Annotated in this window: 50 protein-coding genes (2 of these 50 cut by a window edge); 14 read left to right on the top strand and 36 right to left on the bottom strand. The window is 71.8% G+C overall.

Annotation, left to right across the window (positions count from 1 at the left end; translation table 11 throughout):
* From FBY41_RS03360 to FBY41_RS03380, 5 genes are all read right to left on the bottom strand, one after another.
* Nucleotides 1–151 carry the 5' portion of a NuoI/complex I 23 kDa subunit family protein gene (locus FBY41_RS03360; RefSeq protein WP_185748870.1) on the bottom strand. Its footprint begins 620 nt before the window's first position, so 151 of the gene's 771 nt are visible here — the first part of the coding sequence; it begins with the start codon at nucleotides 149–151; its stop codon lies beyond the left edge, outside the window.
* Nucleotides 152–213: 62 nt separating this feature from the next.
* A complete protein-coding gene (nuoH, locus tag FBY41_RS03365) occupies nucleotides 214–1,173 on the bottom strand; it encodes an NADH-quinone oxidoreductase subunit NuoH (protein ID WP_141841977.1) in 960 nt (319 codons plus the stop codon).
* Complete coding sequence (locus FBY41_RS03370; RefSeq protein WP_141841978.1) at nucleotides 1,170–1,742, bottom strand: NADH-quinone oxidoreductase subunit C; 573 nt, start codon at nucleotides 1,740–1,742, stop codon at nucleotides 1,170–1,172. The genes nuoH (FBY41_RS03365) and FBY41_RS03370 overlap by 4 nt, the downstream gene beginning before the upstream one ends.
* Nucleotides 1,739–2,392 (bottom strand): NADH-quinone oxidoreductase subunit B, encoded by a 654-nt coding sequence (locus FBY41_RS03375; protein ID WP_311769351.1) that lies wholly within the window; start codon nucleotides 2,390–2,392, stop codon nucleotides 1,739–1,741. Before FBY41_RS03375 ends, FBY41_RS03370 begins: the two co-directional genes overlap by 4 nt.
* Nucleotides 2,392–2,751 (bottom strand): NADH-quinone oxidoreductase subunit A, encoded by a 360-nt coding sequence (locus FBY41_RS03380; protein ID WP_141841979.1) that lies wholly within the window; start codon nucleotides 2,749–2,751, stop codon nucleotides 2,392–2,394. The genes FBY41_RS03375 and FBY41_RS03380 overlap by 1 nt, the downstream gene beginning before the upstream one ends.
* A 189-nt stretch (nucleotides 2,752–2,940) precedes the next feature.
* On the opposite strand from FBY41_RS03380, the gene FBY41_RS03385 reads away from it, so the two are divergent.
* From FBY41_RS03385 to rarD, 3 genes are read left to right on the top strand one after another with little or no spacing between them, the layout of a single operon-like run.
* Nucleotides 2,941–4,839, top strand: coding sequence for a 2-oxoacid:acceptor oxidoreductase subunit alpha (locus tag FBY41_RS03385; protein ID WP_141841980.1), 1,899 nt, complete (start codon nucleotides 2,941–2,943; stop codon nucleotides 4,837–4,839).
* Entirely contained in the window at nucleotides 4,836–5,939 is a 1,104-nt protein-coding gene (locus FBY41_RS03390) for a 2-oxoacid:ferredoxin oxidoreductase subunit beta (protein WP_260439534.1), read from the top strand. Before FBY41_RS03385 ends, FBY41_RS03390 begins: the two co-directional genes overlap by 4 nt.
* Nucleotides 5,936–6,973, top strand: coding sequence for an EamA family transporter RarD (gene rarD / locus FBY41_RS03395; protein WP_375869854.1), 1,038 nt, complete (start codon nucleotides 5,936–5,938; stop codon nucleotides 6,971–6,973). Before FBY41_RS03390 ends, rarD begins: the two co-directional genes overlap by 4 nt.
* 110 nt (nucleotides 6,974–7,083) lie before the next feature.
* On the opposite strand, the gene FBY41_RS03400 is transcribed toward rarD, so the two are convergent.
* Complete coding sequence (locus FBY41_RS03400) at nucleotides 7,084–8,829, bottom strand: sialidase family protein (RefSeq protein WP_141841981.1); 1,746 nt, start codon at nucleotides 8,827–8,829, stop codon at nucleotides 7,084–7,086.
* Nucleotides 8,830–9,001: 172 nt separating this feature from the next.
* On the opposite strand from FBY41_RS03400, the gene FBY41_RS03405 reads away from it, so the two are divergent.
* The 4 genes from FBY41_RS03405 (at nucleotide 9,002) to FBY41_RS03420 (ending at nucleotide 14,663) form a co-directional block, all read left to right on the top strand.
* Nucleotides 9,002–10,540: an MFS transporter gene (locus FBY41_RS03405; protein WP_141841982.1), complete on the top strand. Its 1,539-nt coding sequence runs from the start codon at nucleotides 9,002–9,004 to the stop codon at nucleotides 10,538–10,540.
* 8 nt (nucleotides 10,541–10,548) lie between these two features.
* Entirely contained in the window at nucleotides 10,549–11,985 is a 1,437-nt protein-coding gene (locus FBY41_RS03410; RefSeq protein ID WP_141841983.1) for a class II fumarate hydratase, read from the top strand.
* 187 nt (nucleotides 11,986–12,172) lie between these two features.
* On the top strand, nucleotides 12,173–13,345 hold the full coding sequence (locus tag FBY41_RS03415; protein ID WP_141841984.1) for an alanine racemase: 1,173 nt from the start codon (nucleotides 12,173–12,175) through the stop codon (nucleotides 13,343–13,345).
* 1 nt (nucleotide 13,346) lies between these two features.
* Nucleotides 13,347–14,663 carry a D-arabinono-1,4-lactone oxidase gene (locus FBY41_RS03420; RefSeq protein WP_260439535.1) on the top strand — a complete coding sequence of 439 codons (1,317 nt, stop codon included), beginning with the start codon at nucleotides 13,347–13,349 and terminating at the stop codon, nucleotides 14,661–14,663.
* Nucleotides 14,664–14,756: 93 nt separating this feature from the next.
* On the opposite strand, the gene FBY41_RS03425 is transcribed toward FBY41_RS03420, so the two are convergent.
* The 17 genes from FBY41_RS03425 to FBY41_RS03505 form a co-directional block, all read right to left on the bottom strand.
* A complete protein-coding gene (locus tag FBY41_RS03425; RefSeq protein ID WP_141841986.1) occupies nucleotides 14,757–15,767 on the bottom strand; it encodes a polyprenyl synthetase family protein in 1,011 nt (336 codons plus the stop codon).
* Nucleotides 15,768–15,801: 34 nt separating this feature from the next.
* Entirely contained in the window at nucleotides 15,802–17,334 is a 1,533-nt protein-coding gene (gene nuoN / locus FBY41_RS03430; protein ID WP_375869859.1) for an NADH-quinone oxidoreductase subunit NuoN, read from the bottom strand.
* Nucleotides 17,335–17,417: 83 nt separating this feature from the next.
* Nucleotides 17,418–19,025: an NADH-quinone oxidoreductase subunit M gene (locus FBY41_RS03435; protein ID WP_141843087.1), complete on the bottom strand. Its 1,608-nt coding sequence runs from the start codon at nucleotides 19,023–19,025 to the stop codon at nucleotides 17,418–17,420.
* Between the two features lie 8 nt (nucleotides 19,026–19,033).
* Nucleotides 19,034–21,046: an NADH-quinone oxidoreductase subunit L gene (gene nuoL, locus FBY41_RS03440; protein ID WP_141841987.1), complete on the bottom strand. Its 2,013-nt coding sequence runs from the start codon at nucleotides 21,044–21,046 to the stop codon at nucleotides 19,034–19,036.
* A gap of 15 nt (nucleotides 21,047–21,061) precedes the next feature.
* Complete coding sequence (nuoK, locus tag FBY41_RS03445) at nucleotides 21,062–21,361, bottom strand: NADH-quinone oxidoreductase subunit NuoK (protein ID WP_141824678.1); 300 nt, start codon at nucleotides 21,359–21,361, stop codon at nucleotides 21,062–21,064.
* Nucleotides 21,358–22,146, bottom strand: coding sequence for an NADH-quinone oxidoreductase subunit J (locus FBY41_RS03450; RefSeq protein WP_141841988.1), 789 nt, complete (start codon nucleotides 22,144–22,146; stop codon nucleotides 21,358–21,360). Before FBY41_RS03450 ends, nuoK begins: the two co-directional genes overlap by 4 nt.
* Nucleotides 22,143–22,892, bottom strand: a complete 750-nt coding sequence (gene nuoI / locus FBY41_RS03455; protein ID WP_141841989.1) for an NADH-quinone oxidoreductase subunit NuoI — start codon at nucleotides 22,890–22,892, stop codon at nucleotides 22,143–22,145. The genes FBY41_RS03450 and nuoI overlap by 4 nt, the downstream gene beginning before the upstream one ends.
* Complete coding sequence (gene nuoH, locus FBY41_RS03460; protein ID WP_141841990.1) at nucleotides 22,885–24,315, bottom strand: NADH-quinone oxidoreductase subunit NuoH; 1,431 nt, start codon at nucleotides 24,313–24,315, stop codon at nucleotides 22,885–22,887. Before nuoH (FBY41_RS03460) ends, nuoI begins: the two co-directional genes overlap by 8 nt.
* Nucleotides 24,312–26,822 carry an NADH-quinone oxidoreductase subunit G gene (locus FBY41_RS03465; protein WP_141841991.1) on the bottom strand — a complete coding sequence of 837 codons (2,511 nt, stop codon included), beginning with the start codon at nucleotides 26,820–26,822 and terminating at the stop codon, nucleotides 24,312–24,314. The genes nuoH (FBY41_RS03460) and FBY41_RS03465 overlap by 4 nt, the downstream gene beginning before the upstream one ends.
* Nucleotides 26,819–28,162 (bottom strand): NADH-quinone oxidoreductase subunit NuoF, encoded by a 1,344-nt coding sequence (nuoF, locus tag FBY41_RS03470; protein ID WP_141841992.1) that lies wholly within the window; start codon nucleotides 28,160–28,162, stop codon nucleotides 26,819–26,821. Before nuoF ends, FBY41_RS03465 begins: the two co-directional genes overlap by 4 nt.
* A complete protein-coding gene (nuoE, locus tag FBY41_RS03475) occupies nucleotides 28,159–28,968 on the bottom strand; it encodes an NADH-quinone oxidoreductase subunit NuoE (protein ID WP_141841993.1) in 810 nt (269 codons plus the stop codon). The genes nuoF and nuoE overlap by 4 nt, the downstream gene beginning before the upstream one ends.
* Nucleotides 28,965–30,353 carry an NADH-quinone oxidoreductase subunit D gene (locus tag FBY41_RS03480; RefSeq protein ID WP_141841994.1) on the bottom strand — a complete coding sequence of 463 codons (1,389 nt, stop codon included), beginning with the start codon at nucleotides 30,351–30,353 and terminating at the stop codon, nucleotides 28,965–28,967. The genes nuoE and FBY41_RS03480 overlap by 4 nt, the downstream gene beginning before the upstream one ends.
* Nucleotides 30,353–31,102 carry an NADH-quinone oxidoreductase subunit C gene (locus FBY41_RS03485; protein ID WP_141841995.1) on the bottom strand — a complete coding sequence of 250 codons (750 nt, stop codon included), beginning with the start codon at nucleotides 31,100–31,102 and terminating at the stop codon, nucleotides 30,353–30,355. Before FBY41_RS03485 ends, FBY41_RS03480 begins: the two co-directional genes overlap by 1 nt.
* On the bottom strand, nucleotides 31,099–31,653 hold the full coding sequence (locus FBY41_RS03490) for a NuoB/complex I 20 kDa subunit family protein (RefSeq protein WP_141824669.1): 555 nt from the start codon (nucleotides 31,651–31,653) through the stop codon (nucleotides 31,099–31,101). The genes FBY41_RS03485 and FBY41_RS03490 overlap by 4 nt, the downstream gene beginning before the upstream one ends.
* 66 nt (nucleotides 31,654–31,719) lie before the next feature.
* The gene (locus tag FBY41_RS03495) at nucleotides 31,720–32,079 is read right to left on the bottom strand and encodes an NADH-quinone oxidoreductase subunit A (RefSeq protein WP_026864999.1); all 360 of its coding nucleotides are present in this window, start codon (nucleotides 32,077–32,079) and stop codon (nucleotides 31,720–31,722) included.
* Between the two features lie 127 nt (nucleotides 32,080–32,206).
* Nucleotides 32,207–33,526, bottom strand: coding sequence for a geranylgeranyl reductase family protein (locus tag FBY41_RS03500; protein WP_141841996.1), 1,320 nt, complete (start codon nucleotides 33,524–33,526; stop codon nucleotides 32,207–32,209).
* 165 nt (nucleotides 33,527–33,691) lie between these two features.
* Entirely contained in the window at nucleotides 33,692–34,384 is a 693-nt protein-coding gene (locus FBY41_RS03505; RefSeq protein ID WP_141841997.1) for a demethylmenaquinone methyltransferase, read from the bottom strand.
* 125 nt (nucleotides 34,385–34,509) lie between these two features.
* On the opposite strand from FBY41_RS03505, the gene FBY41_RS03510 reads away from it, so the two are divergent.
* Nucleotides 34,510–35,805: an isochorismate synthase gene (locus FBY41_RS03510; RefSeq protein ID WP_141841998.1), complete on the top strand. Its 1,296-nt coding sequence runs from the start codon at nucleotides 34,510–34,512 to the stop codon at nucleotides 35,803–35,805.
* Between the two features lie 13 nt (nucleotides 35,806–35,818).
* Nucleotides 35,819–37,786: a 2-succinyl-5-enolpyruvyl-6-hydroxy-3-cyclohexene-1-carboxylate synthase gene (gene menD / locus FBY41_RS23765; protein ID WP_260439537.1), complete on the top strand. Its 1,968-nt coding sequence runs from the start codon at nucleotides 35,819–35,821 to the stop codon at nucleotides 37,784–37,786.
* Between the two features lie 23 nt (nucleotides 37,787–37,809).
* Here the strand turns inward: menD and FBY41_RS03525 are convergent, their stop codons facing one another.
* The 6 genes from FBY41_RS03525 to FBY41_RS03550 form a co-directional block, all read right to left on the bottom strand.
* A complete protein-coding gene (locus tag FBY41_RS03525) occupies nucleotides 37,810–38,571 on the bottom strand; it encodes a 3-keto-5-aminohexanoate cleavage protein (protein ID WP_141841999.1) in 762 nt (253 codons plus the stop codon).
* Complete coding sequence (locus FBY41_RS03530) at nucleotides 38,568–39,581, bottom strand: o-succinylbenzoate synthase (RefSeq protein ID WP_141842000.1); 1,014 nt, start codon at nucleotides 39,579–39,581, stop codon at nucleotides 38,568–38,570. The genes FBY41_RS03525 and FBY41_RS03530 overlap by 4 nt, the downstream gene beginning before the upstream one ends.
* 68 nt (nucleotides 39,582–39,649) lie before the next feature.
* Nucleotides 39,650–39,916 (bottom strand): hypothetical protein, encoded by a 267-nt coding sequence (locus tag FBY41_RS03535; protein WP_141842001.1) that lies wholly within the window; start codon nucleotides 39,914–39,916, stop codon nucleotides 39,650–39,652.
* Nucleotides 39,917–40,024: 108 nt separating this feature from the next.
* A complete protein-coding gene (locus FBY41_RS03540; RefSeq protein ID WP_141842002.1) occupies nucleotides 40,025–40,849 on the bottom strand; it encodes a DinB family protein in 825 nt (274 codons plus the stop codon).
* 193 nt (nucleotides 40,850–41,042) lie between these two features.
* Entirely contained in the window at nucleotides 41,043–44,564 is a 3,522-nt protein-coding gene (locus FBY41_RS03545) for an ATP-binding cassette domain-containing protein (protein WP_141842003.1), read from the bottom strand.
* Nucleotides 44,565–44,704: 140 nt separating this feature from the next.
* Nucleotides 44,705–45,256 (bottom strand): NUDIX hydrolase, encoded by a 552-nt coding sequence (locus FBY41_RS03550; RefSeq protein ID WP_141842004.1) that lies wholly within the window; start codon nucleotides 45,254–45,256, stop codon nucleotides 44,705–44,707.
* A gap of 35 nt (nucleotides 45,257–45,291) precedes the next feature.
* Here FBY41_RS03550 and FBY41_RS03555 point away from each other — a divergent pair, with 35 nt between their 5' ends.
* A complete protein-coding gene (locus FBY41_RS03555) occupies nucleotides 45,292–46,242 on the top strand; it encodes a 1,4-dihydroxy-2-naphthoyl-CoA synthase (protein WP_141842005.1) in 951 nt (316 codons plus the stop codon).
* A gap of 64 nt (nucleotides 46,243–46,306) precedes the next feature.
* On the opposite strand, the gene FBY41_RS03560 is transcribed toward FBY41_RS03555, so the two are convergent.
* Genes FBY41_RS03560 through FBY41_RS03570 form a run of 3 tightly spaced genes read right to left on the bottom strand, consistent with a single transcriptional unit; the run spans nucleotide 46,307 to nucleotide 48,911 of the window.
* Nucleotides 46,307–47,251 (bottom strand): hypothetical protein, encoded by a 945-nt coding sequence (locus FBY41_RS03560; RefSeq protein ID WP_141842006.1) that lies wholly within the window; start codon nucleotides 47,249–47,251, stop codon nucleotides 46,307–46,309.
* Entirely contained in the window at nucleotides 47,248–47,865 is a 618-nt protein-coding gene (locus FBY41_RS03565) for an RNA polymerase sigma factor (protein WP_141842007.1), read from the bottom strand. Before FBY41_RS03565 ends, FBY41_RS03560 begins: the two co-directional genes overlap by 4 nt.
* Before the next feature lie 56 nt (nucleotides 47,866–47,921).
* A complete protein-coding gene (locus FBY41_RS03570) occupies nucleotides 47,922–48,911 on the bottom strand; it encodes an alpha/beta hydrolase (protein WP_141842008.1) in 990 nt (329 codons plus the stop codon).
* 116 nt (nucleotides 48,912–49,027) lie between these two features.
* Between FBY41_RS03570 and FBY41_RS03575 the strand changes: the two genes are divergently transcribed.
* From FBY41_RS03575 to FBY41_RS03590, 4 genes are all read left to right on the top strand, one after another.
* A complete protein-coding gene (locus FBY41_RS03575; protein ID WP_260439538.1) occupies nucleotides 49,028–50,677 on the top strand; it encodes an MFS transporter in 1,650 nt (549 codons plus the stop codon).
* Nucleotides 50,678–50,720: 43 nt separating this feature from the next.
* Nucleotides 50,721–51,905 carry an o-succinylbenzoate--CoA ligase gene (gene menE, locus FBY41_RS03580; RefSeq protein ID WP_141842009.1) on the top strand — a complete coding sequence of 395 codons (1,185 nt, stop codon included), beginning with the start codon at nucleotides 50,721–50,723 and terminating at the stop codon, nucleotides 51,903–51,905.
* Between the two features lie 98 nt (nucleotides 51,906–52,003).
* A complete protein-coding gene (locus tag FBY41_RS03585) occupies nucleotides 52,004–52,267 on the top strand; it encodes a PLD nuclease N-terminal domain-containing protein (protein ID WP_185748871.1) in 264 nt (87 codons plus the stop codon).
* A 110-nt stretch (nucleotides 52,268–52,377) separates the two neighbouring features.
* On the top strand, nucleotides 52,378–53,253 hold the full coding sequence (locus tag FBY41_RS03590; RefSeq protein WP_141842011.1) for a 1,4-dihydroxy-2-naphthoate polyprenyltransferase: 876 nt from the start codon (nucleotides 52,378–52,380) through the stop codon (nucleotides 53,251–53,253).
* Here FBY41_RS03590 and FBY41_RS03595 read toward each other — a convergent pair.
* From FBY41_RS03595 to resB, 4 genes are all read right to left on the bottom strand, one after another.
* A complete protein-coding gene (locus tag FBY41_RS03595; protein ID WP_185748872.1) occupies nucleotides 53,250–54,560 on the bottom strand; it encodes an AI-2E family transporter in 1,311 nt (436 codons plus the stop codon). The two genes, FBY41_RS03590 and FBY41_RS03595, sit on opposite strands and share 4 nt — an antisense overlap.
* A 129-nt stretch (nucleotides 54,561–54,689) precedes the next feature.
* Nucleotides 54,690–55,097 (bottom strand): DUF4229 domain-containing protein, encoded by a 408-nt coding sequence (locus FBY41_RS03600; protein ID WP_141842013.1) that lies wholly within the window; start codon nucleotides 55,095–55,097, stop codon nucleotides 54,690–54,692.
* A 1-nt stretch (nucleotide 55,098) separates the two neighbouring features.
* Complete coding sequence (ccsB, locus tag FBY41_RS03605) at nucleotides 55,099–56,088, bottom strand: c-type cytochrome biogenesis protein CcsB (RefSeq protein ID WP_141842014.1); 990 nt, start codon at nucleotides 56,086–56,088, stop codon at nucleotides 55,099–55,101.
* On the bottom strand, nucleotides 56,085–57,481 hold the 3' portion of the coding sequence (gene resB / locus FBY41_RS03610) for a cytochrome c biogenesis protein ResB (protein WP_141842015.1). It continues 229 nt past the right edge of the window; only the last 1,397 of its 1,626 coding nucleotides appear in the window; the start codon falls outside the window, past its right edge; it ends in the stop codon at nucleotides 56,085–56,087. The genes ccsB and resB overlap by 4 nt, the downstream gene beginning before the upstream one ends.

The raw sequence follows: 57,481 nt of genomic DNA on the forward strand, positions 1-57,481 counted from the left end.
AGTTCTCCTCCGTCAGCGCGATGACACCCCGGGAGCGTGAGGGCAGCGCCGGTGACACGTCGGGGTACTCGGCCGTGTGGGCGCGCCGGGTGAGCGAGCGGGCGGTCGTCGCCATGCCCTTGACGAGTCCGGGAAGGATGCCGTCAGCCACCGCGAGTCACCCCCTTTCCAGTCGTCGAGTCTCTGTTTCGGGGCTCTGCCGCCCCAAGGGGTTCACGAGGTCATCACCACGCCGACGGCCGTGAGGGCGAGCTGGAGCAGGGCGATCGGCACGAGCCAGACCCAGGCGAGGCGCTGGAGCTGGTCCTCGCGCATGCGCGGCCACGAGACCCGCATCCAGATCATGACGACGGCGACGGCGAAGCCCTTGAGCAGCGTCCACAGCCACCCGAGCCACGACTCGAAGGGGCCCGCCCACCCCCCGAGAAAGAGCACGGCGAAGAGCAGCGACATGACGACGATGCCGGCGTACTCGGCGAGGAGGAAGAAGGCGAAGCGGAGCCCGGAGTACTCCGTGTAGGGCCCGAAGACGATCTCGCTGTCGGCGACCGGCATGTCGAAGGGCGGGCGCTGCAGCTCCGCGAGCGCCGCGACGAGGAAGACGAAGGCACCCGGCGCCTGCCAGAGCAGCCACCACGGCGACCACGCCTCGGCGATGCCGACGATCGACAGGGTCCCCGCTGCCAGTGCGACGGACGCCACGGCAAGCACCATCGGCAGCTCGTAGGACACGAGCTGTGCGGCCGCGCGCATGCCGCCGAGGAGGGAGTACTTGTTGGCCGAGGCCCAGCCGGCCATGAGGGTGCCGATGATGCCGACCCCGATGACGGCGAGGACGAGCACGACGCTCGCATCGAGCGTGGCCCCGACGACGGTCGGCGAGAGGGGGATGACGGAGAGCGCCACGAGGTAGGGGATGAGGGCGACGGCCGGTGCGAGGCGGAAGACACCGCGGTCGGCCCGCGCCGGCACGACGTCCTCCTTCTGGACGAACTTCACCCCGTCAGCGACGAGCTGGGCCCACCCGTGGAAGCCACCGGCATACATCGGCCCGAGACGGCCCTGCATGTGGGCCATCACCTTGTGCTCGGTCTGCCCGACGAGCAGCGGGAGGCTGAGGAAGGCGGCGAGCACGGCGACCGCGCGCACGACGGCCTCCAGCCACGGGCTCACGTCGACTCCTCGGCGACCGCCCGGGACGACGACGGCTCCCGGGGGCCCCAGTCGGGCCCGGGGACGCCCGGGGCCTGCACCCGCCGACGGCCGGGAGCCCGGGCGCTCTCGTGACCTTCTCCCGGCTCCTTGCCTCCCGGCCACGGCTTCGACGCCCGCGCGGCGAGCACGAAGGACTTGCGCAGCGGCGTGCCCTCGAAGCCTTCGGGGAGCAGCAGCGGGCGCAACCCCCGGCCGGTGCCGTCGTCGAAGCCGTCGAAGTCGAGGCCGAACATCTCGTGGGTCTCGCGCTCGTGCCAGGCCGCGCCGGAGAAGATCGGCGTCAGCGAGGGCACCGCCACCCCGTCGACGGCCCGCGTGCGCAGCAGCACCGAGCGCAGCCCGGCCGCGCCGCTCGGGTGCGACGGGTCGATGAGGTGGCAGACGACGTCGAAGCCGGGGTCGGCGTCGGCGTCGGTCTGGTCGACGGCCGTGAGGAAGTCGAAGAAGGCGTAGCCGTCCTCGCGCAGCGCGAGGACGGTGGACGACCACTCCCCGAAGGGCACGTCGCGCACGTCGGTGACCTTCAACGGTCACCTCCGTCGCCGGCCTGCGGTATGCGTGTCGTGGGGGTCTCGCGCCCAGCGGGGGCGCCGCGTCGCAGGAGGGGGCGACGGACGTCACCGGCGCTGCCGACCCGCGAGCCGGCATACCGGCCCGTGATGCGCTGGGCGCTCACCCGCTCGCTCGCGATCTGCTCCTGGAGGCGGATGATGCCGTGGAGCAGCGCCTCGGGGCGCGGCGGGCAGCCGGGCACGTAGACGTCGACGGGGATGATCTGGTCGACGCCCTTCGTCACGGAGTAGGAGTCCCAGTAGGGCCCGCCGGAGTTGGAGCAGGCGCCGAAGGAGATGACGTACTTCGGCTCGGGCATCTGGTCGTAGAGGCGGCGGATCGCCGGCGCCATCTTGTCGGTGACGGTGCCCGAGACGACCATGAGGTCGGCCTGTCGCGGACCGGGCGCGAAGGGGATGACACCGAGGCGCATGAAGTCGTGACGGCCCATCGAGGCGGCGATGAACTCGATGGCGCAGCAGGCGAGCCCGAAGTTGAAGACCCACAGGGAGTAGCGCCGGCCCCAGTTGAGCACGACCTTGATCGGCTTCGGGGCGTGGGCGCTGACCGGCCCGACGGAGATGTCGGGGGGCCGCACCGACGGCATCGGCAGGTCGACGCCCATCACACCCACCTCAGCAGTCCGCGGCGGGCGGCGTGGGCGAGCCCGAGCACGATGACGCCGATGAAGATGCCCATCTCGACGAGGCTGGCCCGGCCGAGGTCTGCCGAGCGGAGCACCGTCGCCCACGGGAAGAGGTAGATCGCGTCGACGGCGAAGATGACGTAGAGGAAGCTGAAGACGAAGTAGCGCACCTTCGTCTGCGCCCAGCCCACGCCGACGGGGTCGACGCCCGACTCGTAGGTCGTCAGCTTGGCGGCCCAGGGCGCCCGGGGCGCGAGCAGCCGGCGGGCCGTCATGGCGGCCACGAAGAGCAGGACGCCCGCCCCGACCACTGCTGCGACGACGAGGTACCCGGCCATGCCGGTCAGCCTAGTCAGATCGCGCGGCCCTGTGCCGACCCCGGATATCCGTGTCCACGAGGTGGCAGCCTCCCGAACACGCGTCAAAGCACGAACTAGCATGGAATCGTCCGGCGCACCAGAGCGTTGGGTCCGGTATCTCCGCCGGCAGACGGCTACCGCAGCAACAACCCGAGGACGTCGTAGCGCATGAGCACGAAACTGGTCCAGAAGCTCGATCGCGTGGTCATCCGATTCGCCGGGGACTCCGGCGACGGCATGCAGCTGACCGGCGACCGCTTCACGTCGGAGACGGCCCTGCTCGGCAACGACCTCTCGACGCTGCCCAACTTCCCCGCCGAGATCCGGGCGCCCCAGGGCACCCTCCCCGGGGTCTCGAGCTTCCAGCTACACTTCGCCGACCACGACGTGCTCACCCCGGGCGACGCCCCCGACGTGCTCGTCGCGATGAACCCCGCGGCCCTGCGCGCCAACCTCGGCGACCTGCCCCGCGGCGCGAGCATCATCGTCAACACCGACGAGTTCACCAAGCGCAACCTCGCCAAGGTCGGATATGCCGTGAGCCCCCTCGACGACGGGTCGCTCGAGGCGTGGCACGTGCACCCCGTCGCGATCACCTCGATCGCCGTCGAGGCTCTCGCCTCCTTCACCGACCTGACCCGCAAGGAGAAGGAGCGCGCCAAGAACATGTTCGCGCTCGGCCTCCTGTCGTGGCTCTACACGCGGCCGACCGAGGGCACCGAGTCCTTCCTCAAGAGCAAGTTCGCCGACCGCCCCGAGATCCTCGAGGCCAACCTCGCGGCGCTGCGGGCCGGGTACAACTACGGCGAGACGACCGAGGACTTCGCCGTGTCCTACGAGGTCGCCCCGGCGACGATGCGCGAGGGCACCTACCGCAACGTGACGGGCAACGTGGCGCTCTCGCTCGGGCTCGTCGCGGCCGCCCACCGGGCCGGCCTGCCGCTCTTCCTCGGCAGCTACCCGATCACGCCGGCCTCCGACATCCTCCACACCCTCGCCGGGCTCAAGCGCTACGGCGTCGCGACGATGCAGGCCGAGGACGAGATCGCCGGCGTCGGGGCGGCCCTCGGCGCCTCCTTCGGCGGGGCGCTCGGCGTCACGACGACCAGCGGCCCGGGCCTCGCGCTCAAGGCCGAGACGATCGGCCTCGCCGTGTCGCTCGAGCTGCCGCTCGTCGTCTGCGACATCCAGCGCGGCGGCCCCTCGACCGGCCTGCCTACGAAGACCGAGCAGGCCGACCTCCTCCAGGCCCTCTTCGGCCGCAACGGCGAGTCGCCGGTCGCGGTCGTCGCACCGTCGACGCCCTCCGACTGCTTCGACATCGCCGTCGAGGCGGTGCGCATCGCGACGACCTACCGCACGCCGGTCATCGTCCTGTCCGATGGCTACCTCGCCAACGGCTCGGAGCCGTGGCGCCTGCCGCGCACGGCCGAGCTGCCCGACATCGCCGTGGAGTTCGCCACCGAGCCCAACGCCGTCGACGCCAAGGGCGCGCCGGTCTTCCACCCCTACCTGCGCGACCCCGAGACCCTCGCCCGGCCGTGGGCCGTGCCCGGCACTCCCGGCCTCGAGCACCGCGTCGGTGGCATCGAGAAGGCCGACGTCACGGGCAACATCTCCTACGACCCCGACAACCACGACCACATGACCCGGCTGCGCCAGGCGAAGATCGACGGCATCGCCGACACGATCGCTCCGCTCGCCGTCGACGACCCGACGCGTGACGCCGAGGTGCTCGTGGTCGGCTGGGGCTCGACCTACGGACCCATCGCCGCCGCGGTGCGCGAGGCGCGCGCTCGTGGAGGCCGGGTCGCCCAGGCGCACCTGCGCCACCTCAACCCGTTCCCCGCCAACACCGGCGAGGTGCTGCGCGGCTACCAGCGCGTCATCGTCCCCGAGATGAACCTCGGCCAGCTCTCGATGCTCCTGCGCGCGAAGTACCTCGTCGACATCGAGTCGCACACGTCGGTGCGCGGGCTGCCTTTCCAGGCAGGCGATCTCGCCGACGTCATCAGCGCCGCCGTCGCGTCCGTCTCGCACGCGCCCCTGAAGGAGACCGCACAGTGACCACCGACCTCGGTATGCCGTCCGGCCCGGGCTCTGCGCCCGTCGACTCCCGCGACGCGGCCTCCGGCACCACCGGCGTGCCTCGCCTCGCCGACGGCACGGCGCTGACGAAGAAGGACTTCACCTCCGACCAGGAGGTGCGCTGGTGCCCGGGGTGCGGCGACTACGCGATCCTCGCCGCCGTCCAGGGATTCCTGCCCGAACTCGGGCTCAAGCGCGAGAACATCGTCTTCGTCTCGGGCATCGGGTGCAGCTCGCGCTTCCCGTACTACCTCGACACCTACGGCATGCACTCGATCCACGGCCGCGCCCCCGCGATCGCGACCGGTCTCACGGCCACCCGCGAGGACCTCTCGGTCTGGGTCGTCACCGGTGACGGCGACGCGCTCTCGATCGGTGGCAACCACCTCATCCACGCGCTGCGCCGCAACGTCAACCTCAAGATCCTGCTCTTCAACAACGAGATCTACGGCCTGACGAAGGGGCAGTACTCCCCCACCTCGCACGTCGGGCAGGTGACGAAGTCGAGCCCGCTCGGCTCGCTCGACCGGCCCTTCAACCCCGTCTCGCTCGCCCTCGGTGCCGAGGCGACCTTCGTCGCGCGGACCATGGACTCCGACCGCCAGCACCTGACGGCGGTGCTGCGCGCGGCGGCCGAGCACCGCGGCTCGGCCCTCGTCGAGATCTACCAGAACTGCCCGATCTTCAACGACGGGGTCTTCGACGTCCTCAAGGACCGCACCGAGGCGGCGGCCCGCATCCTGCACCTCACCGACGGCGAGGAGGTTGCGGCCGGTGACACCGTGGTGGTGCGAGACGACCAGGGCGTCATGACCGTGGCCCCGCGGGCAGAGGCCGACCCGACGCGCATCGTCGTGCACGACCCGGCCGCCGACGACCCTTCGGCGGCGTTCGCGCTCTCGCGCCTCGACTCCCCCGACCTCGGTCACGTGCCGATGGGGATCTTCCGCAACGTGGCCCGCCCGACCTACGACGACTCGCTGCGCGAGCAGATCGCGTCCGCCCGCACCGGCGAGGTCACCGACGCCGACATCGACGCCCTCCTCGCCGGCCGGGACACCTGGACCGTGCGGGCGTGAGCTCCCGCGACACGCGGGCCACGGGCGAGACGCCGGGTCTCGCCGAGCCCGAGGGAGCGCTCGACGGGCCCCTCGACGGCGGCTTCGTCCCCGGTGGCAGCACGCCCCCGCGCGAGGTCAGGCGGGGCGTCCTGCTCGGCTTCGCGGCATACGGGCTATGGGGGCTCTTCCCGCTCTACTTCGACGCGCTCAAGCCCGCCGGAGCGTGGGAGATCCTCGCGAACCGCATCCTCTGGACGATGCTCTTCTGCGTCCTCGTGCTGCTCGTGCGACGCGACTTCGACTGGATCGGGCCGCTGCTGCGCCGGCCCCGGCTGCTCGCAGGCACGGCGGTCGCCGCGGTGCTCATCGCGGTCAACTGGGTCGTCTACGTCGCGGCGGTGACGTCGGGCAACACGTCGGAGGCGGCCCTCGGCTACTTCCTCAACCCGCTCGTCACGGTCGCCCTCGGGGTCATCGTGCTCGGTGAGCGGCTCCGCCGCCTCCAGTGGGTCGCGGTCGGCATCGGCGTGGCCGCCGGGATCTACCTCGCGGTGACGGGCGGGCGCGTGCCGTGGATCGCGCTGACGCTCGCGCTGTCGTTCGCGCTCTACGGGCTGACGAAGAAGAAGGTCGGCGTGAGCCTCGAGGCGCTGCACGGCCTCACCGTCGAGACGGTCGTGCTCGCACCGGTCGCGGTCGCCGCCGTCGTCATCGTCGGCGCGCAGGGCGGTCTCGCCTTCGGGCAGCACGGCCCGTGGCACACGAGCCTGCTCGTGCTGTCCGGTGTCGTGACCGCGCTGCCGCTGCTCTGCTTCGCCGCCGCGGCCCGGCGCATCCCGCTCGTCACGATCGGGCTCATCCAGTTCATCACGCCGGTCATGCAGCTGCTCTGCGCCGTCCTGCTGCTCGGTGAGCACATGCCCGCGGAGCGCTGGGTCGGCTTCGGCATCGTGTGGCTCGCGCTCATCGTGCTGACCATCGACTCCCTCGGCAGCCTCCGGGCCAACCGGGCCGCGCAACGGGACCTCCCGGTCAACGACTGCCCGAGCTGAGCGGCCGGCCGGCCGGCCGTGCGAGGCCCGACCTCGGCGCGACGAGCCGAACCCACCGGGGCAGCCACACGGCATACGGCTGGGGCTGCCCCGGCAGGCTCACGACGCGGTCAGGGGGTCGTCGGGTCGGCCCACCAACCTCCGCGGATGTCGCTGTTGCCGAAGGTCGCCGGGCACACGCCGATGACGTCGGGGGGCGCGGTGGGCGACGATCCGTAGAGCGAGGCGCGGTAGTCGTCGATCGCCGGGCAGTGCTCCGCGTTCGACGCGTCGTTCCACACCCCGACGACACCGTCACGCGTAGCGCTCGCGTAGACGTAGTCGCCGAGGAACTCGGCGGTCAGCCCGTTCTGGCTCGTGCCGCGCGGGTCCCCGACGGCGCTGCGGTCGAGCGATGCCCACCCCGTCGGCATGCCACCCGCGACGTCGGCGTGCCACAGCTGGCCCACGAGCCCGCGGGGGGCGCTCGTGTTGGTGCGGTAGGTCGTCGTGAAGGCGTTGTCGACGACGTAGAGGTCCTTGCCGTCGGGCGAGAGGGCGGGCGCCGTGTATACGGGTCGGTCACCCGGCGGCAGCGGGACGGCGTCAGGCGCGGTCCACGTGGCCCCGCCGTCCGTCGAGCTCGTCCAGAGCAGCTGCTCATGGTTCAGACCGGCCGTGCCGTCGGCCCAGGTCATGACGATCTGGTCGGTGGCGCCGGCGCCGGACGGGGCCCCGTTGGCGATGTCGACGCTGGGCCCGGAGGCGAGGTCGACGCGCGCGCCGGCGATGCCGTCCATGGTCGGGCGGCCGAGCACGGGGTCGAGCACGCCGGGGCTCACGACGGGTGCGACGAGCTGCGGGCCCTGCCAGTGGGCACCGCCGTCGGTCGAGCGGTACATGAGCTGGAACTGCTTGCCGCCGCGCACGCCGATGCCGAAGACGTAGACGTTGCCCTGGCTGTCGCTGCGGATCGTGCAGCCATCGGCCTGCTGGTTGATCCCGTTGTCGGTTGCCGGCCCGACCTGCTTCGTCGTCCACGTCGCTCCGCCGTCCGTGGAGCGGGAGACGATGAGCGGGGTCGGGAAGGCGTTGCCGTGACTGTTGCTGCGGAACGACGCCCAGCAGACGTAGACGTTGCCGAAGTAGCGGCTCGACGAGGCGTTGTCAGCCCAGATCTGCTCCTTGTCGGAGAAGGTGGTCGACGACTGCTTCGAGATGATGACGGGCGCCTTCCAGGCGGACGCGTCACCCGCGGCCGCGGCCCGCGGGTCGTCCGTCCTCGAGACCGCGATCGCCTCGAAGCCCTTGACGGTGCTCGAGGTCGGGAAGTTCGAGGTGAGGTTCGCGTAGTAGAGGCGGGAGCCGTTGTCCCACGAGAACGAGTCGTTCGGGCCCGGACGCGGCCCGAAGGCGAGCGCCGGGTCGCCGTCGGAGACGAGGCCGTTCTCGTAGTACTTCGGCAGGGTGCCGATGGGGCCCGTCGTCGGGGCGCACGCGTCGGGGCCGAGGCAGTGGCGCGCCGTGAAGCCCTCGTAGGTCGGCTGGGTCCAGCTCGACCCGCCGGTGAAGGAGAAGTACACGCCGGACACGCCGACCCCGTCCGTGAACGGGCACGTGGTCGGGTCGCCCGCCGCGCACGACTCCTCGTCGATCTCGTCGTTGGCGCCGGCCGCGACGACGCTCGGCTCGTGAGCGTCCACGGCGACGGCCGGCTCGTTCTGCTTGTTCTGAGAGAACGGCGTCGGTGGGCTGCCGACGCTGACGAGCACGTCGGACGGCGGGGGTGGTGGCGGTGTTGCCCAGGCTGCCGCGGCGCCGGTCAGCGCCAGGGCGGCGCTTGCCAGGACAGCGGGCAGGATGCGGGGGTGACCCATGACTCCTCCTTGTGATGGACGTGGAGGTCGTCGGCGCGAGTGCGCACTGGCGGCCACCTCATAGCGTCCGCCTTTTGAGGGCCCGATGGCACCCAGAACGGCCACCGATTTCGGCCGATCTGCGGTGTCGTCGCCGAGCCGAGCGGCGCGGGCCGCATGACAGACTGCGCAGGTGAGCGACATCGGCCTCGCCACCCGCACCGGGCGGCTCGTCGTCACCGCCGCCGTGCTCGGCTCGGGAATGGTGATGCTCGACGGCACCGTCGTCAACGTCGCCCTCGTCCGCGTCGGGGCCGAGCTCGGGGCCAGCATGGCCGATCTCCAGTGGATCACCAACGGCTACCTGCTGGCTCTCGCGTCGCTCATCCTGCTCGGCGGCTCGCTCGGTGACCGCTTCGGGCGGCGCCGGGTCTTCGTCATCGGGGTCATCTGGTTCACGGCCGCGTCCGTGGCCTGCGGGCTGGCCCAGTCGCCCGTCCAGCTCGTCGTCGCGCGGGTGCTCCAGGGGGTCGGTGGCGCGCTGCTGACACCCGGCAGCCTCGCCCTCCTCCAGGCCAGCTTCCGGCGCGAGGACCGCGCCGCGGCGATCGGCGCCTGGTCGGGGCTCGGCGGCGTCGCTGCGGCCATCGGGCCGTTCATCGGCGGCTGGCTGGTCGAGTACGCGTCGTGGCGGTGGGCCTTCCTGCTCAACGTGCCGATCGGCATCGCCACCGTGTGGGTGGCCCAGGTGGCGGTGCCGGAGAGCCGTGACGAGCTGGCGTCAGACCAGTTCGACGTCGTCGGAGCGCTGCTCGCCACGGCTGCCCTCGGGCTGACGACGTTCGCGCTCATCGAGCACGCGTCGCTCGGCGCCGGTCTCGCGCTCGCCGTCGCCGGGCTCGGGGTGGTCGCCGCCGGGGGCTTCGTCGCGGTCGAGCGGGCGAGCACCCATCCGCTCGTGCCGCTCGACCTCTTCGCCTCGCGGCAGTTCAGCGCCGCCAACGGGATGACGCTGCTCGTGTATGCCGCCCTCGGCGCCCTCTTCTTCTTCCTCAGTCTCCAGCTCCAGACGGTGCTCGGCTGGGGACCCCTGCCGGCCGGCGTCGCGACCCTGCCGATCACCGTGCTCATGCTGCTGCTCGCCGCCCGGGGCGGGCGGCTCGCTGCCCGGATCGGCCCGCGCCTGCCGATGACGCTCGGCCCGCTCGTGTGCGCGGTCGGCGCTGCGCTGCTGTCCGGCGTCGACGCCGGCTCCACCTACTGGACGGGCGTGCTGCCCGGCGTCACCGTCTTCGGTCTCGGGCTCACGCTGCTCGTCGCCCCCCTCACCGCCACCGTCCTCGACGCCGCCCCCGACCGGTATGCCGGTGTGGCCAGTGGCGTCAACAACGCCGTCGCCCGCGCGGGCAGCCTGCTCGCCGTCGCGGCGCTGCCGGCCGTCCTGGGGCTCACGGGCGAGGACTACGCCGACCCCGCCGCCTTCTCGGCCGCCTACGCGTCGGCCATGTGGATCTGTTCCGGGATGCTCGCCGCCGGCGGCGTCCTCTCGTGGCTGCTCATCCGCAACCCGGCGCCCCCGGCCCCGACGCCGGTGCAGCCCACCGCCCCGCAGCGGGTGGCGCGGCGGCTGGCGCCGGCCCCGGCCGGCTGGTCGTGCGCCGGGGCCGAGGGCTGCCCCGGGCATGCCACGGCTGCGGCCCCCGAGCCGGAGCCCGAGCCGGAGCGCGCATGATGGGTGACATGAGCGACACGGAGCACGACGTCCGCATCGAGCACGACTCGATGGGCGAGGTGGAGGTCCCGGCGGCGGCCCTCTGGGGAGCCCAGACCGCACGGGCCGTCGAGAACTTCCCCATCAGCGGCCAGCCCGTGCCGCCTGAGGTCGTGCACGCGCTCGCCCTGCTCAAGGCTGCAGCGGCGGAGGTCAACGCCGAGCTCGGCGTCGTCGACGGCCGCCGAGCCGAGGCGATCGTGGCGGCCGCGCGTGAGGTGTCCGCGGGGCGGCACGACGGCGAGTTCCCGGTCGACGTCTTCCAGACCGGGTCGGGCACGTCGACCAACATGAACGTCAACGAGGTGCTCGCGCGGATCGCCCATCTCGACAGTGGCCTGGACGTGCATCCCAACGACCACGTCAACGCCGGGCAGTCGAGCAACGACACGTTCCCGAGCGCGCTGCGCATCGCTGCGACCCTCGGCGCGGTCCGCGAGCTCGCCCCCGCGCTCGACCACCTCGCGGCGTCGCTGGCACGCAAGGAGGTCGAGTTCGCCGACGTCGTCAAGGCGGGGCGGACCCACCTCATGGACGCCGTGCCCGTCACCCTGGGTCAGGAGTTCGGTGGCTACCGGCGCCAGATCGAGCTCGGTGCTGCCCGGGTGCGGTCTGCGGCCGAGGCGACGTCCGAGCTGCCCCTTGGCGGCACTGCCGCAGGGACCGGGCTCAACGCCGAGCCAGGCTTCGCGGCAGCCGTCATCGCCCGCGTCGCCGAGGTGACCGGGCTGTCGTTGCGAGAGGCTGCCGACCATTTCGAGGCCCAGTCGGCCCAGGACGCCGTCGTCGAGCTGTCGGGCGCGCTCAAGGTCGTGGCCGTCAGCCTGACGAAGATCTGCAACGACCTGCGCTGGATGAGCTCCGGGCCGAGGACGGGCCTCGGCGAGATCCACCTGCCCGACCTGCAGCCGGGGTCGAGCATCATGCCCGGCAAGGTCAACCCGGTCGTGCCGGAGGCGACCCTCATGGCCTGTGCCCAGGTCATCGGCAACGATGTCACGGTCACGGTGGCCGGCGCTGCCGGCAACTTCGAGCTCAACGTCATGCTGCCGGTCATCGCCAAGAACGTGCTCGAGTCGATCCGGCTGCTGACGAGCACGAGCCGGCTGCTCGCAGACCGCTGCGTCGACGGCATCACGGCGGAGGTCGAGCACGCGCGGGCCCTTGCCGAGGGGTCACCCTCGATCGTCACCCCGCTCAACCGCTACATCGGCTACGAGGCGGCCGCGGCCGTCGTCAAGCAGGCCCTCGCCGAGCGGCGGAGCGTGCGCGAGGTCGTCGTCGAGCGTGGTCACGTCGCCGACGGCCAGCTGACCGAGCAGCAGCTCGACGAGGCCCTCGACGTCCTCGCGATGGCCCGGCGGCCGGCCCTCCCCGATCGAGAGAGCAACCCGTCGGGTAGTTGAGGTGTTGACCACCAGACGAACCGCTCTGTCGATTCCCGCACGGGGCGCCTCTCCCATTCTCAAGCGCGCCCCCTTTCCCTAATCGAGAGAGCAATCCGTCGGGTAGTTGACGTGTTGATGACCCGACGAACCGCTCTGTCGATTGGCGGGGGGTTGCCTCTTCGGGTGGCGCAGTAGGGTGCGGTCCATGTCTCGCCGCCTGCCTGCGCCCGTTGCCGCGCGCCTGTCCAGGGCGACGCGCGACCTCGCCGCCCCGCTCGCCGTCGTCGACCTCGACGCCTTCGACGCCAACGCCGCCACCCTCGTGGGCCGGGCGCACGGGCTGCCCATCCGCATCGCGACGAAGTCGCTGCGCAGCCGGCCGCTCATCGAGCGCGCCCTGCGCCACGACGGCTTCGCGGGCCTCATGTGCTACGCCGTGCCGGAGGCGCTGTGGTGGGCGAGGGCGGGCCACCGCAACCTCATGGTGGCCTACCCGAGCGTCGACGTGCCGGCCCTGGCGGAGCTCGCGACCGACCCGGCGCTGACCGCCGCGGTCACCGTCATGGTCGACAGCATCGAGCACGTCGACTTCATCGCCCGCCACGTCGAGGAGCACGTGGGGCTACGGGTGGCCGTCGATGTCGACGCGTCGCTGCGCATCGGCCCCGCCCACCTCGGGGTGCGCCGCTCGCCGACGCGCACCCCGCAGCAGGTCGAGGCCGTCATCCGCAGGGCGCAGGAGCGAGGGCTCGTCGTCGCCGGCCTGATGTTCTATGACGCGCAGATCGCCGGCCTGCCCGACTCGTCGCCAGCGGTGAGGCAGGTCAAGGTCCGTTCCCACCGTGAGCTGCTTGCTCGCCGGGCCGAGATCGTCTCTGCCGCAAGGGCGCTCACCGACCTCGACTTCGTCAACGGTGGTGGAACCGGAAGCCTGCACGTCACGGGTCTCGACCCGTCCCTCACCGAGCTCGCCGCCGGCTCCGGCCTCTACGCACCCACCCTCTTCGACGGCTACGACGGCCTCGTGCTCCAGCCCGCAGCCTTCTTCGGCACGCCCGTCGTGCGCCGACCTGCGGAGGGCATGGTCACGGCATACAGCGGCGGCTACATCGCCTCGGGCCCGCCCGGATGGTCGCGCGTGCCTGCCCCGCTCGACGAGCAGGGCCTCGAGCTCGTGCGCACCGAGGGCACGGGCGAGGTGCAGACCCCCCTCAAGGGCGCTGCCGCCGACGCGCTCTCCTTGGGTGATCGGATATGGTTCCGCCACGCCAAGGCGGGCGAGCTGGCCGAGCGCTTCACGGAGTTCGTCCTCGTGGCGGGCGACGAGGTCGTCGGGCGAGCCGCGACCTACCGTGGAGAAGGGCAGTGCTTTGGGTGACGTGACGCCAGCGGTCCGGCGGGTCGAGTGGAGCAACTGGGCCGGCACCGAGTCGACGAGGCTCGTGCGGGTCGCGACCCCGCGCAACGAGGCCGAGGTCGTCGACGAGGTGCGCGCCGCGGCGGCACGGGGCCTGCGCGTCAAGGCGATCGGCGCCGGTCACTCCTTCACGGGGGTCGCCGTCACCGACGGGCTCCAGCTGCGCCTCGGCGCCCTGACCGGGGTCATGTCGATCGACGCGACGCGTGGCGAGGCGACGGTCCGCGCCGGCACGCCGCTGCACGTGCTCAACGAGGAGCTCGCAGCCTTCGGGTATGCGTTGCCCAACCTCGGCGACATCGACCGCCAGAGCATCGCCGGAGCAACCGGCACCGGCACCCACGGGACGGGTCTGCGCCTCACCGGGCTCTCCGCCGGCATCCGCGCGCTGCGTCTCGTGCTCGCCGACGGGTCGGTCGTCACGTGCTCGCCCGACCAGGACCCGGACCTCTACCAGGCCGCACGGCTCGGCCTCGGGGCACTCGGCATCGTCACCGAGCTGACGCTGGCTGTCGTGCCCGCCTTCCTGCTCCACGCGGTGGAGCGGCCGGAGCCGCTGCTCTCCCTCCTCGAGCAGGTCGACGACGCGGCGCAGGACAACGACCACTTCGAGTTCTACTGGTTCCCGCACACCGACCGCACCCTGACGAAGCGCAACAACCGCGTTCCGCCAGGCACTCCCGCCAAGCCCTTGCCCGCATGGCGCGAACGGCTCGACGACGACCTGCTGTCCAACCGCCTCTTCGAGGTGACCAACCGGATCGCGACGCGCCTGCCCCGCGCGACGAAGAGCATCAACACCCTCGCGTCGCGCGCCCTCAGCGAGCGCAGCTTCACCGATGTGTCCCATCGCGTCTTCGTCACCGCGCGCGACGTGCGCTTCGCGGAGTCGGAGTGGGCCTTCCCCCGGCACGCCCTGCGTGACGCCCTCCTCGAGCTGCGCGACTGGATCGACCGGCACGACGAGCGCATCTCCTTCCCGGTCGAGTGCCGGGTGGCGGCCGCCGACGACGTCTGGCTCTCGACGGCCTACGAGCGCGAGAGCGCCTACATCGCGGTGCACCGCTACCACCGGCAGCAGCGCGGCGGCTACTTCGACGCCTTCGAGGCGATCGCGACCGCGCACGGTGGCCGGCCGCACTGGGGCAAGATGCACACCCGAGGAGCGGACTACCTGCGCAAGAGCTACCCGCGCTTCGACGACTTCGTGGCCGTGCGCGACCGGGTCGACCCGGAGCGGCGCTTCGGCAACCCGTACCTCGAGCGCGTCCTCGGCTGACGCACGGGAGCACCGAGGGAGGGGGCGAACGGAGTGCTCTTTCGATCGGGGAGGTAGCGCGCCCGCTCAGCGATCGAGAGAGCAGTCCGTCGGTCAGCCGACGCGGTCGACGACCGAGAGGGCGAGTGCCTGCAGGGCGCTCTTGGCGTCACTCGGCGGGAGCGGGTCGAGCAGGGCACGGGCCGCGCGCGCAACGGCATACGTCTCCTCGCGGGCCTGAGCGAGCGCGGGGTGCACCCGCAGCAGCGCCAGTGCCTCGGAGACGCCGGCGTCGTCGGAGGAGAGGTCGGCGTGGAGCAGCTCGAGCAGCCGCGCGTCGGCGGGGTCGGTCGACTCCTTGGCCCGCAGCACGGCGAGCGTGTCGACGCCCTCGCGCAGGTCGGTGCCGGGCGTCTTGCCCGTCTCCTCCGCGTCGGACGCGATGTCGATGAGGTCGTCGGCGAGCTGGAAGGCGATGCCGACCTTCTCGCCGTAGTCGCGCATGAGCATCGCCGTCGCCTCGTCGCCGCCGGAGAACATCACGCCGTAGCGGCCCGCCGTGGCGATGAGCACGCCCGTCTTGTCGGCGAGCACGTCGAGGTAGTAGTCGACCGGGTCGACCTCGTCGCTCGGCGGGCGGTCGTCGCGGATCTGACCCGAACACAGCCGCACGAAGGTCTGCGCCTGGATGAGGACGGCCTCCGCGCCGAGCCCGGCGACGAGCTCGGACGCCTTGCCGAAGAGCAGGTCGCCCACGAGGATCGCCGTCGAGTTGCCGTAGGCGACGTTGGCCGCGGGCACGCCACGACGCAGCTGGGCCTCGTCCATGACGTCGTCGTGGTAGAGCGAGGCGAGGTGCGTCAGCTCAACGCCAGCGGCGGCGCGCACGACGTCGTCGTTGATGCCGCCGGTCAGCTCGGCCGCGAGCAGCGTCAGCAACGGGCGGAAGCGCTTGCCGCCGGCCTCGACGAGGTGGCCCGACGCCTTGGCGATGAACGGGTCGTCGTGGTCGACGACCTCGCGCAGCAGGGCGTCGACCCGGTCGAGGCCGTCGCTCAGCCGCGCCGCCAGCTCAGGCGTGGCGCCGGGGATCGAGAGGACCGGTGGGGTCGCGTGCGGCGTCATAGAACCCCGGTGCGCGCCGGCCTGCTCGCCACCGTCACCGGACGAACTGCGAGGCACGGTCAGCGAGGTCGAGCAGCGAGGCCGGCACGACACCGAGCGCGAGCGTGGTGAGGGTGCCGATGGCGATCGAGAACGTCGTCATGGCAGACGGGGTGACGACCTCGACCTTCTCCGCCGGCGCCTCGCTGAAGAACATCAGCACGATGACGCGGGCGTAGACGAAGACGGTGATCGCGCTGCAGAGCACACCGACGACAGCGAGCACGGTGCCGGTGGCGCCCGCGCCGACGGCCGCGGAGAACACCGCGAACTTCGACACGAAGCCCGACGTCAGCGGGATGCCGGCGAAGGCGAGCATGAGGAACGCGAACGCCGAGGCCGCGACGGGGTGGTTCTTGCCGAGCCCTGCCCACTGCGAGAGGTGCGTCGCCTCGGCGCCGTTCTGGCGCACGAGCGAGACGATGGCGAACGCGGCGATCGTCGAGAAGCCGTAGGCGACGATGTAGAAGAGCACCGCGCCGACACCCGTGCGGTCGAAGGCGAGCACGCCGACGAGGATGAAGCCCGCGTGCGCGATCGAGGAGTAGGCGAGCAGGCGCTTCATGTCGGTCTGGGTCACCGACAGCACCGACCCGACGACCATCGTCAGCAGGGCGACGATGACGAGGGCGTTGCTCCACTCCCAGCGGGCCGTGTCGAGCCCGACGTAGGCGAGGCGCAGGATCGCGCCGAAGGCGGCCGCCTTGGTGCACGCGGCCATGAAGCCGGTGACCGGCGTCGGGGCGCCCTGGTAGACGTCGGGCGTCCACGCGTGGAACGGCACCGCGCCCACCTTGAAGAGCAGACCGACGAAGACGAGGAAGGAGCCCGGAAGGAGCAGGCCGTTCATCGCGAGCGGCGCCGTGCTGATGGCCGCGGACAGGTCACCGAAGTAGACCGACCCGGCGTAGCCGTAGAGCAGGGCCGTGCCGAAGAGGAAGAACGCTGAGCTGAACGCACCGAGCAGGAAGTACTTGAGCGAGGCCTCCTGCGAGAGCAGGCGACGACGCCGGGCAAGGCCGGTGAGGATGTAGAGCGGCAGGGAGAGGACCTCGAGCGCGACGAACATGCCGATGAGGTCGTTCGTCGTCGGGAAGAGCATCATGCCGAAGATCGCGAAGACCGTCAGCGGGAAGACCTCGGAGGTGAGGGCTCCGGCGCGCGTGGCCGCGGTCTCGACCGGCGAGCCGGGCGTCGACGCGCCGCTCGGGGTGAAGGCATCGGGCCCGACGCCACCGAGACGCTCCGCCATCGTCAGCACACCGAGGATGCCCATGAGCAGGATCGCGCCCTGCAGGAAGAGGGCCGGACCGTCGATGGCCAGCGCGAAGAGCGACCGGTTGGTCGCACCGTCCGACAGGCCCATCGTGAGGCCGATGTTGCTGCTCGCCCAGTAGATCGAGACAGTCGCCGCGACGAGACCGACCACCGCCACCGTCACCTGGACCCGCTGGCGCCGCTCGCGAGCCACGAAGGCCTCGACGAGCACGCCGACGAGGGCCGTGGCGAAGACGATGAGCAGCGGCATCACCGCCTGGTAGTTGACCTCGGACGCCTGGAACGCGGCCGGAAGCGCCGACTGGTTCGACAGAGCCGGCAGAACGGCTGCAGTCACTTCGAGCTCCCTTCGGCCGCGGTGCCGGCCGGGTTGAGGGACGGAATCGCTTGCTGGACGTACGACAGGGTCTTGTCGACGGCCGGGTTGATGAAGTTCAGCGCGATGTTGGGCAGGAAGCCGAGCACGACGAAGGCCGCGATGAGCGGGGCCGCCACGAGCTTGTCGCGCGTCGTCAGGTCACGCACCGTCGTGCCACCCGAGGACTTGCGCCACCCCTCGTCGACCGTGACGCCCTCGGCCACGAGCTCCTCCGGCTTGGGGCCGGTCATGACCCGATTGAACATCAGCAGGATGTAGAGCGCGGCGAGGATGATGCCGGAGGTCGCGATGACCGTGGCGACGGGCTGCGTCGAGAACGACCCGACGAGCACGAGGAACTCCGAGACGAAGCTCGACAGGCCGGGCAGCGCCAGCCCCGACAGGCCCGCGACGAGGAAGATCCCCGCGAGGGCCGGCGTGACCCGCTGCCATCCGCCGTAGTCGCCGATGCGCTTGCTGTTGCTGTTGTGTCGCCGCACGAGCATCGCCGCGAAGAGGAACAGCGCCGCCGTCGAGAAGCCGTGGTTGACCATGTAGAGCGTGGAACCGCCCTGGCCGACGCTGGTGAAGGCGAAGATGCCGAGCACGATGAAGCCGAAGTGGCTCACCGAGGTGTAGGAGATGAGCCGCATCATGTCGGTCTGGCCGATCGCGAGCAGCGCACCGTAGATCACCGAGATGACGGCGAGCACGACGACGACCGGGGTCGCCCACTGGCTGGCCTCGGGGAAGAGCTGCAGGCAGAAGCGGATCATCCCGAAGGTGCCGACCTTGTCGAGCACGCCGACGAGCAGCGTGGCCGTGGCCGGCGTGGACTCGGTGGCGGCGTCGGGCAGCCAGGTGTGGAACGGCACCATCGGCGCCTTCACCGCGAAGGCGAGGAAGAAGCCGACGAAGAGGAGGCGCTCGGTCGTCGGGTCGATGGACAGACCCGTGAGCCGCTCGATGAGGAAGCCGTCGGTCCCGCCCGGGCCCTGGAGGTAGAGCGCGATGACCGCGACGAGCATGACGAGGCCACCGGCGAGCGAGAAGAGCAGGAACTTCATCGCGGCGTACTGCCTGCGCGCACCGCCGAAGCGGCCGATGAGGAAGTAGACCGGGATGAGCATCGCCTCGAAGAAGACGTAGAAGAGGAAGACGTCGGTCGCGGCGAAGACCCCGACCATGAAGGTCTCGAGCACGAGCAGCAGCGCGAAGTAGGTCTTGGCGCGCTGGCCACCTCGCGGGCCGACCTCCTCGGGCACGTCGTGCCAGGCCGCCAGGAGGCAGATCGGCGTCAACACGAGAGCCATGAGGATGAGCACGAGGGCGATGCCGTCGACGCCGAGCGCATAGCTCACGCCGAACTGCGGGATCCACGAGTGCTGCTCACCGAGCTGGAACTGGGCGCTCGAGCTGACGTCGAACTGCGTCGCGGCGATGATGCCGATGACGAGCGTCACGAGCGAGAAGCCGAGAGCCATCCGCTTGGCGGTCTCGGCGCTGCCCGGCACGAAGGCGACGAACAGCGCCCCGACGAGCGGGATGAGGCCGAGGATCGTCAGCCAGGGGACGGTGGACATTGCGGTCATCAGGACATCACCCAAAGAGCACCGAGGATGGCGACGACACCAGCGAGCATCGTCAGGGCATAGGAGCGTGCAAAGCCGTTCTGCAGCTTGCGCAGGCGGGACGAGGCCCCGCCGACGAGGGCTGCGAGGCCGCCGGCGGCGCCGTCGACCCCCCTGCTGTCAGCGAAGACGAGCGAGCGCGTCAGGTGGATGCCGGGCCGCATGAGGAGGGCCTCGTTGACCTGGTCCTGGTAGAGGTCGCGCCGGGCGGCCTGCGTCATGAGGTTGCCCGTGGGCGCCGTCTGCGGCACGTCGTCGCGCCAGTAGCGCATCCACGCGAGCGCGGCGCCGGCGGCGACGAGCACGAGCGTGAGGGCCATGAGCACGGGCACCGGGATGACGGGGTGGGCCCCCTCCGGCTCGGCGCCGGTGACCGGCTCGAGCCACGAGGTGAACCACCCGGTCGGGCCGAGGATGAGGCCGAGGAAGGCCGAGCCGATCGCGAGGATGATCATCGGCACCGTCATGAGCTTGCCCGACTCGTGCGGGTGCACGTCGTCGGTCCAGCGCTTCTTGCCCTGGAAGGTCATGAAGAACAGGCGCGACATGTAGAAGGCCGTGATGCCGGCACCGATGAGGGCGGCGCCACCGAAGACCCAGGGCCGCCAGCCCTCGCCGATGAACGCGGCCTCGATGATCTTGTCCTTGGACCAGAACCCCGAGAACGGCGGCACACCGAGGATCGCGAGCCAGCCGATCGCGAAGGTGGCCCACGTGATCTTCATGGCGCCCGACAGGCCGCCGAAGCGGCGCATGTCGACCTGGTCGTTCATGCCGTGCATGACCGACCCGGCTCCGAGGAACATCCCGGCCTTGAAGAAGCCGTGCATGAGCAGGTGGAAGATCGCGAAGGCGTAGCCCACCGGTCCGAGACCGGCCGCGAGCATCATGTAGCCGATCTGGCTCATCGTCGAGGCCGCGAGGGCCTTCTTGATGTCGTCCTTGGCGCAACCGACGATCGCCCCGAAGAGCAGGGTGATGGCACCGATGATGACGACGACGAGCTGGGCGGTCGGGGCGGCCTCGAAGATCGGCGCCGAGCGCACGACGAGGTAGACGCCGGCCGTGACCATGGTCGCCGCGTGGATGAGCGCCGAGACCGGCGTCGGGCCGGCCATGGCGTCACCGAGCCAGCTCTGGAGCGGGAACTGCGCCGACTTGCCGCAGGCACCGAGCAGGAGCATGAGGCCGATGGCCGTCATGAAGCCCTCGTTGGCGTTGCTGCCCGCCGCACCGAGCACCGTCGTGAAGTCGACCGCGCCGAAGTGGAAGAACATGATGATGATCGCGATGGACAGCCCGAAGTCACCGACGCGGTTGGCGACGAAGGCCTTGTTGGCCGCCGTCGCGTAGGCGGGGTTCCAGTTCCAGAAGCCGATGAGCAGGTAGGACGCCAGACCGACGCCCTCCCAGCCGACGTAGAGGAGCAGGTAGCTGTTGGCCAGCACGAGCAGCAGCATCGCCGCGACGAAGAGGTTGAGGTAGGCGAAGAAGCGCCGCTTGTCGGGATCGGAGTGGACGTGGCCGTCCTCGCCCTTGTGGTCCATGTACCCGAGTGAGTAGACGTGGATCAGCGAGCCGACGAAGGTGATGAGCAGCACGAAGGTGACCGACAGCTGGTCGACGAGCAGCCCCGCGCTCAGCTTGAACGACCCGGCGGTGATCCAGTCGAAGAGGTTGACCTCCTGCGCGCGGTCCTCGGAGCCGCGGCCGAGCATCGCGAGGAAGACGAGCAGCCCGACGACGAAGGAGCCCCAGGAGAGCAGCGTCGCGAGCAGCGGCCCGAACCTGTCGGTGCGGCGGCCTCCGAGCAGCAGCACGGCGGCGCCGAGCAGCGGCAGCGCGATGAGCAGCCAGGCGTATGCCGTGATGCCCGTTGCCGCGTGCGCCTCACCTTCGTGCGTGGCGAGCCCGGCGGCATACGTGCTCAACGAGCTCGACGAGCTCGCGAGCGTGTGGACGAGAGTTCCCATTCTGGCCGGCGCTCCTTACAGCTTCAGCAGGTTGGCGTCGTCGACCGAGGCCGACCGTCGGGCACGGAAGATCGCCATGATGATGGCGAGGCCGACCACGACCTCGGCGGCAGCGACGACCATGACGAACAGGGCCATGACCTGCCCGTCGAGGGCGCCGTGCATCCGCGAGAACGTGACGAGGGAGAGGTTGGTCGCGTTGAGCATGAGCTCGACGCCCATGAAGACGATGATCGCGTTGCGCCTCGTCAGCACCGTGGCGGTGCCGATCGAGAAGAGGATCACCGACAGGTAGACGTAGTACATCGGGCTCACTTGGCGCCGCCTTCCTCGATCTCGCGCTCCATGTGGCGCTCGACCTCACGCAGGGAGTCGGTCGTGGCGACCTGGTCGCGGGCGACGAGGACGCGCGAGACGGACTTGCTGCTCGGCGTGCCGTCGGGCAGCAGGGCCGGGGTGTCGACCGCGTTGTGCCGGGCGTAGACGCCGGGGGCCGGCAGGCCCGCGACGTCGCGGTTGTCGCGGATGCGCTTGGCCGCCCACTCGGCCTGCGTGATGCGCGGGGTGAGGCGCTCGCGGTGCGCGAGCACCATCGCGCCCAGCGCCGCCGTGATGAGCAGGGCCGAGGTCACCTCGAAGATCCAGACGTACTGTCCGAAGATCAGCTCGGCGACGCCGGTGATGTTGCCGGGGTCGGCGTTCGTGGCGACGACCTTGTCGATGCCCGCCTGCACGGTCTTCTCGTCGACGACCGTCGCACCGATGGTGAAGAAGAGCAGGCCGGCGAGACCGACGACGAGCAGGAGCGAGGCCCAGCGCTGGCCCTTGATCGTCTCGACGATCGAGTCGGACGAGTCGACGCCGACGAGCATGAGCACGAAGAGGAAGAGCATCATCACTGCGCCGGTGTAGACGAACACCTGCACGATGCCGAGGAAGTCGGCGTTCTGCATGATGTAGAAGATGCCGAGGATGACCATGACGAGGGCCACCCCGAGGGCGGCGTGGACCGCCTTGCGCGCGAAGAGCAGCCCGAGCGCGGCGATGACCGCGATCGGGGCCAGGATCCAGAAGCCGGCGGCTTCAGCGCTGGAGGTCACGGGTTGGCCCCTTCCCGGGTCTGGGCAGCCGTGAAGTCGGCTGCGTGGGCGACGTCGTGCTCACCGGGCACGGCAGCGCCCGGGTTGCCCGGGCCCTGCGCATACGCGTCCTCGTCGGCCGCGGCGTCTCGCGAGTCGACGTAGGCGCGCTGGGCGTCCGTCGACGTCGTCACCTTGCCCTGGTAGTAGTCGCGCTCCTCGAGCCCCTCCACCATGGGGAACGGCGGGGGGAGCATGCCGCTCTGGAGCGGGGCGAGCAGCTGGTCCTTGGTGAAGATCAGCTTGCCGCGGTCGTTGTCGGCGAGCTCGTAGAAGTTCGTCATCGTCAGGGCCCGCGTCGGGCACGCCTCGATGCACAGACCGCAGAAGATGCAGCGCAGGTAGTTGATCTGGTAGACGCGGCCGTAGCGCTCGCCGGGGCTGAACCGCCCCGTGCCACCGGGGCTGTCGTCGTTGTCGGCGCCCTCGACGAGGATCGCGTCAGCCGGACAGGCCCACGCGCAGAGCTCGCAGCCGACGCACTTCTCGAGGCCGTCGGGGTGGCGGTTCAGCTGGTGGCGGCCGTGGAAGCGCGGCGCCGTCGGGCGCGGCTTCTCGGGGTACTCCTCGGTGGCCACCTTGCGGAACATCGTCGAGAACGACACCCCGAAGCCGGCGACCGGCGCGAAGAGGTCGGAGAGGAAGCCCCCGCCGCGGTCGTCCTGGCCGGGCTTGCCGCTCGAGGTGCTGCTGGCGTCGTCAGCCATGGGTCTCCTCCTTGGGGGTGGTCGAGGCGCCGGACCCACCCACGCTGCTGCTCGAGGCGGTCGACAGGACCGGCTCGGCCGCGAGGCGGGGTCGGGGCTCGGAGAGGCGCTGCCCGGGCAGCGGCGGCACCGGGTAGCCGTCCTCGAACGGGTCGATCTCCTCGGGCGGGGCCTCGTCCTCGGCGGCGGCGCGCTGGGCCCGCCGGTCGTCCCAGATCCATGCGGCGGCGAGGGCGATGACGGCGACGATGCTGACGATGACGACGGTGGCCACCGAGAGCTCGCGGCCGGCGAAGGTCAGCTTGCTGTCACCGAGGAAGCCGAGCTGCGCGCCGCGGATGAAGGCTACGGCGACGACCCACGCGAGGGTGATCGGGATGAGGAACTTCCAGCCGAAGCGCATGAACTGGTCGTAGCGCACGCGCGGCAGCGAACCGCGCAGCCAGACGAAGATGAACATGAAGAGCCACAGCTTGGCGGTGAACCACAGCAGGCCCCACCAGCCGCCGCCGAACATGTTGTCGTTGATGGCCGAGATGAACGGCGGAGCCTGCCAGCCACCGAGGAAGAGCGTGGTCGCGAGGGCCGAGACGGTGAACATGTTGACGTACTCACCGAGGAAGAACATCGCGAAGCGCATCGAGGAGTACTCGGTGTGGAAGCCACCGGTCAGCTCGCCCTCGCCCTCGGCGAGGTCGAAGGGCAGACGGTTGGTCTCGCCGACCATCGTGATGACGTAGACGGCAAAGCTGAAGAACGCCGGGAGGATGTACCAGAGCGAGCTCTGCGCCGACACGATCGCCGAGGTCGACATCGACCCGCTGTAGAGGAAGATCGCGACGAGCGACAGGCCCATGGCGATCTCGTAGGAGATGACCTGGGCGGTCGAGCGGAGACCACCGAGCAGCGGGTACGTCGAGCCAGAGCTCCAGCCCGCGAGGATGATGCCGTAGACGCCGACCGAGGCCACCGCGAGCACGAGGAGCACGGCGACGGGCACGTCGGTGATCTGCAGCGGGGTCTCGTGGCCGAACATCGAGACCGTGCCACCGAGCGGGATGATCGCGAAGGAGACGAAGGCCATCGTCGCGGCGATGAGCGGAGCGAGGGTGTAGATGACCCGCTCGGCGCGCGCCGGGGTGATGTCCTCCTTGAGCATCGACTTCATGCCGTCGGCGAGCGTCTGCAGCAGGCCGAAGGGGCCGTTGCGGTTGGGGCCCGGTCGCTGCTGCATGCGGCCGATGACGCGACGCTCGAACCAGATGACGAGCAGCGTCGAGATCAGCAGGTAGACGAAGACACCGACGGCCTTGACGAGCGCGAGCCACAGCGGGGTGTCGCTGAAGTCGGCCGTGGGGTTCTCGGTCGGCGCCAGTGCCGGCAGCCCGCCGACCATGCCGTATGCCGTGAGGGCGAGGCTCATGCCACACCACCCTTCGTGACGGCGACACGTCCGCCGGCATCGCTGCCGAGACCCGTGCGCACGGAACAGTCCTTGGAGTTAGTCGGGAGCCACACGACGCCGTCGAGCATGCCGTCGGTGACGAGCGCCGGCACGCTGACCGAGCCGGCGGGACCCGTGACAGTCACCTCGTCACCGTCGACGACGTCGAGCGCAGCAGCCGAGGCCACCGAGAGGCGGGCGACCGCCCGGGGAGCCGTGCCGGCGAGGAAGGGCTCGCCGTCCTGCATGCGGCCCGCGTCGAGCAGGGTGGGCCACGTCGCGAGGGTGAAGGCACCGGAGCCTGCAGGGGCCGCGGCGGCACGGTGGCCGTCGGGAGCGCTCGTCGCACGCGCGCCGCCCCAGGGGCCGAGCGCCTCGAACTGGTCGTGGATCTCGCGCTGCGTGCGGGTCTCGAGGAAGTGGCCCATCTCGCTCGCGAGCATGTCGAGGGCGCGGTGGTCGCTCACGGCGTTGCTCGACAGCGCCTCCCCGAAGGGACGCAGGCGTCCCTCCCAGTTGACGTAGGTGCCGGTCTTCTCCGACTGCGGCGCGACGGGCAGCACGACGTCGGCGACGGCCGTGACCGCGGACTCGCGCAGCTCGAAGGAGACGACGAAGGCGCGCTCGAGGGCGGCGGCCGCATCGGCAGCGAGATCGGCCGGCAGGTCGGCCGGGTCGACACCGCCGACGACGAGGGCATCGATGTCACCCGCCGCAGCGGCCGCGACGATGCCGGCGGTGTCGCGCGGGGTCGCGTCGGGCAGGCCGGCGACCTCCCAGACCGCGGCGACCTCGCCGCGGGCGGCGGCGTCGCCGATCGGGCGACCACCGGGCAGCAGCGCGCCGAGGGCGCCGGACTCCAGGGCCCCGCGCTCCCCCGCACGACGAGGCACCCACGCGAGGCGGGCCCCGTGGTCGGCGGCGAGGCGGACGGCAGCAGCGAGGGCACCGGGCGAGCTCGCGAGGCGCTCTCCGACGAGCACGATGCCACCCTCGGCGACCCCGCTGAGGAGGGCCCGGCCGGTCTCGGTCGAGCCGAGGTCGCCGAGCACGGCGGCCTCCTGGCCGGGGACGGCGGGCACGAGGGTGCCACCCACCTTGATGAGGCCGCGCGTCGGGTGGGACGCGACGGCATACACCCTGGTCTTGTTGCGACGGAACGCCTTGCGCAGGCGCAGGAAGACGATGGGGCTCTCGTCCTCGGGCTCGAAGCCGACGAGCACGACGGTGCGGGCCTTCTCGAGGTCGGCGTAGGAGACGCCCCCGCCGGGGGCGTCGGGGTCGTCGGAGACACCGGTCGCGACGACGTGCTCGGCGAGGAAGGCGACCTCCTCGGCCGAGTGCGGGCGCGAGCGGAAGTCGATGTCGTTGGTGCCGAGCACGACGCGCGCGAACTTGCCGTAGGCGTAGGCGTCCTCGGCCGAGACGCGGCCGCCGACGAGCACGCCGGCAGCCGTGGCACGGCCGAGACCGGCAGCCGCGGCCGCAAGGGCCTCGGGCCAGCCGACGACCTTGAGCTCGCCGCTCTCGTCGCGGACCATCGGCAGCTCGATGCGGTCCGGCAGCGTCGCGTAGGTGAAGGCCCAGCGACCCTTGTCGCAGTTCCACTCCTCGTTGACCGCGCCGTCCTCGAGGGCCATGCGCCGCAGCACGACGCCGCGGCGGTGGTCGGTGCGGATGGCGCAACCGCTCGCGCAGTGCTCGCAGACCGACGGCGTCGACACGAGGTCGAACGGCCGGCTGCGGAAGCGGTAGGCGGCTCCCGTCAGGGCCCCGACGGGGCAGATCTGGACGGTGTTGCCCGAGAAGTAGCTCTCGAAGGGCTGGTCCTCGTAGATGCCGACCTGCTGGAGGGCACCGCGCTCGACGAGGGCGATGAAGGGGTCACCGGCGACCTGGTCGGAGAAGCGGGTGCACCGTGCGCAGAGGACGCATCGCTCGCGGTCGAGCAGGACCTGCGAGGAGATGTTGACCGGCTTGGGGTAGGTGCGCTTGACGTCCTCGAAGCGCGAGACGGCGCGGCCCGCGCTCATCGCCTGGTTCTGCAGGGGGCACTCGCCGCCCTTGTCGCAGACCGGGCAGTCGAGCGGGTGGTTGATGAGGAGCAGCTCCATGACGCCCTGCTGCGCCTTGTCGGCGACCTTGGACGTGTGCTGGGTGTTGACGACCATGCCCTCGGACACCGTCATCGTGCACGACGCCTGCGGCTTGGGCATCGGTCGCACGTTGCCCTCGCGGTCGGGCAGCGCGACGTCGACGAGGCACTGGCGGCACGCGCCCACCGGGTCGAGCAGCGGGTGGTCGCAGAAGCGGGGGATCTCGATGCCGACGGTCTCGGCGGCCCGGATGACGAGGGTGCCCTTGGGCACGCTCACCGGGAGGCCGTCGATCGTCAGGCCGACGTGGTCGGGGTTCGCCGGCACCTGGGCGTTGCCGCCCTTGTCGACGGCGTTGCCCCCCGACGTCGGAGAGGTCGTGACGGTCATGCGGACACCATCCCGCTGGACTCCTTGCTCGTCGTGGGCGCCGGGAGGTCGAAGAGCACCGACTTCTCCGGCGGGAAGAGCTCGTGGGCCGGCGTCGTCATGCCGGCCTCGAACTCCTCACGGAAGTACTTGACGGCCGAGGTGATCGGGCTCGTCGCGGCGTCTCCGAGGGCGCAGAAGCTGCGGCCGAGGATGTTGTCACAGATGTCGACGAGCTTGTCGATGTCGTCCTGCGTGCCCTGCCCCGCCTCGATGCGGTTCATGATCTGGCGCAGCCACCACGTGCCCTCGCGGCACGGGGTGCACTTGCCACAGGACTCGTGGGCGTAGAAGTCGGTCCAGCGGGCGACGGCGCGCACCACCGAGACGGTCTCGTCGAAGACCTGCAGGGCGCGGGTGCCGAGCATCGAGCCCGCGGCCGCGACCGAGTCGAAGTCGAGGGGCACGTCGAGGTGCTCGTCGGTGAAGATCGGCGTCGAGGAGCCGCCGGGCGTCCAGAACTTCAGCTTCTTGCCGCCACGCATGCCGCCGGCGAGCTCGATGAGCTCGCGCATGGTGATGCCGAGCGGGGCCTCGAACTGGCCGGGGTTGGCGACGTGACCCGAGAGGCTGAAGATGCCGAAGCCGGTCGACTTCTCGGTGCCCATGCCCTTGAACCAGTCGGAGCCCTCGAGGATGATGCCGGGCACCGAGGCGATCGACTCGACGTTGTTGACCGACGTCGGGCGGGCGTAGAGGCCCGCCGCGCCGGGGAACGGCGGCTTGAGGCGCGGCTGGCCGCGGCGGCCCTCGAGCGAGTCGAGCAGCGCGGTCTCCTCACCACAGATGTAGGCGCCGGCGCCGGCGTGCACGGTGATGTCGATCGTGACGCCCTTGCCACCGACGTTGTCGCCGAGGTGGCCGGCAGCGCGGGCCTCCTCGACGGCGCGGAGCAGCCGGCGGTAGACGTGGACGACCTCGCCGCGCAGGTAGATGAAGGCGTGCTCGCAGCCGATGGCGTACGAGGAGATGGCCACCCCCTCGATGAGCGAGTGCGGGTTGGCCATCATCAGCGGGATGTCCTTGCACGTGCCCGGCTCGGACTCGTCGGCGTTGACGACGAGGTAGCGCGGGCCGCCGTCGGGCGGGCTCATGAACGACCACTTCATGCCGGTCGGGAAGCCGGCGCCACCGCGGCCGCGGATGCTCGAGTCCTTGACGGCGTCGATGATCGCCTGGGGCTCCATCGTCAGGGCGCGGGCGAGCGCCTTGTAGCCGTCGTGGCGCTCGTAGGTGGCGAGGGTCCAGGACTGCGGGTCGTCCCAGAACTTCGTGAGGATCGGGGTCAGCGTGTCGGTCACTTGGATCCGTCCTTCCCGTCGCTCGTGCTCGCGCCGCTGCCCGTCGAGCTGCTCGTCGAGCTGCTCGGGGTTGCGCTGGAGCCGTTGCTGGAGCCGGAGGCGCCCTCGGGGGCGACCCAGCCGTGGTCCTTGGCGATGCGCAGGCCGAGCAGCGAGGCCGGGCCGGCCCCGACGCCCTCGTCGGCTCGCCCGTCGGGGAAGCCCGCCAGCACGCGCGAGACCTCCTTGAAGGTGCAGACCTTGTCGGCGCCGCGCGTCGGTCGCACGTCGGCGCCCGCCCGCAGCTCGTCGACGAGGCCGATGGCGCTCTCGGGCGTCTGGTTGTCGAAGAACTCCCAGTTGGCCATGACGACCGGCGCGTAGTCGCACGCGGCGTTGCACTCGACGCGCTCGAGGGTGATCTTGCCGTCCTCGGTCGTCTCGTCGTGACCGATGCCGAGGTGCTCGGAGACCCGGTCGAAGATGAGGTCGCCGCCCATGATCGCGCAGAGCGTGTTGGTGCAGACGCCGACGGTGTAGTCACCGTTGGGGTGGCGCTTGTACTGGGTGTAGAAGGTCGCGACGCCGCTGACCTCCGCCTCGGTGAGGTCGAGCACCTCGGCGCAGAAGCTCACGCCACGGCCGGCGACGTAGCCGTCGACCGACTGCACGAGGTGGAGCAGCGGCAGCAGCGCCGAGCGCTTCTGCGGGTAGCGCGAGATGACCTCGGCCGCATCGGCGTGCAGGCGCTGGAGGACGTCGGCGGCATACGGCGCCTTGGACTCCGGGCTGACGTGCAGGTGGCCTGAAGCGTCGTGACCGCTCAACGGTCCACACCTCCCATGACGGGGTCGATCGAGGCCACGGCGACGATGACGTCGGCGATCTGGCCGCCCTCGCACATCGCGGCCACGGCCTGCAGGTTGTTGAAGCTCGGGTCGCGGAAGTGCGCCCGGTAGGGGCGGGTGCCGCCGTCGGAGACGACGTGGCAGCCCAGCTCGCCCTTGGGCGACTCGACGGCCTGGTAGGCCTGCCCGGCGGGAACGCGGAAGCCCTCCGTCACGAGCTTGAAATGGTGGATGAGGCTCTCCATCGAGGTGCCCATGATCTCGCGGATGTGGTCGAGGCTGTTGCCGAGACCGTCGGAGCCGAGCGCGAGCTGCGCCGGCCACGCGATCTTCTTGTCGGCCACCATGACCGGGCCCTCGTTGTCCTGCAGGCGGTCGGTGGCCTGCTCGATGATCTTCAGCGACTCGTACATCTCGTCGATGCGGATGCGCAGGCGGCCGTAGGCGTCCTGGCTCGTGCGGGTCTTGACCTCGAAGTCGTAGGTCTCGTAGCCGCAGTAGGGGTCGAGCTTGCGCAGGTCGTGCGGCAGGCCGGTCGAGCGCAGCACCGGGCCGGTGATGCCGAGGGCCATGCAGCCCGCGAGGTTGAGCACCCCGACATCGACGGTGCGGCCCTTGAGAATGGGGTTCTCGTTGAGCAGCGCCTCGAGCTCGCCGAGCCCGCGCCGCACCTCGGGCACCATCTCGCGCAGGGCGTCGATGCAGCCGGGCGGCAGGTCCTGGGCCACGCCGCCGGGGCGGATGTAGGCGTTGTTCATGCGCAGGCCGGTCACCATCTCGATGACGCGCAGCAGCCGCTCGCGCTCGCGGAAGGCGACGGTCATGACGGTCGTCGCGCCCATCTCCATGCCACCGGTGCCGAGGCAGATGAGGTGGCTGCTGATGCGGGTCATCTCCATCATCAGCACGCGGATGACGTTGGCCCGCTCGGGGATCTGGTCGGTGATGCCGAGCAGCTTCTCGACGGCGAGGCAGTAGGCCGTCTCCTGGAACATGGGCGTGAGGTAGTCCATGCGCGTGCAGAACGTGACGCCCTGCACCCAGGTGCGGTACTCCATGTTCTTCTCGATGCCGGTGTGGAGGTAGCCGATGCCCGCGCGGGCCTCGGTCACCGTCTCGCCGTCGATCTCGAGGATGAGACGGAGCACGCCGTGCGTCGACGGGTGCTGCGGGCCCATGTTGACGACGATGCGCTCCTCGCCGAGCGAGGTGGCCTCGTCGACGAGGTCGTTCCAGTCGCCGCCGGAGGCGTTGAAGACGTGGGCGCCCTCGCTGGCCTGCTCGTCGGCCACGGACGTGGCGTAGACGTCGTTGTCGCCCGCGTCGGGGACCTCGGTCTGGGTGAACTCGGTGTGGGTGCTCATCAGTTGTACGACCTCCGCTGGTCCGGCGGGGGGATGGTGGCGCCCTTGTACTCCACCGGGACCCCGCCGAGGGGGTAGTCCTTGCGCTGCGGGTGGCCCGGCCAGTCGTCGGGCATGAGGATGCGGGTGAGGGCCGGGTGCCCGTCGAACTCGATGCCGAACATGTCCCACGTCTCGCGCTCGTGCCAGTCGTTGGCCGGGTAGACCGAGACGATCGAGGGGATGTGCCGGTCGTCGTCGGGGCAGCTGACCTCGACGCGGACCCGCCGGCCACCGTGGGTGATCGACAGGAAGTGGTAGACGGCGTGCAGCTCCTGGCCGGCCCGGTCGGGGTAGTGCACGCCCGAGACGCCGGTGACGATCTCGAAGCGGAGCGAGGGGTCGTCGCGCAGCACGCGGGCGACGGCCAGCAGGTGCTCGCGGCGCACGTGGACCGTCATCTCGCCGCGGTCGACGACGACCCGGTCGACGGCCTCGGCGTAGGACGCGGTGCCGCCGACGAGGCCCCGCTCGAGGTTGTCGGCGATCTCGTCGAAGTAGCTGCCGTAGGGCCGCTCGGCCGCGCCGGCGACGACGATCTCGCGTCGCAGGCCGGAGTAGCCACTCGTGTCGCCGCCGTCGTGGGCACCGAACATGCCCTTCCGGACCCCGATGACCTCGGGACCGGTGGAGGCGCCGGGTCGGCTCACCTCGAGCTCGTGGGACGACAGGCCGGAGCCCTGGTCGTGCGTCGTGTCCGCATCGCTCATGCGAGCAGGCCCTTCATCTGGTGGGTGGGGGTCGCCGACAGCGCCGCCTCCTCGGCCGCGCGGGCCGCCTTCTCGCGGTTGACGCCGAGCGGCGAGGTCTCGATCTGGTGGTGCAGCTCGATGATCGCGTTGAGGAGCATCTGCGGGCGCGGCGGGCAGCCGGGCAGGTAGATGTCGACGGGGATGATGTGGTCGACGCCCTGGACGATGGCGTAGTTGTTGAACATGCCGCCCGAGCTCGCGCATACGCCCATCGAGATGACCCACTTGGGGTTGGGCATCTGGTCGTAGACCTGGCGCACGACGGGGGCCATCTTCTGGCTGACGCGGCCGGCGACGATCATGAGGTCGGCCTGGCGCGGGGTCGCCGAGAAGCGCTCCATGCCGAAGCGGGCGATGTCGTAGTCGGGCGTGCCGACGGCCATCATCTCGATGGCGCAGCAGGCGAGGCCGAACGTCGCCGGCCAGATCGAGGCCTTGCGCATGTAGCCCGCGAGGTTCTCCACCGTCGAGAGCAGGAACCCTGACGGGAGCTTCTCTTCCAGACCCATTGCCAACTCCTTACTAGTACTTCGCCGCTGGACCCGTGCGAGGACACATCTGCACGGAGGCCCCGATCAGTCCCACTCGAGCCCGCCGCGCCGCCACACGTAGGCGTAGGCGATGAAGACCGTGAGGATGAAGAGCACCATCTCGACGAGGGCGAAGAGGCCGAGCTTGTTGAACGCCACCGCGAAGGGGTAGAGGAACACCGACTCGATGTCGAAGATGATGAAGAGCATCGCCGTCAGGTAGTACTTGATCGGCACGCGCCCACCGCCGGCCGCCTGGGGCGTCGGCTGGATGCCGCACTCGTAGGCCTCGAGCTTGGCGCGGTTGTAGCGCTTCGGCCCCACGACGAGTGAGGTGAACACCGACAACGCGGCGAACGCGAAGCCGAGTCCCAGCATGAAGAGGATCGGGACGTACGAGTTCATCCTCGGTCACGTGCCTTTCGGTCGTGCGTGTCGTGCCTGGCTTCGCTGCGGGTGCGCGGCAGGCCCATCCTAGGGGCGTCGCGCTTGATTGTGCTCGGCGTCACAAGGAGGCCTCGGAGCGTGTCGGTCATGCGTCCGGCGCCAGCCGTGAGAGGCCGTTGATGATGCGGTCGCTCGCCGCCTTGCCGCCCGGCTCGGGCAGGTTGGCCATCACCTTGAGCAGGAAGCGCATCAGCGTCGTGCGGGGCAGACCGTACTTCGTCGCGAGGCGCATGACCTCGGGGTTGCCGATCGCGTGCGCGAACCAGCGCCCCAGCGTGAAGTAGCCGCCCAGCTCGTCCTTCATGACCTTGGGGTATGCCGCGAGCACCCGCTCGCGCTCGGCGTCGGTCGGGCGGGCCATCGACTGGGCGATGAGCTCGGCGCCCACGCGGGCGGCCTCGAGGGCGTAGTCGATGCCCTCGCCGTTGAACGGGTTGACCATGCCACCCGAGTCGCCGACGAGGAGGAGGCCATCGGCATACAGCGGGGTGCGGTTGAAGCCCATCGGGAGCGCGGCTCCACGGATGGGCCCCGCCTCCTCGTCGTGCTCGAGGTGCCAGTCGGGACTGATGTCCTCGACCCAGCGACGCATGACGTCCTTGTAGTCGGTCTTCTGGAAGGCCGAGGTGGTGTCGAGGGTGCCGAGGCCGACATTGGTGCGGCCGTCCTCGAGCGGGAAGAGCCAGCCGTAGCCCGGCATGAGGATCCGCTTGCCGCTCTCGTCACGGGTCCACAGCTCGAGGTGGCTCTCCATGTAGTCGTCGCGTCGCGGCGTGCGGTAGTAGGCGCGCACCGCGACACCCATGACGCGGTCCTCGCGCTTCGTCCGTCCGACCGCGGTGGCGAGCCGGCTGGAGACGCCGTCGCTCGCGACGACGACGGGAGCGCGGTAGGAGACGGTCTCGCCGGTGGCTCGGCCGGCGTCGTCGAGGCGCTTGGCCGTGACGCCGGCGATCCGGCCGGAGGAGTCGCGGATCGGAGCGGTGACGCTCGTGCGCTCGTGGAGCAGGGCGCCCTTGCGCTCGGCGTGCCGGGCCAGGGTCTCGTCGAGCTGCGCGCGGGTGCGCACCATGCCGTAGGACGGGAAGGCCTCACCGGAGGGCCAGTCGAGCTGGAGGGTGTGGCCGCCACCCTTGATGCGGAGCCCCTGCGTGCGCTGCCACCCGGACGTGTCGACGCCGAGGGAGATGAGCTCCTTGGTCGCGCGGGGGGTGAGGCCGTCGCCGCAGATCTTGTCGCGCGGGAAGGCCGACTTCTCGAGGAGCACGACGTCGAGGCCGTGGTCGGCGAGGTAGGCCGCGGTCGCGCTGCCACCCGGACCGGCGCCGACGACGATGACGTCGGCGCGCTCCACGGAGGCACCGCCGGCCCCCGCGGGGCTCGGCGCGACGCTCGAACTGGTCATGGCTCCCTGCACGCTTCCGAACTGCTTGTGAAGATCTTCACGAACTCTCGGGGAGTCTATTCCGGCGATTTCGCGCTTGTCAGATAAGGCATGCCTAACCCTCGACAGCCCCACTCCCGAGCGGCCTCGCCATCACACCCGTTCGGGCGCGCCGGGGGCGAGGGATCAGCGCTTCGTGCCGTGGTGGAGGGCGACGACGCCGCCGGTGAGGTTGGTCCAGCCGACCTGCTGCCAGCCGGCCTGCTCGAGGGTGCGGGCGAGCTCGCCCTGCGGCGGCCACGCGCGGATCGACTCGGCGAGGTAGACGTAGGAGTCGGGGTTGCTCGACGTGCGGCGCGCCACAGAGGGGAGCGCCCGCATGAGGTAGTTGCTGTAGACGGTGCGGAAGGCCTTGTTGACCGGCTGGCTGAACTCGCAGACGAGCAGCCGGCCGCCCGGCCTGGTCACGCGGAGGAACTCGCGCAGCGCCGTGGACGCGTCGGCGACGTTGCGCAGGCCGAAGCTCATCGTCACGACGTCGAAGCTCGCGTCGGCGAAGGGCAGGCTCATCGCGTCGGCGGCCGTGAAGGCCATGTCGGGGCGGCGCCGGTTGCCGACGCGCAGCATCCCGAGCGAGAAGTCGGCCGGGACGACCTCGATCTCGCGGTCGGCCCACGGCTCGCTCGAGGTGCCGGTGCCGGCGGCGATGTCGAGGATCCGCTCCCCCGGCTTCGCGTCGACCGCCTTGACGACGGCCCGTCGCCACAGCCGGTCCTGGCCGAGGGAGAGCACGTCGTTGGTCACGTCGTACTTCTCGGCGACGGTGTCGAACATCGACGCGACGTCGACGGGCTTCTTGTCGAGCTGGGCGCGGGTCATGCGCCCATCCTCGCACCCGACGTGATGGCGGTGAGCGCTGCGGTATGCCGTCCGGCCGGCTCTGCGGGACCGGTGCCGACCGGCCGGCGCGGGGAGGTGGTGCGGCAGCCGTAGCATTGCTGGCGATGTCCACGCTTCCCGTCCCCGAAGCGCCGTCACCCGCGGCGGCCCCGACGCTCGTCGTGCGCACGGTGCCGCTCGAGCTGACGGACCCGCTGCTCACCCTGCTGCCCGCCGGCGCCGAGCCCGACGACCTCGTGTCGTGGGTCCGCCGCGGTGAGGGCCTCGTCGGCTGGGGCCGCGCCCTGACCTTCGAGTCGCGCGGCCCGGAGCGCTTCCGCGACGCGGAGGCGTGGTGGCGTGAAGTCGTGACCCACGCGGTGGTGCGCGACGAGGTCGGGCGTCCGGGCACCGGCCTCGTCAGCTTCGGCTCCTTCCCCTTCGCCGACGACTCCGCCGAGAGTGCGCGGCTCGTCGTGCCCTCGACGATCGTCGGACGCCGTGACGGGCGCACCTGGCTGACCACCGTGTCGCTCGACCCGCAGCTGACGATCCTCGAGTCCCCCACTCCCGCAAGCGATCCCGAGCCACCGCAGGGTGTCACCTTCGCCGACGGCTCGGTCTCGCCGGCCGACTACGCGCACTCGGTCGCCGAGGCCGTCGCGCGCATCAACGCCGGCGAGGTCGACAAGGTCGTGCTCGCGCGCGACCTCGTCGCGAGCGCGCAGTCCCCCATCGACGCACGGTGGCTGCTGCGACGCCTTGCCGAGCGCTACGAGAACACCTGGGTCTTCTCGGTGGCCGGTCTCGTCGGCGCCACGCCCGAGCTGCTCGTCCGCCGCGACCAGGGACTCATCACCTCACGGGTGCTCGCGGGCACCATCCGCCGCACGGGTGACGATGCGAAGGACCTCGGCCTCGCCGCGTCGCTCGCGCGCTCCTCGAAGGACCTCGAGGAGCACGAGTACGCCGTGCGGTCCGTCGCCGACGCCCTCGAGCCGCACTCGTCGTCGATGAACGTGCCCGAGGCGCCCTTCGTGCTCCACCTCCCCAACGTCATGCACCTCGCGACCGACGTCGCGGCCGTGAGCGCCGACGACGCGTCCTCGCTCACCCTCGCCGCCTCGCTCCACCCGTCCGCAGCCGTCGGCGGCACCCCGACCGCCCGCGCCGTCGCGCTCATCAGCGAGCTCGAGCACATGGACCGCGGCCGCTACGCCGGTCCCGTGGGCTGGATGGACGCCACCGGTGACGGTGCGTGGGGCATCGCGCTGCGCAGTGGCGCCTTCGCCCCTGACGACGCGAGCCAGATCAGGCTGTATGCCGGGTGCGGCATCGTCGCGGGGTCGGACCCCGAGGCCGAGGTCGCCGAGTCGACGGCCAAGCTCATCCCGATGCGCGACGCCCTCTCGGGCGACTGAGCCGGGGCCCAGCATGGTCGACGAAGGCGACCGGACGGCATACGACCTGGCGCTGCGCGTCGTGCAGGAGCTGTGGCTCGCGGGGGTGCGCGACGTCGTGCTGGCGCCCGGGTCACGGTCGGCCCCGCTCGCGCTCGTGCTGCACGCCGCCGACGCGGCCGGCGACCTCCGGCTGCACGTTCGGGTCGACGAGCGGTCGGCGGGCTTCCTCGCCCTCGGCCTGACGACGGGCTCGCGGCGTCCGGTCGCGGTCGTCACGACCTCCGGCACCGCGGTCGGCAACCTGCTGCCCGCGGTCATGGAGGCCCACCACACCGGCCGGCGGCTCGTCGTCGTCAGCGCCGACCGGCCCGACCGGCTGCGCGGCACGGGCGCCAACCAGACGGCCGAGCAGGCGGGCATCTTCGGGGTCTTCGCGCCGTGTCACGACCTCACGGCCGGCGACGGGGATGGGCGGCTGCGCGCCGCAGTGGCTGCCGCGGGCGCCTCGACCGGCCCGACCCAGCTCAACCTCCAGCTCGACGGCAGCCTGCTGCCCCCGGACCCGGACCCCGCCACCTGGTGGCGCCACCCCGACCCCGCCCCACCCGCCCGTCTCGCCGCCCGGGCTACCGAACGTGCGGGCGAGGACGGATCCGGCACCGATTTCGCCGCCCCGGCTACCGAACGTGCGGGCGAGGGCGGATCCGGCACCGATTTCGCCGCCCGGGCTACCGAACGTGCGGGCGAGGGCGGATCCGGCACCGATTTCGCCGCCCGGGCTACCGAACGTGCGGGCGAGGGCGGATCCGGCACCGATTTCGCCGCCCGGGCTACCGAACGTGCGGCCCTGGCCGGATCCAGCAGCCGTTTCGTCGCCCGGGCTACCGAACGTGCGGCCCTGGACGGATCCGGCACCGGTTTCATCGCCCCGGCTACCGAAGGTGCGGGGGTGGTGCTGTCTCGTGGGCCGCGGACGGTTGTCGTGGCGGGTGACGGCGCCGGTCCACGGGCACGGCTGCTGGCCGAATCGGCGAACTGGCCGCTCATCGCCGAGCCGACCTCAGGGGCCCGCATCGGGCGCCAGGCGATTCGCACCGGACGGTTGCTCCTCACGACCGACCTGCGCGGCGAGATCGAGCGCGTCGTCGTCATCGGCCACCCCACCCTTTCCCGTCCCGTCACCGAGCTGCTCAGCGACCCGGGTCTCGAGGTGCTAGCCGTGCGAGGTCCGGACGGCGTGGCGACCGACCCCGGACGCGTGGCGACCGTGCTCGAGGCCGTCCCGACGGTCGAGAGCCCGGACGACTCGGGGTGGTTCGACACCTGGCGCGAGGTTGACGACCGGCTCGGTGCCCTCATCGACACCGAACTGCCTCCCGACTCGCCCCTGGCCGTGGCATCAGTGGTCGGACGCGCCGTCGTGGGCCACGCGACGCTCGTCGTCGGCTCCTCCAACCCGGTGCGCGACCTCGACGTCATGGCGGTCCCGTGGCCACCCCTCCAGCACCGCTTCGTCGTCGGCAACCGAGGTCTCGCCGGCATCGACGGCGTCGTGTCTACCGCGGTCGGCGTGGCCCTCGGCCGGTCGGGCGCCTCTCGGACCATCGCCTACCTCGGCGACCTGACGTTCCTGCACGACGCGAACGGACTGCTCATCGGTCCGGGCGAGCCGCGGCCCGACCTGACGCTCGTCGTGCTGAGCGACGACGGCGGTGCCATCTTCAGCACGCTCGAGCAGGGCGACCAGCGCTACGCCAGCGCCTTCGAGCGGGTCTTCGGCACCCCGCACGGCACCGACCTCAAGGCGCTGTGTGCGGCGCACCACACGGCATACGAGCGCGTCACGGACCTCGGTCGGCTCAGCGCGGCCCTCGACGAGCAGCCTTCTGGCATCAGGGTGCTCGAGGTGCCCGTGTCGCGTGTCGATCGGCGGGGCGAGGCCGGGTGGCTCCGCGACCTCGCTCAGCGGGCCGCGTCGCGCCCAGGCCAGCGGGGCTGAGACCGCGCGCCCGGGGCGGCCGGTCAGAGCGGGTCGGGCACCGGCCACTGAGACGGCGCACCGGGCTCGGACTCGGTGGCGACCCGCACCAGCTCCGAGTTGTCGTGAGCGACGCTGCCATCGGGGAGGTATCGGGTGTCCTCGAGGCCGATGCGCACGTCGAAGCCCGAGGCCTGGGCCCACCGGAGGACGGGCCACGTCCACGCCCTCTCACCGTGCACGAGCACGGGCGCCGGCGTCATGCCCAGCGCCGCCAGGATGCGCTCGGCGGCCCACGTCCCCTCGGAGCCGGGCGTCACGCCGGGGATGACCTCGACGAGCACCCGCTCCACCTGCCACGGCCAGTTCGTCGACACGAAGGCGATCGTCGCGCGTGGGGTCCAGATGCCTGCTTCGACCCCGATTCCCTTCTCGCGCAATGCTGTCGCGATGTCCAGGGCGCCCTCCTCGTGCCAGTTGACGCTGGCGCAGTCGGGCCCACCGAGGTCGGGGCCGGGCCACTCCGAGATCTGCGCCAGCTTGGTCCGCGGGCTGTCGACGATGCCGTCCCGGGTGGTGACGCTGACCCGCAGCCCGGGGGTGAGGGCCCTGATCGCGGTGAGGGCGTCGACGACGTGCTGCGCCGCCAGCGTCTCCCAGCCGTGGTCGTCGCGGGGGTGCACGTGCACCATGGCCGCTCCGGCCGCGACGCAGCTCGCAGCCGCGCGGGCCAGCTCGTCCGGGGTCACCGGGATGGGTGGGTGGGTGCCGGGGGGCCGGTCACCGTTCAGGCAGGCGTGAATCATCGGGGGCTCCCGTCGGCCAGCAGGGCATGGCACCGGACGAGCCGGTCGCGCCACCAGCGCTGCCGGTCGGCAGGGGCGGCAAGCTCGAGGAGGGCGTCCGGGTCCGGCTCGGCACGTCCGGGAGCGAGCACGCCGCGCGCCGGTCGGATCGGCAGGCGGGCGACGTCGCGGGTGAAGAGGCTGACGGTGCCGAGGCCACACGCGTGGTGGAGATCGGGCAGCGCTGCGGCGAGCGCGACCCCTGCCGCGATGCCGACACTCGTGTCGAGTGCCGACGACACGACAGCAGGCAGGCCGCACGCCTCGACGATCTCGAGCGCTCGGGCGACCCCGCCGAGCGGTGCGACCTTGACGACGACGAGGTCGGCCGCAGCGAGGCGGGCGACGAGGAGCGGGTCATCGGCCTTGCGGATCGACTCGTCGGCTGCGATCGGAACCTCGATCCCGTTGTGCGCCAGGGTCTTTCGAAGCGTGGCAAGCTCCTCGACGGTGGCGCAGGGCTGCTCGGCATACTCGAGGTCCTGGGCCGCGAGCTTGCCCAGGGCCTCCACGGCCTGCTCGATGGTCCAGCCGCCATTGGCGTCGATCCGGATGCGCGCCGAGGCACCCATCCGGTCGCGCACTGCCGCCACCCGGTCGAGGTCGTCGGCAAGGGTCTGGCCCCGCTCGGCGACCTTGACCTTGGCCGTCGTGCACCCGTCGAAGCGGGCGAGCACCGCCGGCACCTGGTCGGGACCCACCGCGGGGACCGTCGCGTTGACGGGAACGACGTCTCGGCGCGGAGCCGGCCACGCGGCATACGCAGCCTCGAGCCCGGAGGCGAGCCACCGCGCCGCCTCGAGGTCATCGTACTCGGCGAAGGGGGCGAACTCGCCCCACCCCGAGGGGCCCTCGAAGAGCACCGCTTCGCGGACGTCGACGCCGCGGAAGCGCACCCGCATCGGAAGTGCGACGACATGGGCTCGCTCGAGCACGTCAGTGAGGTCGGGCAGGGCGGGCGAGCCGGTCATGCCCCCATCATGACCGACCCCGCTGGACCTGTCGGCGACATCCGGGGGGCGGCAGGGGCGCCTGGCCGTCAGCGGGTCTCGGGGAAGGCCACGTGACGGTCGTGGTGCGCGTCGGGGAGCGGGTATGCGAGCTCATCGAGGGTCCGCGGCGACCCCGAGGTGCCCACTGGGTCATGACTGCGTCGGGGTGCGCCGCCGCAGAGGTGGCCCCGCCCAGCGCGGTGCGGCAGGAACCACAGGAACCCGACGAGCCACCACAGCCCGTGGCCCGACGGGCCGAGAGCGATGGCGATGAGCACGACGCCGGCGATGATGAAGTTGCGAGGCGAGAACACGCGGTCTCCTCCGTCCGTCGGGGCCGGTCGACCCCGTTCTCCGTCGACGGTAGGCGCGCCGGTGGAAGAGGACCCGGCCCCTCTGTCAGCACCTGGCCCTGACAGATGTCATGGCGACGGGGTCAGTCCCCGCGCTTCGAGCGCGTCGAGGTCCCGCACGGCATACCGGTGGTGCTCCCACTCCTCCTCGAGGATGGTGCGCAGGCAGGAGAGCACGGTCTCGGCGACGTCGGGGTCGTGTGGGTTGCGCCGCGGCTCGGAGAGAGCGGCCGGGGTGAGACCCGCGATGAAGTCACGCACCATCGCCTGGCGCCCGGACCGAGCGTCCATGACCTCCTCGAACGGCGGGATGACCACCGAGAACGCGGACTCGTCGTAGGCGTCGCTGTCGTGGTCGTCGTTGGGGAGGCCCGCCGGGTGATAGGGCTGCTCCCGCTCGAGGATGGCCCTGCCGAGCCAGACGTCCGTCGCCATGACGAGGTGGCGCAGCGTCTGGGCCAGCGACCACTCCCCGTCGACCGTCGCATCCACCGAGCCGGGCGGCATGGCCGCGGCCCGGTCGAGGGTTGCCGCCCAGGCCGCTTCCACCGACGCCCAGGCGGAGCGCAGGCCTTCGGGGTCCGCCGCGGCGCGGGACTCGCGCCCCGGGAAGCGGTGGTTGAGCTCGGCATCGACGAATGGCACGACGTTGACGCCGTTGACGAGCAGCCGGCCACCGTCCTCGAGGAGCCAGGGGGAGTCGATCTCCATCCGAGCGACATCGCACCCCCGCACGACGACGTCGCTCAGGTCGCAGCTGACAAACCTCGCCTCTCGCAGGGAGCGGTTGCGGAAGGTCTCGCCGCTCAGGCTCTCGGACGCGACGTCCGTGTGGCTGTCCGTGAGGCTCCCGGTCTCACTCGTCGTCTGACTCTCGGTCACGTTCTCGGCCATGGGTCGACCATGGCAGAAACCGCCGACAGCGTCACTGCTCACGCGATCCTCGCGGTCGATCGGACCGGGAGCTGGTCGAATATGATGCCGTTCCCCCTCATGTGCGCGTCGTCCGACGAGGCCGGCGACCTGACGGCCGACACCGCGACCGAGTCGAGCGCGGTGTCGGCATGATGTCGCAACGGAGCCGGGATCACCCGGCGAGGTGGCCCCATCGCGATGCGAGCTCGCGCCACGGAGCGGTCTCGACGACCCGGCCGCCGTCGAGCACGACGACCCGGTCGGCCTGCGCCAAGGCGGCGGCCTTGCTCGTCGCGCCGATGACGGTGGCGCCGCCGGAGCGCAGTGCGGCCCACAGCTCGATCTCTGTGGCGGCGTCGAGCGCCGACGAGACGTCGTCGGCCAGCAGCACGTCGGCCTCGCAGGCGAGCGCGCGGGCGAGCGCGAGTCGCTGCACCTGCCCGCCGGAGAGCCTGACGCCACGGTGCCCGACCAGAGCGTGCGGTCCACCGGCCTCGGCGACGTCGCGCTCCATGCGCGCCGCCGCCAGGGCGGGCTCGACCTGCCGGTCGGCGTGGTCGAGAGCGATGTTGCCCGTGAAGCTGCCCGAGAGCACCCGTGGGACCTGCGCGATGTGGGACACCCGGCCGGGTCGCAGGTCGACCTCGGGCTCGGCCAGCACGTGGCCGTTCCACAGCACCTCGCCGGTGTGGGACGTGAGCCCCGCCAGCGCCGAGAGCAGGCTCGACTTGCCCGAGCCCACCTGACCCAGCAGAAGCACCAGCTGGCCCGCCTCGACGGTGAGGTCGACGTCCTCCACACCGATGGTGCCGTCGTCGTGGATCGCCGTCAGATGCTGGAGGCGGAGGGTGCGCAACGGGTCGCGCTGCCCCGGCTGCGGCGCGTCGGCGGTGCCGCGCACGAGGTCCATCCCCGGCGGCACGTCCATGAGGTCGCCGCCGCCGGCGAGCTCGCTCGTGGCGTTCATCCACGCGCGCACGCCCGGCGCCTCGGTGACCACCGAGCCGGCGACCCGGCCGAACCAGTCGAAACCGCTCACGGCGTTGGCGACGAGCAGGGTGGTGGCGAGAGGCCACGTGCCGTGCAGGAACCCCGCCCACGCGGCGACGACACCGCACTGGACCATGACGACGGGCACGCCGTCGAGCAGCGCCTGCACCCGGTGCTCGCGGACCGCCGCGTCGACGCGGCCGCCGTCGACCCGGTGCAGGTGACGGTGCACCTGCGGCGTGGCCGCAGCGAGCTTGACCGTGCGGATCGACTCGAGCGCCGAGACGAGGGACCGCCCGAAGTCGGCGCGAGCCGTCGACGCGGCCGCGGCCGAGCGGCCGGCCACCGGTCGCCCGAGGGTCGAGGCCAGCGCCGAGGTGACCATGACGACGAGCAGGACCGCGCCCGCGAGCCACGTGCCGGCGATGAGAGCCGTCACCGAGGCGACGACGAGGCCGTTGACGAAGTCGACCCACCGGTCGGTGTAGCGCGCGAGACGGTCGGCATCCATCGTGCGGGCGACGACCTCGCCGGGCGGGGTGCGCACGAGCCGGCGCTGCGCGGTCTGGCCCGCGAGCACGGCGGCGCGCACCCGGAGCCGGACCTCGACCCACCAGTGGGGATAGGAGCGGAACGCCTGCGACAACAGGAGCGGGCCGATGACGAGTGAGACGACGAGTGCGGCGATGCGCCAGCCGGGATTCTGCCCGGCCTGCAGATCGGTGACGACGAGACCCCAGACCCACCCGGTCACGGCGCCGAAGGCGCCGGTCAGGGAGGCGAGGAGGAAGAGGGACGCGCCGACCAGACCCCACTGCGGCTGGATGCGCACCGCGTGGAGGACCTGCCGTGCCAGGCTCGGCGTCGGAGCCAGCGCCGGTGGCGGCGGCGGCGTCGTGCTGCGCCGCACCGAACCGATCGCGGCGTCGTCGTGGTGGTGGTCCTCGACGGCAACCTCGTGGGCGGCCGCCTCGAGCAGCCGCCGGAACGGCCCGTCGCCGGTGGCCAGGCGAGCACGCGGACCGTGCTCGACGACGCGACCGGACTCGAGCACGGCCACCTGCTCGGCCCGCTCGGTCGTCGAGAGCCGGTGCGCGACGAGGATGCCCGTGCGTCCCGAGATCAGCCGGTCGGCCGCGCGCACGACGCGTGCCTCGGTGACGGGGTCCATGCGGGCCGTGGCCTCGTCGAGCACGACGACGCGAACATCACGCACGAGCAACCGGGCGAACGCGACGAGCTGCTCCTCTCCTGCCGAGAGCGTCGTGCCACCCGGCCCGAGCATGGTGTCGAGACCGTCGGGCAGCCCCGCCACCCAGTCGGTGAGGCCGAGCTCGGTAACCGCCGCCTCGACGCGCGCTCGTGGCACGTCGCCGAAGAGCGTCATGTTCTCCGCGAGGGTGCCGGCGAGCACCTCAGTGCGCTGGGTGACCACGCCCACGGCGGCGCGCAGCTGCTGGAGGTCGAGGTCGCGCACGTCCATGCCTCCGAGCAGCACGGTGCCATGCGGCGGCTCGACGGCCCGGGAGAGCAGCGACGCCAGCGTGGACTTGCCCGAGCCGGTGCGTCCGACGAGCGCGCAGGTGTGCCCGGCGGGGACGAGAAGGTTGACGTCTCGCAATGCGAACGTCCCTGTGCCATAGGTGAACTCGAGGCCGCAGAACTCCACGTCGAGCGGGCCGTCGTGCAGCGGCAGGCCGCCGGTCGGCTCGGCCGGCGAGGCGAGCATCGCCCGGAGTCGCAGCACGGCGCCGAAGCCCTCCTGCAGGTCGGGCAGGTGACGCGCGAGCATGTCGACGCCACCGACGAACATCGTCGTGACGAGGAAGAGGGTGACGAGCCGGGACGTGGTCAGGTCTCCGGCGAGCACGAGGGCCGCACCGACGACCGCGACCGCAGCGAGCGCGCCGTGGAGCAGCCCGCCGCTGCGGCGGGTGATGCGCGCCTCGACCCGCAGCACCCGGTCGAGCGCCGCGTGCACCCGAGCGGCCATCCTCGCGTTGCGGCGCAGCACGTGGGCCTGGCCGAGCGCGGTGCGCAGGTCGTCACGGGCAGCGACACCCTCCTCGGTGGAGGCGGCGTGGTCGGTCCAGGCGGCCTCCTCGACGACCTTGCGCTCGGCGACCTGCGGCAGGAGCGTGCGCACGACCCACCAGGTCGCGAATCCGGTGAGGGGGAAGAGGACGGCGGCAGGCCACCACGCGATGCTCGCGACGACCCACAGCGGGCCCGAGGCGAGCAGGGTGCGCACGGCCTGCCACACGCCCCACCGCATCAGCTGGCCGACCTCCCACGTGTCGTCGTCGATGCGGTCGAGCACCTCGCCCACGGCCTGCTCGGACAGCTCGGAGAGGGGCTGGGCCATCGCGGCGTCGAGCAGGTCGGCGCGCAGCCTGCCCTCGGCCCGGTCGCAGACCGTCGCCCAGATCGTCTTGGCGACGGTGTCGATGAGCGCGCCGCCGACGACGCACACCGCCAGGAGCACGACGAGGGTCGCGGTGGCGTTCTCGGCGAGGCGGCCCGCGACCATCGACCCCAGCGCGGCCGCCACTGCGCCCAGGAGGGACATCGAGAAGCACACGAGGGTGAGCGGACGTCGGACCCGTCGCCAGTCGACGGGCACCCGGTCGGCGGGCAGCACCACAGCACGCGAGCCCCCACCCCGTGTCGTGCCCTGCGTCTCGTCCTGCTCCACCTTCGTCACCGTCACAATGACAAAACGCTACAGATCGGCACCGACAGCCCGCCTCCCGTTTTCCCGAGCCGCCCCACCACGCGCCCACCAAGGCGGGACGCCGCGCCCACCCCGCGCCCGCGCAGCGAAGACGCCCGCGACCGGGCCTCTCAGCCGAGGCGCACGTCGCGCGGGTTCTCCACGGCGACGGCGATCCGGTCGAGGAAGCGCTGAGCCATCTCCGGCAGGGCGTCGAGTGCGAACCAGCCCGCCTCGGTCGCCTCGTCGTCACCGGGCGCCGGATCGCCCGAAACCCACCGGCACCGGAAGGTGTGGTCGAGGTACTGCCCGAGGTCGCCGTTGACGTGCGTGACGACGCCGGTCGCCGACACCCACACGAGACGCTCGACCTCCGCGACGACGCTCGCCTCCTCCGCCACCTCGCGGACCGCGGTGACGTGCGGGTGCTCCCCCGGGTCGACGATCCCCGTCACCGGGGTCCACGCGCCGTTGTCCGACCGCCGCACGAGCAGCACCTCCTGAGGCGCCCCAGCACCGTCAGCTCCCCCAGCCCCGCCGGCTCCCCGAGCCGCGCCGGCTCCCCCGGAGTCGCCGGCTCCCCCAGCACCGTCGCGCAGCACGACCGCCGTGACGCCCGGCATCCACAGCAGCTCCCGGCCGACCATGGTGCGCAGGTGGGAGACGTAGGGAGGGATCGGCATACGGGCGAGGCTAGCCCCGTCGGTAGGGTCGGTCCGTGAGCAGCGAGCGCAGCGTGTCCGACATCTTCGACCCGACCGAGTGGGAGGCCGTCGAGGGCTTCGAGCTCACCGACATCACCTACCACCGCCGCCGGGCGGTCGCCGGGCGCCCGCACGCGGAGTCGGGTGTCGTGCGCATCGCCTTCGACCGGCCCGAGGTGCTCAACGCCTTCCGGCCGCACACCGTCGACGAGCTCTACCGCGCGCTCGACCACGCCCGGATGACTCCCGACGTCGGCGTCGTGCTCATCACCGGCAACGGCCCCAGCCCCAAGGACGGCAAGTGGTCCTTCTGCTCCGGCGGTGACCAGCGCATCCGCGGCCGCTCGGGCTACCAGTACGCCGAGGGCGAGACGGCGGACACCGTCGACACGGCGCGCACGAAGGCCCAGGGCGGACGCCTGCACATCCTCGAGGTCCAGCGGCTCATCCGCACGATGCCCAAGGTCGTCATCGCCGTCGTGCCGGGCTGGGCGGCCGGCGGCGGCCACTCGCTCCACGTCGTCTGCGACCTGACGATCGCGAGCCGCGAGCACGCCCGTTTCAAGCAGACCGACGCCGATGTGGGCAGCTTCGACGCCGGCTACGGCAGCGCCTACCTTGCCAAGATGGTCGGCCAGAAGTTCGCTCGCGAGATCTTCTTCCTCGGTCGCACCTACTCGGCCGACGACATGCACCGCATGGGCGCCGTCAACATCGTCGCCGACCACGCCGACCTCGAGCGCGAGGCCCTCCAGGTGGCGACCGAGATCATGGGCAAGAGCCCCCAGGCGCAACGCATGTTGAAGTTCGCCTTCAACCTCACCGACGACGGGCTCATGGGCCAGCAGGTCTTCGCCGGCGAGGCGACCCGCCTCGCCTACATGACCGACGAGGCCGTCGAGGGCCGCGACCAGTTCCTCGAGAAGCGCGAGCCCGACTGGTCACCCTTCCCCTGGTACTTCTGACCGCGCCGCTGGCGGACGGTCGTATGCCGCGTGGCCCGGCCCGCGGCACACGACCGTCCCGAGGTCAGCCGCCGGAGGCGGAGCCGCCAGAGGCGGCGCGACCGAGCTCCTCCGTCGTGCGACCGCTCAGCTCCTCGACCGTCACGCGACGGGTCGACCCGTCGCGGAGGGTGACGGTCGCGCCGGTGATCTCCGGTCGGCTCGCGGCGTTCTCCCGAGCCTCGGTCGTGGGCGCATCGGGCCACCAGGCCCCGAAGTGCCCGTCGCTGACCGTCGCCGTGACCGGCCCCTGCGCCACGGACTCGAGCACGACTCCGACGACGTCCGAGCCCACCTGTCCGGTGACTCCCCGGATGCTGCCCGAGGGGGTGCTGTAGACCGCGCCCAGGTCGCCGTGGAGGGAGGTGGGCGGCACCGCAGGAGCCGGCGGCGAGGCGGCGGTCGCGGCGCTCCCACCGGAGGCGACGACGTGCCCGTCCTGGACGTAGCAGGTGATGGCAGAGGGCGAGGGCCGTGAGTCCGACTCGTAGACGAGGACCAGGGAGCCACGGGCCTCGGTGAGGACCGGACGCAGACCGGACAGGTCGGTGCCGTCGTCACGCGACACGTCGTCGCGCACCCACTCGTCGCGCACCCACTCGTCGCACGCCGCCTCGGCCTCGGCGGCCGTCGCCGGCGAGAGTGGCCGGGGGGTCGCCGACCACGCGAGCGCCTCTCCCCCGCCGAACAGACGGGGTGCAGCAATCGAGCCGACGGCCACGAGGGCGACCGCACCTGCCACGGCCAGCGCGCGGCGTGCGATCGGACGAGCCGGTGCGGCACGACCCCCGGCGGGGACCGGCTGACCAGCCGGGGCCGACACGACCCGCCGCAGGATCGCCCGGGCCGCCTCGTCCTGTGCGACGTCGAGGTGCCGGTCGGTCTCGGCGGGGTCGAGGGCACGGAGGGCCGCGCCGAGGTCATGGCCACCGGGCCGGCGCGCGGTGAGGGGGGACGGGGCGGGGCTCATGTCGTGCTCCTTCGGGACGTGGTGGCGACGGATCCGCGACTCGCGGGAGAGGTCTGAGGGAGCGCCCCGGCGTGGGCGCGGAGGGCCCTCCGTGCCCGGCTCAGCCTCAGCCGGTAGGCGACGGGCGAGATGCCGAGCACTCGGGCAGCGCGGGGCGCATCGAGCCCGTCCCAGACCGTGAGCGCGAGCGCCTCCTGGTGGACCGGGGACAGGCGCGACCAGGCCCGGGCGAGGTCCACCCGCCCGGCGACGAGATCCGGGTGCTCGCCACCCTCCGTCGGGTGGGCCGACGCCGGCTCCTGCGCGATCCGCACCGCGAGCGCCGCCTGCCGCCGGTCGCTGCGGCGGGCGTTGAGCATGACACCGCGGGCCACGCCGAAGACCCACGCGCGGGCGTCGTCGGCATCCCGGGGCAGGTCCTCGAGCCGGCGCCACACGACGACGAACGTCTCGGACACGACGTCGTCGGCGTGGGACGGGTGGACCCGGCGCTCGGCGAAACGACGGAGCGGGGTGTACGTCTGCTCGAAGAGCGTGGTGAAGCAGCGTTCGCGGTCATCGCTCGGCGGACCGGTGTCGTGTCCACCGTCCGGCGGGCTCTCGTGTGTGCTCATGTCCAGTCCTGTCCGGCTACGCGGCAGGTGTGTCAGCTCGTCGGCTGGTCCCTTCGTCAGCTCGTCGGCAGTGACGCCATGAGGGCCACGGTGGCGTCGACGATCTGGCGCTGGGCGTCCTCGCGACTCACACCCGGCGTGCCGTCGCCGGGCTGCTCGCCGTAGTCGCCGAAGAAGGCGTGCACACCGCCCTCGACGACGGTGTATGCCGCGTCGCCGGGCAGGTCGACCCGGCTCGCCTCGATGTCGGCGGGCGTCGCGAGCGCGTCGGCGGAGCCCGAGATCGAGGCGACCTGAAGGCCGCTCTGGGCGAGCGACCCGAGCGGGTAGGAGGCCCAGAGCACGAGGCCGCGGACCGTGTCGGTGTGCGAGCCGGCATACGACGACGCCGCGACGCCGCCGAGGCTGTGGCCGCCAACGGCCCACGTTCGGACCTCGGGGTGGGCTGCGATGGCAGCGGCCGGGGCGTCGATCGCGAGGAAGCCGATGTCGAAGGGCTGCTTGACGATGACGACGAGGACGCCGCTGCGGCTCACCTCGGTCAGCATCGGCACGTAGGCCCGTGGGTCGACGCGCGCACCGGGCTGGAAGACGAGTCCCCTTGTCGCAGAATCGGTCTCGGGAGTCAGGGTGATCGTCGTCGTGGCGTCCGTGACGCGCACGTCAGCCGTGCCCGACATGGCGGCGATCGCGGGCGGGGTGGCCGAGAACGGCACGAGGTAGACGAGCGAGCCGACGACCGCGACGGTCGCCACCCCCGCGAGGGTGCGGCCGAGCACGCGTGGCCAGCGCCGCCGTGACGGAGTGCCCGCTCGAGGGCCGCGCCGGTGCAGGAGGAGTGCTCGCACGACGAGCAGGGCCCCGACGACACCCGTCGCGACAAGGGTGACCAGGTGCGCCGGATGACCGGCGCGCAGCACCGACCAGCTGATCGCGGAGAACCACGCCGCGGCGCCGAGCAGCACGCAGCCCAGCAGTGCCGACCAGACCACGGCGAAGCGGGTCGTGCGAGGGCTCGGGTCGGGCGGGGTCGGCGCGTCGCTCACGCCGCGAGCGTATGCCGCCGCGCGCCTCAGGGACGCGAGCCCGGGTGCCCGGGTGTCGCGGGACTGACCCGGGTGTCCGGGGCCCGGCAGGCCCGCCGACAGGGGAGGATGATGAGGTGGATCCTCGCGACGACGGCACCGGCGGGCAGGAGCGACCCGCCCGCGCCGGTGACGGCGCGCCCGACGTGCCCGACGTGCCCGACGTGCCGGAGGGCGGCCGGCCGGCCGGCTTCCAGCGGCGTCCACGCGAGGCAGCGGCCGACGCGACCCGCGCCGTGGGCCGCGGCATCGGGCGGGCCGCGACGGGAGCCGTGCACGTGACGGCCCGCTCCGGCCGGTATGCCGCTCGGCGGGTCCACGCCTACACGCACGCCGGCGGCGCCGGCGAGAGCGGTCTCGCACGGATGACCGAGTTGCACGCGAGCCACACCGCGGGTGACACCGTGATGATGCTCGCGCTCGCCGGCATCCTCTACCTCAACCCCCAGACGGCGCAGGCCCGCAGCGAGGTCGCCGCCTTCCTGCTGCTGACGATGGTGCCCTTCGTCCTCCTCGCGCCGTTCATCGGCCCCCTGCTCGACCGCTTCAGCCACGGGCGGCGCTGGGCCATCGGCACGACGACCGCGGTGCGGGCCTTCCTCTGCTGGGTGCTCGCGGAGGCGATCGGCGGCAACAGCGGGTGGCTCTTCCCGGCGGCGCTCGCCTGCCTCGTCGCCTCGAAGGCCTACAACGTCACCCGGGCGGCGGCCGTGCCGCGCCTGCTGCCCCCCGGCACGACGCTCGTCGCGGCGAACTCCAGGGTCTCGATGGCCGGTGTCGTCGGAGCGGTGATCGGTGCCGCCGTCGGTGGCCTCGCCCTCCTCGCCGGCCCGGCGTGGGCCCTCCGGGCCGCTTTCGTGATCTTCGCCTTCGGCACGGTGCAGGCCATCCGGCTCCCGGCGCAGGTCGACTCGGCGGAGGGCGAGCTCAACCCGGAGGACACCGTCCCGATCCGCACCCGACCGGAGGGCGCCGGGGCGGTGGGCACCGCAACGGTGGGCATGGTGGGCACGGTGGGCACGGAGCCGGCCACCCGGCATACCCCCGCGGTGGAGCGAGGCGACGACGAGGCGCTGACGGTCGACTCGCTCGGCCCGGTCGGGCGCTTCCGGCGGCGCAAGGCGGCGATCCCGTGGCCGGTCATGCACTCGATGTGGTCGACGGGTGGCACGCGCGTGCTCACCGGCTTCTTCATCCTCTACCTCGCGTTCCTCACCAAGGAGGCGCCGATCGACGGGCTCAGCGGGCCGCTCGTGATCGGTCTCGTCGCCGTCGCGATCGGCATCGGCAATGCGCTCGGGAGCGTGCTCGGCGGAGTCGTGCAGGCCACCCACCCCGAACGCACGGCGATGCTCTCGGTCCTCGGCGCCACGGTCGTGTGCATCGCGACGGGCATCTGGTACGGCATCTGGACCCTCGTGCTCCTCGGCTTCGCGCAGGGGCTCTCGGCCCAGCTCGCCAAGCTGTGCTTCGACGCACTCGTCCAGCGCGACGTGCCCGAGCGGGTGCGCACGTCGGTCTTCGGCTGGTCGGAGACGATGCTCCAGATGCTCTGGGTCGTCGGCGGCGCCCTCGGCATCGTGCTGCCGCTCGAGCCGCACATCGGCTTCTCGGTGTGCGCCCTCGCCCTCGTGTGGACCATCGTCATGGCGGCGCGCCAGCGGCGTCGCGCCGAGCTCGACCCGCCCCGCTCGCCGTCGCGGCTGCGTCACCCACGCCGGGCGTGAGCCCCTGCGGAGCGCTCCCGGGCGCACACGGCAGAATGCCGTCATGACCGGAGCGGCTCTGCAGCCCCTCGCCGTACCCCTGGGCGACGACGTCCTGTCGCTGCTGCCCCGTCTCGAGGCCGCTCTCGAGGGTGGCGCCCCCGTGCTGCCGTATGCCGCGGGCTCCCCCGTGCCCCTCATCGGCCGTCACGATCCTGCCGACCTCCCCGACGGGCTCGCGCTGGCGGTGGGCACGTCCGGCTCGACCGGCCGGCCGAAGCGGGCGCTGCTGACCGCCGAGGCGTTGTCGCGCTCGGCCTCGGCGACCCACCAGGTGCTCGGCGGCAGCGGGGCGTGGCTGCTCGCCATGCCCGCCCACCACATCGCGGGGCTCCAGGTGCTCCTGCGCTCGATCGCCGCCGGCACCGACCCCGTCGTGCTCGACCTGCGCGACGGCTTCACGGCCGCGCGATTCGCCGAGGCCACCGCCAAGCTGAGGCCGTCGGGAGCGGCCCGGCGCCGATACACCGCTCTCGTGCCCACGCAGCTCGGCCGGCTGCTCGACGACGAGGCCGGACTCGAGGCCCTGGCGGCCTATGACGGCGTGCTCGTCGGCGGCGCCGCGACCCCGACCGCCATGGTCGAGCGCGCCCGGGCGGCGGGGGTGGCCCTCAGCCTGACCTACGGCATGAGTGAGACCGCCGGGGGCTGCGTCTACGACGGGATGCCCCTGCCGGTCAGCCGGGCGCACGTCGACAACGACCGCCACGTCGTGCTCGGCGGTGACACCGTCGCCCACGGCTACCTCGGCGAGCCGCGGCTGACCGCCGACGCCTTCACGGTCGACCCCGACGGCGTGCGGTGGTTCCGCACCGACGACCTCGGCCACTTCGACGACGACGGCCTGCTCGTCATCGACGGTCGCGCCGACGACGTCATCAACAGCGGTGGCCTCAAGATCAACCCCGGCGTCGTCGAGGACGCGATGTCGCGCCACCTCGACGACGTGGTCGACGTCGTCGTGCTGGGGCTGCCCGACCCCGAGTGGGGCGAGAGCGTCTGCGCCGCGGTCACCCTGCTCGACCCGACCGGGCATCTCACGACCCGTGAGGTGCGCGAGAGGCTGCGCGGCATCCTCCCCGAGGCCGCCCTGCCGCGACGCGTGCTCGTCCTCTCGAGCATCCCCCAGCGCGGCCCCGGAAAGCCCGACCGCGCCGCGATCCGGCATGCGATGCAGGAGCGGGCCTGACCGGTGGCAAGATGGGGGCATCCCCACCAGGTCCGACCAGGCGCCGCCAGGTGCCGACAGGGCTGCGAGGTGCCAAGGCGCCGACCCGAGGAGTTGCCGTGCTGCGTGTCGTGTTCATCGCCATCGTGGTGTTCGCGACGATCTACGCGCTCGTCGACTGCATCCAGACCGACCGACGCCAGGTGCGCATCATGCCCAAGCCCGTGTGGCTCCTCGCCGTGCTCGTGCCGGTGGCCGGGCCGCTCGCGTGGTTCTTCGGCGGGCGCGCGACCGCGCCTGGTGGCCCGACCCGCGGGTCGGGTGGGCGTCCTACCGGTCCGCGGGGGCCCGACGACGACCCCGACTTCCTGCGTCGCCTCTGACCCCCGTGTGTCGCCGGGGGTGGTGACAGCGCACGCCTGCAGGTGACGGCAGAATGACCGCTGACGCGCCCCACGCCCCACCGACCCGACGCGAAGGACACCTCAGGACCATGGCCACCCTCTCCCAGTGGATCGAGGGTGCCCGGCCCCGCACCCTGCCCGCGGCCGTGTCGCCCATCCTCGTCGGCACGGGCGCGGCGTACCAGACCGGGCACATCGTCTGGGCCTACGCCATCCTCGCCCTCGCCGTCGCCCTGCTGCTGCAGGTCGGCGTCAACTACGCCAACGACTACTCCGACGGCATCCGCGGCACCGACGAGGTGCGGGTCGGGCCCGTGCGCCTCGTCGGGCAGCGACTGGCCGAGCCCCGCTCGGTCAAGATCGCCGCCTTCACGGCCTTCTTCTTCGCCGGCCTGCTGGGGCTCGCCCTCGTCGGGCTCTCCGGTCTGTGGGTGATGATCCCGATCGGTGCCGCTGCGATCCTCGCGGCGTGGTACTACACCGGCGGGTCGCGGCCCTACGGCTACCTCGGGCTCGGCGAGGTCTTCGTCTTCGTCTTCTTCGGCCTCGTCGCCACCCTCGGCACGATGGCGACGATGACCTCCCTGACCGCAGCCGGCTGGTGGGGAGCGATCGGGGTCGGGTCGCTGGCCTCGGCCATCCTCGTCGCCAACAACCTGCGCGACATCCCGACCGACCGCGAGCACGGCAAGCGGACGCTCGCGGTCCGCATGGGCGAGCGTGGCACGCGGATCTTCTACGTCGCCCTCGTCGCGGTGGCCTTCGTCATGACCGGCCTCGCGTCCTTCACCTCGCCGTGGGCCCTGCTTGCCGTCCTGGCCGCGCCGTTCATGGTGAAGCCCATGCAGGCCGTCGTCGGTGGGGCGACCGGTCCGGGGCTCATCCCTGCCCTTGCCGGGACCGGCCGCTTCCAGCTCGTCTGGTCGGCGCTGCTCGCGGTCGGCCTCGCCCTCGGCAAGGTCTAGTCGGCCTCGTCGTCGTCGGCCACGTCGTCGTCGGCCTCGTCGTCATCCTCGTCGTCGGAGGGCTGGAGCGATGCGAGCTCCGGCACGAGCTCGTGCCGCTGGCGGAAGGTGTCGAGGATCGCGAGGAGCACCGCCGCCACCGGGATGCCGATGACGGCCCCGATCGCGCCGAAGAGCGCAGCACCCGCGATGACCGAGCCGAGCGCGACGGCAGGGTGCACGTCCATCGTGCGCCGGCTGATCTTCGGGGTGAAGACGTAGTTCTCGAGCTGCTGGTAGACGGTCGCGAAGAGGGCGATCCACACCGCGTTGATCGGCTTGTCGAGCAGGGCGAACAGGGCCGGCAGCACGACTCCGATGTAGGTGCCGATCGTCGGGATGAACTGGCCGACGATGCCGGCGAAGACGCCGAGGGGCAGCCAGAAGGGCACGTCGATGAACCAGAAGAACGCCGCGTGGAAGAAGGACGACAGGGTGGCGAGCAGGACCTTGGAGACGACGTAGCCGCCGGTCTTCTCGACCGAAATCGTCCACACGGTGATGAAGACGTGCTGGAAGCGCTGCGGCAGCCACGACCCGATCGTCTGGCGCAGCCGCGGGCTGTCCGCCGAGAAGTAGTAGGCGAAGACGAGGATCGTCAACGCGTCGAAGATGAAGGTCAGCACCGAGCCGAAGATGCCGAGGATGCCGCCGCCGTACTTCCCCGCGAACTCCCCGATCCTGCTCGGCGTCAGCTCGAGCGCGTTCTGGATCTGGGCGATGTCGAAGGAGGTGTTGAAGGTGCTGTTGACCCAGTCGAGGGCCGCGGTGACGGCGCTCGGCAGCTGCTGGCCGAGCTGCGAGAGCTGCGAGAGGAAGACCTGCCCGAAGAGCTCGGCCAGGGCCGCCGTGATGATGAGCATCGCCAGCATCGTGAGGCCGGTCGCGACCCCCCGCCGCATCCCCCGGTGCGCGAGCCACAGCACCGCAGGCTCCATGGCGATGGAGAGCAGCCACGCGAGGAGCAGCAGGAGCAGGAACGAGCTCATCGCCTCGAAGGCCCACGTCGCGATCGAGAGGCCCACGAGGGCGGCCAGCACCGTGAAGACGATGCGGCGCACGTTGGCCGACGGGATGGCGATCCACTGCGGGTGGTGCTCGGAGTTCGCGCCGAGGCGACGGGCCGCCTCGCGCCGGGCGACGGTGCCGTGCTCGGCGGCATCCGCGTGGTGCCCGACGTGGTGGACACCGGAGTGCGGCGTGGGCTCGTGGCCTCCCTCGGGCGGGAGCTCGTGGCCCAGCTCGTCCTCGGGCGCGGGTCGTGTCACAGCGTCGAGCCTACGACCACAGCAACCCGCCGCTGCGTCGCCCACGCCTACCAGTTGGCTCGCGGGCGCCGCATCTCTCCCACGGCACAGGCAAACCCGTCCGAGCGGACGCCGGGACGGGTCGGCGGGTCAGCGCTCGCTGCGGGGGCGCTCCTCGCTCGGCGCGTCCGAGATGAGGTCGGCGGGGCGCTCGGCGTCGACAGCCGCACCCGTGGAGCCCGCACCGGTCGGACCAGAGGCGGTCGCCGCCGGGCCTGCCGCGGCGAGACCGGGCGTCGGCTGGCCGGCGATCTCGGCGTCCTCGTCGGCCTCGTCGCCGCTGGCCTGCGCCTTGGCAGCGAGCCTGGCCTCGTGGCGCTCGACGAGCTTGGCGGTCATCTCGTCACGCATGCCGCGCAGGAGCACGTAGGACAGCGCCGCCGAGGCGATCGCCGACGCGGCGAGCAGCAGCACCGGGTTGTCGCGCAGCCCGATGAGCCAGAAGAGCAGGACGAAACCGAAGAAGATCAGCAGCCGCAGCACGGTGTAGCGGGCCACGTCACCCCACCCCGGAGTAGTTGTGCATGCCGACGAAGGTCGACACGAGGTTGACGAGCGTGAAGTTGATGATGACGCAGACGAAGCCGACGAGAGCGATGAGCATCGACTTGCGGTGGTCGACGCCGGCCGTCGCGCGCGAGTGCATGTAGGCGGCGTAGACCGTCCAGATGACGAAGGTCCACACCTCCTTGGGATCCCACTGCCAGTAGGCGCCCCACGCCTGCTTCGCCCAGATGGCTCCCGCGATGAGCGTGAACGTCCAGAGGATGAAGGCCACCATGTTGAGGCTGTATGCCGTCCGCTCGAGTGCCGCTGACGACGGCAGCGACTCGACGAAGTTGGGCTTGGCCGGCGGCTTCTCCTCGCGGTGCAGGCGCACGAGGTAGACGATGCCGATGGCGAACGCGATGGTGAAGAAGGCGACGGCGATGAAGGCCACGGACACGTGGATCGCGAGCCAGTAGGACTTGAGGGCGGGCATCAGCTCGCCGGCCTCGGTGTAGAGCACGGAGAGCGCGAGGCCGAGCACGAGCAGGATCGGGCCGACGACGAAGACGCCGAGCCACTGCCAGTGGTTGCGCTTGGCCAGGAGGCTGTAGGCGACCCCCACTGCGGCCGCGCCGGCGGTCGCGAACTCGAACATGTTGCCCCACGGCGGACGCGAGACCGCGAGGCCGCGCATGACGACGGACGCGACGAGCAGCGCCGTGCCGAGGTAGGTGAGCATCAGGGCGATGTTGCCCCGCTGCCGGCTCTGGGTGCTCTCCTCGAACCCGGGCCCGGCGGCATACGGGCTCCGGCGCTCGGGTGCGCCCGGGGCACCGGCCCCGACGAGGACGCCCTCGCGCACCTCGGCGCGCTCGGCGAACTTGGAGTCGGCGACCTGCGGGGCACGCGCGGCGAGGTGCCACGTGAAGGCCAGCATGGCGAGCGTGTAGACGATCATCGACGCGTAGAGCGCGGCGTTCGCGTTGGAGGCGAGGTTCACGAGCGGTCGTTCCGTTCTGCGAGGCGGTCGTGCACGGCCGCGACGATCGCGGCGAGCCCGGCGTCGGAGTCCTTGGACAGGCCTCCGATGGAGACCACGGTAGCCGGTCGTCCGTCGTCACCCGAGGGGCTGTCGACCCCTGCGGCCCCCGGCCCGGCGGCCCGGACCCGCACGAAGACCCGGCGGCGCTTGATCGTCAGCCCGAGGATGAGCCCGGCGGTGGCGAGGACGGCGCTGACGAGGCTGATCGGCGCACCCGGGTCGGTGCGCACCGACAGGCCCGCGAAGCGCTTGACCGAGTCGAAGGTCACCGTGCCGCGGCCGCCCGGGATCTCGTAGGTCTGGCCCGGCTTGAGGCGGATGAGGGCCGGCGACCCGTCGGCCTTCGTGACCTGCGTCATCTCGTCGGTGTTGAGGGTGTAGACCGACTGGGGCGCGTCGCCGGGGAAGAGGTTGCCCTCCCAGATCGACAGGGCGACCTCGGGGTCCTTGGCGTCGGGGAAGAGCGAGGCGGGGCCGTGCACGAAGGTCGGCTCCGCCGTCGGCAGGAAGAAGCCGGTGAGGCCGAGCTGCTTCGGCGAGGCGGACGGCACCTTGATGACGCCCACCGAGCGGTAGTTGCCGTCCTGGGGCAGGAAGGGCGTCGCCTCGCGGTAGAGGATCTCGCCCTTCGCGTCGCGCACCGTGATGACGGGGGTGTAGCCGTTGCCGAGCAGGAAGATGTCGGCGCCGTCGACGGTGATCGGGTGGTTGACCGACACCGACTCCTTCGTCGCCGCGGCACCGGGCTCGCGCTGGAGGGTCGTGTAGGCCGTGAACTCCTTGGGCATGCCGAAGCCGCGCCCGGGGGCCTCGTTGAACTGCACGTCGAGGCGGTCGAGCCCGAGGACGAAGGGCGGGAGGCTCTCGGTGTCGACCCAGGGGCCGGGCGAGATCGTGTTGTAGGTGCCGGCCGACGAGGCGAACTTGTCGCCCTCGGCGAGGATGATGTCGCCGCGCCAGCCGAAGACGTGGCCGACCGCCATGCCGACGATGATGCCCGTGAGCGCGAGGTGGAAGACGAGGTTGCCGGTCTCGCGCAGGTAGCCAGACTCGCCGGAGAGGCTCGTCGCGTCGTGGGAGTGCAGGCGGAACCGCTTGCCGCCCAACACCTCCCGCGCGACGGCGAGCGCCTCGTCCTGCGACAGGTCGGTGACGACCTCGGCGTGCTCGTCGAGCCGCGAGAGCCGGGCCGGAGCGCGCGGCGGCGTGGCGCGCAGCGCGGCGAGGTGCACCCTGGTGCGCGGCACGATGCAGCCGACGAGGGAGACGAAGAGCAGGAGGTAGATCGCCGAGAACCACGGCGAGGAGTAGACGTCGAAGAAGCCGAGCCGGTCGAGCCACGGAGAGGTCG

This window comes from Humibacillus xanthopallidus, from assembly GCF_006716675.1.
Taxonomy (GTDB): Bacteria; Actinomycetota; Actinomycetes; order Actinomycetales; family Dermatophilaceae; genus Humibacillus; species Humibacillus xanthopallidus_B.

Excerpts from the sequence above, each read along its gene's own strand:
- FBY41_RS03375 (WP_311769351.1), bottom strand. The coding sequence starts at position 2,392 with ATGGGCGTCGACCTGCCGATGCCGTCGGTGCGGCCCCCCGACATCTCC.
- FBY41_RS03380 (WP_141841979.1), bottom strand. The coding sequence starts at position 2,751 with ATGGCCGGGTACCTCGTCGTCGCAGCAGTGGTCGGGGCGGGCGTCCTG.
- FBY41_RS03385 (WP_141841980.1), top strand. The coding sequence starts at position 2,941 with ATGAGCACGAAACTGGTCCAGAAGCTCGATCGCGTGGTCATCCGATTC.
- FBY41_RS03400 (WP_141841981.1), bottom strand. The coding sequence starts at position 8,829 with ATGGGTCACCCCCGCATCCTGCCCGCTGTCCTGGCAAGCGCCGCCCTG.
- FBY41_RS03410 (WP_141841983.1), top strand. The coding sequence starts at position 10,549 with ATGAGCGACACGGAGCACGACGTCCGCATCGAGCACGACTCGATGGGC.
- FBY41_RS03415 (WP_141841984.1), top strand. The coding sequence starts at position 12,173 with ATGTCTCGCCGCCTGCCTGCGCCCGTTGCCGCGCGCCTGTCCAGGGCG.
- FBY41_RS03425 (WP_141841986.1), bottom strand. The coding sequence starts at position 15,767 with ATGACGCCGCACGCGACCCCACCGGTCCTCTCGATCCCCGGCGCCACG.
- nuoN (WP_375869859.1), bottom strand. The coding sequence starts at position 17,334 with ATGCCGCTGCTCATCGTCTTCGCCACGGCCCTCGTCGGCGTGCTCGTC.
- FBY41_RS03435 (WP_141843087.1), bottom strand. The coding sequence starts at position 19,025 with ATGTCCACCGTCCCCTGGCTGACGATCCTCGGCCTCATCCCGCTCGTC.
- nuoL (WP_141841987.1), bottom strand. The coding sequence starts at position 21,046 with ATGGGAACTCTCGTCCACACGCTCGCGAGCTCGTCGAGCTCGTTGAGC.
- nuoI (WP_141841989.1), bottom strand. The coding sequence starts at position 22,892 with ATGGCTGACGACGCCAGCAGCACCTCGAGCGGCAAGCCCGGCCAGGAC.
- nuoH (WP_141841990.1), bottom strand. The coding sequence starts at position 24,315 with ATGAGCCTCGCCCTCACGGCATACGGCATGGTCGGCGGGCTGCCGGCA.
- FBY41_RS03465 (WP_141841991.1), bottom strand. The coding sequence starts at position 26,822 with ATGACCGTCACGACCTCTCCGACGTCGGGGGGCAACGCCGTCGACAAG.
- FBY41_RS03480 (WP_141841994.1), bottom strand. The coding sequence starts at position 30,353 with ATGAGCACCCACACCGAGTTCACCCAGACCGAGGTCCCCGACGCGGGC.
- FBY41_RS03485 (WP_141841995.1), bottom strand. The coding sequence starts at position 31,102 with ATGAGCGATGCGGACACGACGCACGACCAGGGCTCCGGCCTGTCGTCC.
- FBY41_RS03490 (WP_141824669.1), bottom strand. The coding sequence starts at position 31,653 with ATGGGTCTGGAAGAGAAGCTCCCGTCAGGGTTCCTGCTCTCGACGGTG.
- FBY41_RS03495 (WP_026864999.1), bottom strand. The coding sequence starts at position 32,079 with ATGAACTCGTACGTCCCGATCCTCTTCATGCTGGGACTCGGCTTCGCG.
- FBY41_RS03500 (WP_141841996.1), bottom strand. The coding sequence starts at position 33,526 with ATGACCAGTTCGAGCGTCGCGCCGAGCCCCGCGGGGGCCGGCGGTGCC.
- FBY41_RS03505 (WP_141841997.1), bottom strand. The coding sequence starts at position 34,384 with ATGACCCGCGCCCAGCTCGACAAGAAGCCCGTCGACGTCGCGTCGATG.
- FBY41_RS03510 (WP_141841998.1), top strand. The coding sequence starts at position 34,510 with ATGTCCACGCTTCCCGTCCCCGAAGCGCCGTCACCCGCGGCGGCCCCG.
- menD (WP_260439537.1), top strand. The coding sequence starts at position 35,819 with ATGGTCGACGAAGGCGACCGGACGGCATACGACCTGGCGCTGCGCGTC.
- FBY41_RS03525 (WP_141841999.1), bottom strand. The coding sequence starts at position 38,571 with ATGATTCACGCCTGCCTGAACGGTGACCGGCCCCCCGGCACCCACCCA.
- FBY41_RS03530 (WP_141842000.1), bottom strand. The coding sequence starts at position 39,581 with ATGACCGGCTCGCCCGCCCTGCCCGACCTCACTGACGTGCTCGAGCGA.
- FBY41_RS03540 (WP_141842002.1), bottom strand. The coding sequence starts at position 40,849 with ATGGCCGAGAACGTGACCGAGAGTCAGACGACGAGTGAGACCGGGAGC.
- FBY41_RS03550 (WP_141842004.1), bottom strand. The coding sequence starts at position 45,256 with ATGCCGATCCCTCCCTACGTCTCCCACCTGCGCACCATGGTCGGCCGG.
- FBY41_RS03560 (WP_141842006.1), bottom strand. The coding sequence starts at position 47,251 with ATGAGCCCCGCCCCGTCCCCCCTCACCGCGCGCCGGCCCGGTGGCCAT.
- FBY41_RS03565 (WP_141842007.1), bottom strand. The coding sequence starts at position 47,865 with ATGAGCACACACGAGAGCCCGCCGGACGGTGGACACGACACCGGTCCG.
- menE (WP_141842009.1), top strand. The coding sequence starts at position 50,721 with ATGACCGGAGCGGCTCTGCAGCCCCTCGCCGTACCCCTGGGCGACGAC.
- FBY41_RS03590 (WP_141842011.1), top strand. The coding sequence starts at position 52,378 with ATGGCCACCCTCTCCCAGTGGATCGAGGGTGCCCGGCCCCGCACCCTG.